58 protein-coding genes and 5 tRNA genes (1 of these 63 only partly in view) are annotated in these 54,744 nt (G+C 71.8%); 20 read left to right on the forward strand and 43 right to left on the reverse strand.

Annotation, left to right across the window (positions count from 1 at the left end):
- Nucleotides 1-221: 221 nt before the first annotated feature.
- Nucleotides 222-1,100 carry a phosphotransferase gene (locus tag ABZ312_RS33205; protein ID WP_500439369.1) on the reverse strand — a complete coding sequence of 293 codons (879 nt, stop codon included), beginning with the start codon at nt 1,098-1,100 and terminating at the stop codon, nt 222-224.
- Nucleotides 1,101-1,204: 104 nt separating this feature from the next.
- On the opposite strand from ABZ312_RS33205, the gene ABZ312_RS33210 reads away from it, so the two are divergent.
- Nucleotides 1,205-1,663, forward strand: a complete 459-nt coding sequence (locus tag ABZ312_RS33210) for a winged helix-turn-helix transcriptional regulator (RefSeq protein WP_500325651.1) — start codon at nt 1,205-1,207, stop codon at nt 1,661-1,663.
- Here the strand turns inward: ABZ312_RS33210 and mutM are convergent.
- The 10 genes from mutM to ABZ312_RS33260 all read right to left on the reverse strand — a co-directional run bounded on the left by mutM (nt 1,606) and on the right by ABZ312_RS33260 (nt 11,208).
- Nucleotides 1,606-2,505 carry a bifunctional DNA-formamidopyrimidine glycosylase/DNA-(apurinic or apyrimidinic site) lyase gene (gene mutM / locus ABZ312_RS33215; RefSeq protein WP_500325649.1) on the reverse strand — a complete coding sequence of 300 codons (900 nt, stop codon included), beginning with the start codon at nt 2,503-2,505 and terminating at the stop codon, nt 1,606-1,608. The two genes, ABZ312_RS33210 and mutM, sit on opposite strands and share 58 nt — an antisense overlap.
- Before the next feature lie 94 nt (nt 2,506-2,599).
- A complete protein-coding gene (rnc, locus tag ABZ312_RS33220; protein ID WP_500325647.1) occupies nt 2,600-3,349 on the reverse strand; it encodes a ribonuclease III in 750 nt (249 codons plus the stop codon).
- Between the two features lie 19 nt (nt 3,350-3,368).
- Nucleotides 3,369-3,542, reverse strand: coding sequence for a 50S ribosomal protein L32 (gene rpmF / locus ABZ312_RS33225; RefSeq protein ID WP_026251550.1), 174 nt, complete (start codon nt 3,540-3,542; stop codon nt 3,369-3,371).
- A 2-nt stretch (nt 3,543-3,544) separates the two neighbouring features.
- Nucleotides 3,545-4,084: a YceD family protein gene (locus ABZ312_RS33230; protein ID WP_500325645.1), complete on the reverse strand. Its 540-nt coding sequence runs from the start codon at nt 4,082-4,084 to the stop codon at nt 3,545-3,547.
- Nucleotides 4,085-4,262: 178 nt separating this feature from the next.
- Nucleotides 4,263-5,330 (reverse strand): ATP synthase subunit B family protein, encoded by a 1,068-nt coding sequence (locus ABZ312_RS33235; RefSeq protein ID WP_500325643.1) that lies wholly within the window; start codon nt 5,328-5,330, stop codon nt 4,263-4,265.
- 10 nt (nt 5,331-5,340) lie between these two features.
- Nucleotides 5,341-5,820, reverse strand: a complete 480-nt coding sequence (coaD, locus tag ABZ312_RS33240) for a pantetheine-phosphate adenylyltransferase (RefSeq protein WP_499514202.1) — start codon at nt 5,818-5,820, stop codon at nt 5,341-5,343.
- A 35-nt stretch (nt 5,821-5,855) separates the two neighbouring features.
- Nucleotides 5,856-6,437, reverse strand: coding sequence for a 16S rRNA (guanine(966)-N(2))-methyltransferase RsmD (rsmD, locus tag ABZ312_RS33245; protein ID WP_500360274.1), 582 nt, complete (start codon nt 6,435-6,437; stop codon nt 5,856-5,858).
- Between the two features lie 72 nt (nt 6,438-6,509).
- Complete coding sequence (locus ABZ312_RS33250) at nt 6,510-7,028, reverse strand: hypothetical protein (protein WP_500439371.1); 519 nt, start codon at nt 7,026-7,028, stop codon at nt 6,510-6,512.
- Nucleotides 7,029-7,123: 95 nt separating this feature from the next.
- A complete protein-coding gene (gene recG / locus ABZ312_RS33255; protein WP_500439372.1) occupies nt 7,124-9,322 on the reverse strand; it encodes an ATP-dependent DNA helicase RecG in 2,199 nt (732 codons plus the stop codon).
- A 212-nt stretch (nt 9,323-9,534) separates the two neighbouring features.
- Nucleotides 9,535-11,208, reverse strand: a complete 1,674-nt coding sequence (locus ABZ312_RS33260; protein WP_500325637.1) for a DAK2 domain-containing protein — start codon at nt 11,206-11,208, stop codon at nt 9,535-9,537.
- A gap of 268 nt (nt 11,209-11,476) precedes the next feature.
- Here ABZ312_RS33260 and rpmB point away from each other — a divergent pair, with 268 nt between their 5' ends.
- Complete coding sequence (gene rpmB / locus ABZ312_RS33265; RefSeq protein WP_014628431.1) at nt 11,477-11,662, forward strand: 50S ribosomal protein L28; 186 nt, start codon at nt 11,477-11,479, stop codon at nt 11,660-11,662.
- A gap of 94 nt (nt 11,663-11,756) precedes the next feature.
- Here rpmB and thiD read toward each other — a convergent pair whose 3' ends face one another.
- Both thiD and ABZ312_RS33275 read right to left on the reverse strand, forming a co-directional pair.
- A complete protein-coding gene (gene thiD, locus ABZ312_RS33270) occupies nt 11,757-12,545 on the reverse strand; it encodes a bifunctional hydroxymethylpyrimidine kinase/phosphomethylpyrimidine kinase (RefSeq protein WP_500325636.1) in 789 nt (262 codons plus the stop codon).
- A gap of 22 nt (nt 12,546-12,567) precedes the next feature.
- Nucleotides 12,568-13,527, reverse strand: a complete 960-nt coding sequence (locus tag ABZ312_RS33275) for a thiamine-monophosphate kinase (RefSeq protein ID WP_499514196.1) — start codon at nt 13,525-13,527, stop codon at nt 12,568-12,570.
- Nucleotides 13,528-13,682: 155 nt separating this feature from the next.
- On the opposite strand from ABZ312_RS33275, the gene ABZ312_RS33280 reads away from it, so the two are divergent.
- On the forward strand, nt 13,683-13,916 hold the full coding sequence (locus ABZ312_RS33280; RefSeq protein ID WP_018562083.1) for an Lrp/AsnC family transcriptional regulator: 234 nt from the start codon (nt 13,683-13,685) through the stop codon (nt 13,914-13,916).
- A 23-nt stretch (nt 13,917-13,939) separates the two neighbouring features.
- The gene (locus ABZ312_RS33285) at nt 13,940-14,431 is read left to right on the forward strand and encodes a DUF3515 domain-containing protein (RefSeq protein ID WP_500325861.1); all 492 of its coding nucleotides are present in this window, start codon (nt 13,940-13,942) and stop codon (nt 14,429-14,431) included.
- Between the two features lie 34 nt (nt 14,432-14,465).
- On the opposite strand, the gene ABZ312_RS33290 is transcribed toward ABZ312_RS33285, so the two are convergent.
- From ABZ312_RS33290 to ABZ312_RS33300, 3 genes are read right to left on the reverse strand one after another with little or no spacing between them, the layout of a single operon-like run.
- Entirely contained in the window at nt 14,466-15,602 is a 1,137-nt protein-coding gene (locus tag ABZ312_RS33290) for a D-alanine--D-alanine ligase family protein (RefSeq protein ID WP_500325634.1), read from the reverse strand.
- A 27-nt stretch (nt 15,603-15,629) separates the two neighbouring features.
- Nucleotides 15,630-16,577 (reverse strand): NAD(P)H-dependent glycerol-3-phosphate dehydrogenase, encoded by a 948-nt coding sequence (locus tag ABZ312_RS33295; RefSeq protein ID WP_500325860.1) that lies wholly within the window; start codon nt 16,575-16,577, stop codon nt 15,630-15,632.
- 50 nt (nt 16,578-16,627) lie between these two features.
- Nucleotides 16,628-17,353, reverse strand: coding sequence for a lysophospholipid acyltransferase family protein (locus ABZ312_RS33300; RefSeq protein ID WP_500325632.1), 726 nt, complete (start codon nt 17,351-17,353; stop codon nt 16,628-16,630).
- Nucleotides 17,354-17,642: 289 nt separating this feature from the next.
- Between ABZ312_RS33300 and cofC the strand changes: the two genes are divergently transcribed.
- Together cofC and ABZ312_RS33310 are read left to right on the forward strand one after the other, a co-directional pair.
- On the forward strand, nt 17,643-18,356 hold the full coding sequence (gene cofC, locus ABZ312_RS33305; RefSeq protein WP_500357268.1) for a 2-phospho-L-lactate guanylyltransferase: 714 nt from the start codon (nt 17,643-17,645) through the stop codon (nt 18,354-18,356).
- 10 nt (nt 18,357-18,366) lie between these two features.
- Nucleotides 18,367-18,585, forward strand: a complete 219-nt coding sequence (locus tag ABZ312_RS33310; protein WP_018562077.1) for a hypothetical protein — start codon at nt 18,367-18,369, stop codon at nt 18,583-18,585.
- Nucleotides 18,586-18,661: 76 nt separating this feature from the next.
- Here the strand turns inward: ABZ312_RS33310 and ABZ312_RS33315 are convergent, their stop codons facing one another.
- The 4 genes from ABZ312_RS33315 to leuC all read right to left on the reverse strand — a co-directional run bounded on the left by ABZ312_RS33315 (nt 18,662) and on the right by leuC (nt 21,783).
- Nucleotides 18,662-19,273, reverse strand: a complete 612-nt coding sequence (locus tag ABZ312_RS33315) for an HU family DNA-binding protein (protein WP_500325631.1) — start codon at nt 19,271-19,273, stop codon at nt 18,662-18,664.
- A gap of 123 nt (nt 19,274-19,396) precedes the next feature.
- Nucleotides 19,397-19,630 carry an SCO5555 family protein gene (locus ABZ312_RS33320; protein ID WP_018562075.1) on the reverse strand — a complete coding sequence of 78 codons (234 nt, stop codon included), beginning with the start codon at nt 19,628-19,630 and terminating at the stop codon, nt 19,397-19,399.
- A 132-nt stretch (nt 19,631-19,762) separates the two neighbouring features.
- The gene (gene leuD / locus ABZ312_RS33325; protein ID WP_500325629.1) at nt 19,763-20,356 is read right to left on the reverse strand and encodes a 3-isopropylmalate dehydratase small subunit; all 594 of its coding nucleotides are present in this window, start codon (nt 20,354-20,356) and stop codon (nt 19,763-19,765) included.
- Nucleotides 20,357-20,361: 5 nt separating this feature from the next.
- Nucleotides 20,362-21,783: a 3-isopropylmalate dehydratase large subunit gene (leuC, locus tag ABZ312_RS33330; RefSeq protein WP_500325628.1), complete on the reverse strand. Its 1,422-nt coding sequence runs from the start codon at nt 21,781-21,783 to the stop codon at nt 20,362-20,364.
- Nucleotides 21,784-21,944: 161 nt separating this feature from the next.
- On the opposite strand from leuC, the gene ndgR reads away from it, so the two are divergent.
- Complete coding sequence (gene ndgR / locus ABZ312_RS33335; protein WP_499514189.1) at nt 21,945-22,661, forward strand: IclR family transcriptional regulator; 717 nt, start codon at nt 21,945-21,947, stop codon at nt 22,659-22,661.
- Between the two features lie 15 nt (nt 22,662-22,676).
- Here ndgR and ABZ312_RS33340 read toward each other — a convergent pair whose 3' ends face one another.
- Nucleotides 22,677-23,177 (reverse strand): DUF4188 domain-containing protein, encoded by a 501-nt coding sequence (locus tag ABZ312_RS33340; RefSeq protein WP_500357266.1) that lies wholly within the window; start codon nt 23,175-23,177, stop codon nt 22,677-22,679.
- An 81-nt stretch (nt 23,178-23,258) separates the two neighbouring features.
- Here ABZ312_RS33340 and ABZ312_RS33345 point away from each other — a divergent pair, with 81 nt between their 5' ends.
- Nucleotides 23,259-23,903: a MerR family transcriptional regulator gene (locus ABZ312_RS33345; protein ID WP_500325626.1), complete on the forward strand. Its 645-nt coding sequence runs from the start codon at nt 23,259-23,261 to the stop codon at nt 23,901-23,903.
- Nucleotides 23,904-23,979: 76 nt separating this feature from the next.
- On the opposite strand, the gene ABZ312_RS33350 is transcribed toward ABZ312_RS33345, so the two are convergent.
- The 10 genes from ABZ312_RS33350 to ABZ312_RS33395 form a co-directional block, all read right to left on the reverse strand.
- Nucleotides 23,980-24,052 (reverse strand) — tRNA-Glu (locus ABZ312_RS33350).
- Nucleotides 24,053-24,070: 18 nt separating this feature from the next.
- A tRNA-Gln gene (locus ABZ312_RS33355) sits at nt 24,071-24,142 on the reverse strand.
- Nucleotides 24,143-24,154: 12 nt separating this feature from the next.
- Nucleotides 24,155-24,227 (reverse strand) — tRNA-Glu (locus ABZ312_RS33360).
- Between the two features lie 27 nt (nt 24,228-24,254).
- A tRNA-Glu gene (locus ABZ312_RS33365) sits at nt 24,255-24,327 on the reverse strand.
- Nucleotides 24,328-24,344: 17 nt separating this feature from the next.
- Nucleotides 24,345-24,416 (reverse strand) — tRNA-Gln (locus tag ABZ312_RS33370).
- A gap of 87 nt (nt 24,417-24,503) precedes the next feature.
- Nucleotides 24,504-25,223 carry an HAD family hydrolase gene (locus tag ABZ312_RS33375; RefSeq protein ID WP_500325624.1) on the reverse strand — a complete coding sequence of 240 codons (720 nt, stop codon included), beginning with the start codon at nt 25,221-25,223 and terminating at the stop codon, nt 24,504-24,506.
- Between the two features lie 9 nt (nt 25,224-25,232).
- Entirely contained in the window at nt 25,233-26,192 is a 960-nt protein-coding gene (locus tag ABZ312_RS33380) for a pseudouridine synthase (protein ID WP_500325622.1), read from the reverse strand.
- A gap of 69 nt (nt 26,193-26,261) precedes the next feature.
- Nucleotides 26,262-27,746 carry a glutamate--tRNA ligase gene (gltX, locus tag ABZ312_RS33385; RefSeq protein WP_500325621.1) on the reverse strand — a complete coding sequence of 495 codons (1,485 nt, stop codon included), beginning with the start codon at nt 27,744-27,746 and terminating at the stop codon, nt 26,262-26,264.
- Nucleotides 27,739-28,530, reverse strand: a complete 792-nt coding sequence (locus ABZ312_RS33390; RefSeq protein ID WP_499514183.1) for a fumarylacetoacetate hydrolase family protein — start codon at nt 28,528-28,530, stop codon at nt 27,739-27,741. The genes gltX and ABZ312_RS33390 overlap by 8 nt, the downstream gene beginning before the upstream one ends.
- 85 nt (nt 28,531-28,615) lie before the next feature.
- Nucleotides 28,616-28,804 (reverse strand): hypothetical protein, encoded by a 189-nt coding sequence (locus tag ABZ312_RS33395; protein ID WP_500325619.1) that lies wholly within the window; start codon nt 28,802-28,804, stop codon nt 28,616-28,618.
- Between the two features lie 566 nt (nt 28,805-29,370).
- Between ABZ312_RS33395 and ABZ312_RS33400 the strand changes: the two genes are divergently transcribed.
- From ABZ312_RS33400 to ABZ312_RS33440, 9 genes are all read left to right on the forward strand, one after another.
- Nucleotides 29,371-32,850, forward strand: coding sequence for a sensor histidine kinase (locus ABZ312_RS33400; RefSeq protein ID WP_500439374.1), 3,480 nt, complete (start codon nt 29,371-29,373; stop codon nt 32,848-32,850).
- A 9-nt stretch (nt 32,851-32,859) separates the two neighbouring features.
- Nucleotides 32,860-33,273 carry a roadblock/LC7 domain-containing protein gene (locus ABZ312_RS33405; RefSeq protein ID WP_018562063.1) on the forward strand — a complete coding sequence of 138 codons (414 nt, stop codon included), beginning with the start codon at nt 32,860-32,862 and terminating at the stop codon, nt 33,271-33,273.
- Nucleotides 33,274-33,352: 79 nt separating this feature from the next.
- Nucleotides 33,353-33,760, forward strand: a complete 408-nt coding sequence (locus ABZ312_RS33410; RefSeq protein ID WP_361792631.1) for a DUF742 domain-containing protein — start codon at nt 33,353-33,355, stop codon at nt 33,758-33,760.
- Nucleotides 33,741-34,349: a GTP-binding protein gene (locus ABZ312_RS33415; protein WP_078620110.1), complete on the forward strand. Its 609-nt coding sequence runs from the start codon at nt 33,741-33,743 to the stop codon at nt 34,347-34,349. Before ABZ312_RS33410 ends, ABZ312_RS33415 begins: the two co-directional genes overlap by 20 nt.
- Nucleotides 34,350-34,811: 462 nt before the next feature.
- Nucleotides 34,812-37,895, forward strand: a complete 3,084-nt coding sequence (locus ABZ312_RS33420; protein WP_500439383.1) for a sensor histidine kinase — start codon at nt 34,812-34,814, stop codon at nt 37,893-37,895.
- 9 nt (nt 37,896-37,904) lie between these two features.
- Entirely contained in the window at nt 37,905-38,318 is a 414-nt protein-coding gene (locus tag ABZ312_RS33425) for a roadblock/LC7 domain-containing protein (RefSeq protein ID WP_018562059.1), read from the forward strand.
- Between the two features lie 71 nt (nt 38,319-38,389).
- Nucleotides 38,390-38,929, forward strand: a complete 540-nt coding sequence (locus ABZ312_RS33430) for a DUF742 domain-containing protein (RefSeq protein WP_500325615.1) — start codon at nt 38,390-38,392, stop codon at nt 38,927-38,929.
- Nucleotides 38,910-39,488 carry a GTP-binding protein gene (locus tag ABZ312_RS33435; protein WP_089224993.1) on the forward strand — a complete coding sequence of 193 codons (579 nt, stop codon included), beginning with the start codon at nt 38,910-38,912 and terminating at the stop codon, nt 39,486-39,488. The genes ABZ312_RS33430 and ABZ312_RS33435 overlap by 20 nt, the downstream gene beginning before the upstream one ends.
- Nucleotides 39,489-39,630: 142 nt before the next feature.
- Entirely contained in the window at nt 39,631-40,224 is a 594-nt protein-coding gene (locus ABZ312_RS33440; protein ID WP_500439375.1) for an SUKH-4 family immunity protein, read from the forward strand.
- A 73-nt stretch (nt 40,225-40,297) separates the two neighbouring features.
- On the opposite strand, the gene ABZ312_RS33445 is transcribed toward ABZ312_RS33440, so the two are convergent.
- From ABZ312_RS33445 to ABZ312_RS33465, 5 genes are all read right to left on the reverse strand, one after another.
- Nucleotides 40,298-40,516, reverse strand: a complete 219-nt coding sequence (locus ABZ312_RS33445) for an acyl-CoA carboxylase epsilon subunit (protein WP_089224994.1) — start codon at nt 40,514-40,516, stop codon at nt 40,298-40,300.
- A 16-nt stretch (nt 40,517-40,532) separates the two neighbouring features.
- A complete protein-coding gene (locus ABZ312_RS33450; RefSeq protein WP_500325611.1) occupies nt 40,533-42,155 on the reverse strand; it encodes an acyl-CoA carboxylase subunit beta in 1,623 nt (540 codons plus the stop codon).
- Between the two features lie 167 nt (nt 42,156-42,322).
- Nucleotides 42,323-43,195: an HpcH/HpaI aldolase/citrate lyase family protein gene (locus ABZ312_RS33455; RefSeq protein WP_500325609.1), complete on the reverse strand. Its 873-nt coding sequence runs from the start codon at nt 43,193-43,195 to the stop codon at nt 42,323-42,325.
- Entirely contained in the window at nt 43,192-44,283 is a 1,092-nt protein-coding gene (locus tag ABZ312_RS33460) for an HpcH/HpaI aldolase/citrate lyase family protein (RefSeq protein ID WP_500357262.1), read from the reverse strand. Before ABZ312_RS33460 ends, ABZ312_RS33455 begins: the two co-directional genes overlap by 4 nt.
- 92 nt (nt 44,284-44,375) lie before the next feature.
- Nucleotides 44,376-44,855, reverse strand: a complete 480-nt coding sequence (locus ABZ312_RS33465) for a GNAT family N-acetyltransferase (protein ID WP_500325605.1) — start codon at nt 44,853-44,855, stop codon at nt 44,376-44,378.
- Nucleotides 44,856-44,924: 69 nt separating this feature from the next.
- On the opposite strand from ABZ312_RS33465, the gene ABZ312_RS33470 reads away from it, so the two are divergent.
- Both ABZ312_RS33470 and ABZ312_RS33475 read left to right on the forward strand, forming a co-directional pair.
- Nucleotides 44,925-45,758: an MOSC domain-containing protein gene (locus ABZ312_RS33470; protein WP_500325603.1), complete on the forward strand. Its 834-nt coding sequence runs from the start codon at nt 44,925-44,927 to the stop codon at nt 45,756-45,758.
- Entirely contained in the window at nt 45,755-45,952 is a 198-nt protein-coding gene (locus tag ABZ312_RS33475; RefSeq protein WP_500325601.1) for a hypothetical protein, read from the forward strand. Before ABZ312_RS33470 ends, ABZ312_RS33475 begins: the two co-directional genes overlap by 4 nt.
- Here the strand turns inward: ABZ312_RS33475 and ABZ312_RS33480 are convergent.
- From ABZ312_RS33480 to ureA, 6 genes are all read right to left on the reverse strand, one after another.
- Entirely contained in the window at nt 45,931-46,437 is a 507-nt protein-coding gene (locus ABZ312_RS33480) for a hypothetical protein (RefSeq protein WP_500439376.1), read from the reverse strand. The two genes, ABZ312_RS33475 and ABZ312_RS33480, sit on opposite strands and share 22 nt — an antisense overlap.
- A 232-nt stretch (nt 46,438-46,669) precedes the next feature.
- Nucleotides 46,670-48,274: a citramalate synthase gene (gene cimA / locus ABZ312_RS33485; protein ID WP_500439377.1), complete on the reverse strand. Its 1,605-nt coding sequence runs from the start codon at nt 48,272-48,274 to the stop codon at nt 46,670-46,672.
- Between the two features lie 320 nt (nt 48,275-48,594).
- The gene (locus tag ABZ312_RS33490; protein WP_500325597.1) at nt 48,595-49,209 is read right to left on the reverse strand and encodes a TetR/AcrR family transcriptional regulator; all 615 of its coding nucleotides are present in this window, start codon (nt 49,207-49,209) and stop codon (nt 48,595-48,597) included.
- A 16-nt stretch (nt 49,210-49,225) separates the two neighbouring features.
- Nucleotides 49,226-50,269, reverse strand: coding sequence for an agmatine deiminase family protein (locus ABZ312_RS33495; protein ID WP_500439378.1), 1,044 nt, complete (start codon nt 50,267-50,269; stop codon nt 49,226-49,228).
- Between the two features lie 14 nt (nt 50,270-50,283).
- Nucleotides 50,284-51,972, reverse strand: coding sequence for an urease subunit alpha (locus ABZ312_RS33500; RefSeq protein WP_500439379.1), 1,689 nt, complete (start codon nt 51,970-51,972; stop codon nt 50,284-50,286).
- Nucleotides 51,969-52,652 (reverse strand): urease subunit gamma, encoded by a 684-nt coding sequence (gene ureA, locus ABZ312_RS33505; RefSeq protein ID WP_500325591.1) that lies wholly within the window; start codon nt 52,650-52,652, stop codon nt 51,969-51,971. The genes ABZ312_RS33500 and ureA overlap by 4 nt, the downstream gene beginning before the upstream one ends.
- A gap of 155 nt (nt 52,653-52,807) precedes the next feature.
- Between ureA and ABZ312_RS33510 the strand changes: the two genes are divergently transcribed.
- Entirely contained in the window at nt 52,808-54,235 is a 1,428-nt protein-coding gene (locus ABZ312_RS33510) for a cytosine permease (protein WP_500439381.1), read from the forward strand.
- Nucleotides 54,236-54,334: 99 nt separating this feature from the next.
- On the opposite strand, the gene ABZ312_RS33515 is transcribed toward ABZ312_RS33510, so the two are convergent.
- Nucleotides 54,335-54,744, reverse strand: partial view of a branched-chain amino acid aminotransferase gene (locus ABZ312_RS33515; RefSeq protein ID WP_500325587.1) — the 3' portion only. 679 nt of this gene lie beyond the right edge of the window; the window shows 410 of its 1,089 coding nt (coding positions 680-1,089); its start codon lies off the right edge, out of view — the gene reads right to left on this strand; the stop codon is at nt 54,335-54,337.

Raw genomic sequence — 54,744 nt, forward strand, 5'->3', positions numbered from 1 at the left:
CCCGGTGGTCGGCAGGGGCCGGTCGCTAGCTCCGGAGCAGCCGGGCTATGGCGGCGGTGGCCGCGGCCCCCGTGGCGGCGGCCGCCGGGCCCCCCGGCCCCCCCCCACGGCTCCGGGCACGTACAGGTGGGCGTGGTCGAGAAGGACACGCCGCCGGAGGGCGGCCCGGCAGCCTCCCGGAGCAGGTGGCGCCCGGGGTTCGGGCCGGTGTGCGTCCTGCCCTAAGGAGCGGTGAGTGCCGCCTCGATCGAGGAGCCGTGGCGCTCCAGCCAGGCCTCGCGGCGTTTGATCTGGTCGCCGACCCCCTCGTGCCACATGCGGGCCCAGCCGCCGCCCTCGGTCTCGGCCATCCGCTTCATGGAGAACCACGCGCGGCGGGTCCGGAGCACGGCGACCTCCAGCAGGCGGCCGCGGTCAATGCCGGACAGGCCGTACGCGTCGGCGAGGAGGCGGCAGCGCCGGGGGACGTCCACGTCGCGCAACTGGGGGTCGGCGTCGAAGGGGTCGCCGATGGGGGCCCAGTAGAGCATCGCGTTGTGGATCTCCTCGACCCTGGGAACCGGCCTGGCCAGGTCGAAGTCGATGAGCGCGGCGGCCCGGCCGGCCCGGAAGACGATGTTGTCCGGCGTGAAGTCCATGTGCCCGATCACCTCGGCGGGATGCGCGGGCGCGGGAGGCATGTCCGGGTGCGGCGCGGGACCGGCCGGGGCCTGGACGCCGTCGGGTGGGGTGAAGCCGGCTACCGCGTCGTCGTAGGCGCGGACCAGGCGGCCGACCGAGACGAGGCGGCCCTCGTCGGCGATCCAGGCGGGCCGCGGCCGTCCGGCGACCTCCCCCGCCACGTAGGTCAGCACCTCCCGGCCGGCGGTGTCGATGCCGAGGAGGCGCGGCGCGCCGGGGAATCCGACGTCCTCCAGGTGACGGAGCAGGGCGTGCACCAGGGGGCTGTGGGCGCCGGTCGGACGGCGGACGGTGTCGCCGACGCGGACGACGCCCTCGGTCACGTCACCGCCGATCAGGGGGATCTCCGGCTGCGGCTCGGCGGTCTCGGCGTAGGTGGCGGCGGGGGCGGGCGGAGCGGGCGGGCCGTCGGGAAGCATCCGCCCATTGTGCGCCGTACGGCCCCGGCCACGCCGGGGGTTCGGGGCCGTAACTCACCGAGGGGAAGCGCAACCCCACGGGTGGCGCGAGTACGCTCACGCCCATGGAGACGTCCGTTCGGGCCGGCGACGCCACCGGCGGCAGCGGTGGTGCCGGGGCGGCGAACCCGGAGTACGACGTGTTCGCCCGCTCGTGCCCGTCGCGCCCCACGCTGGAGCACGTGACCGGCCGCTGGGGCTCGCTGACGCTGGGCGCGCTGGTCGACGGGGCACTGCGGTTCAACGAGCTTCGCCGCCGCGTCGACGGGGTGAGCGAGAAGATGCTCTCCCAGACCCTGCACGCGCTCGAACGGGACGGGCTGGTGCACCGCGAGGCGCAGCCCACCAACCCGCCGCGGGTCGACTACAGCCTCACACCGCTGGGCCGGGACACGGCCGAGCGGCTGCTCGCCCTGATCGGGCTCGTGGAGTCGCGGATGCCGGAGGTGCTGGCGGCGCAGCGGCGCTACGACGGGCGGACGGTGACGGCGGACGTGCCGCCCGGACCGCGCGGCGGTCGCTGACAGCGCGGGCAGAAGTAGCTCGACCGGTTCATCCAGGGACGGCGGCGGATCGGGGTGCCGCAGCGGCGGCAGGGCTCGTCCTCGCGGCCGTAGGCGTCCAGGGAGCGGTCGAAGTAGCCGGACTCCCCGTTGACGTTGACGTACAGGCTGTCGAAGCTCGTGCCGCCGGCGGCGAGGGCGTCGGTCATGACCTCGCGGATGTGGGTGAGCAGTTCGGTGGTGACCGGGCGGGTCAGGGTCGCGGTCGGCCGCTCGTAGTGCAGCCTGGTGCGCCACAGCGCCTCGTCCGCGTAGATGTTGCCTACCCCGCTGATCAGCGATTGGTCGAGCAGCGCCCGCTTGATCGTGGTGCGGCGGCGGCGCAGCGCGGTGTGGAAGGCCGCGTCGTCGAAGCGGGCGTCGAGCGGGTCACGGGCGATGTGCGACAGGGGGACCGGCAGCCGCTCGGGGTCGCCGGGCACGCACTCGTGCAGCGACAGGCCGCCGAAGGTGCGCTGGTCGACGAAGCGCAGCTCCGTGCCGAGGTCGTCCTCGAAGCGGATCCGGATCCGCAGGTGGGTCTCGGCGGGCGCGTCCTCGGGCTGGACGAGCAGCTGGCCGCTCATGCCCAGGTGCCCGAGGAGCGCGAGCGGGGAGTCCTGGAGCGGCAGCCACAGGTACTTGCCGCGGCGCAGGGCGGGACCGAAGGTCTGCGCCGCCAGCCGGTCGGCGAAGTCCGCGCCGCCGGCGAGGTGGCGGCGCACGGCGCGGGCGTGCAGCACCTCGGCCCGGGCGACGGTGCGGCCGCTGACCCAGCGGTCCAGACCGCGGCGTACGACTTCGACCTCGGGCAGCTCCGGCACGCGGCGCGCTCCTCTCGGAAGGCGGTTCCCCGCCCGGGGAACCGGAAGGCCCGCCCGGTCGGCCTCGGGGGCCGGCCGGACGGGCCTGACGGGTTCAGCTCGCGACAGTGCCGTTCGCCTCGCGCTTGGCGCGGATCCCGCGCCAGGCGGCCTCGGCGGCCTGCTGCTCTGCTTCCTTCTTGCTGCGGCCGGTGCCGGTGCCGTACTCGACACCACCGACGCGGGCGGCAGCCGTGAAGGTCTTCTCGTGGTCCGGTCCGGTCTCGGAGACCACGTACTCCGGGACACCGAGGCCCTCGCCCGCGGTGAGTTCCTGGAGGCTGGTCTTCCAGTCCAGTCCCGCCCCGAGGTTGGAGGACTTCTCGATCAGTGGGTCGAAGAGCCGGTGCACCAGCTCCGACGCGGCGTCCAGGCCCTGGTCCAGGTAGACCGCCCCGATCACCGCCTCGAGGGTGTCCGCGAGGATCGACGCCTTGTCCCGGCCTCCCGTGCCCTCCTCGCCCCGGCCGAGGCGGACGAAGCTGCCCAGGTCGAGGCCACGGCCGACGTCGGCCAGGGCTCGGGAGTTGACCACCGCGGCCCGCAGCTTGGCGAGCGTGCCCTCCGGGAGGTCCGGGTGGGTGCGGTAGAGCGTGTCCGTGACCACCAGGCCGAGCACGGAGTCCCCGAGGAACTCCAGGCGCTCGTTGGTGGGCAGACCGCCGTTCTCGTACGCGTACGAGCGATGGGTCAGCGCACGCACCAGAAGGGCGGGTTCGAGTGTGTACCCGAGCCGCCCTTCCAGAACCGCGGGGGACGAGGCTGCCTTACCGGCGTCCGTCGACGTTGCGCCGTCTGACGACATGGAGCCCCTCACCCGCCGATCAGACCTCGAGGACCTGACGACGGTTGTAGGTGCCGCAGCTCGGGCACGCGATGTGCTGCTGCTTCGGCTCGTGGCAGCGCTCGCACGCCACCAGGCTCACGGGCGCAGCCTTCCACTGCGAACGGCGGTGGCGCGTGTTGCTGCGCGACATCTTCCGCTTGGGAACAGCCACGGCTACTTCTCCTGGTTCTCGTCGGCGCCGTCCTCGGCACCGCTCAGCTGGATTTCCTGCAGGGCCGCCCAACGGATGTCGGTGACCTCGTGGTGGTGGTCCGGGTCGTCCGCCAGCCGCGCCCCGCAATCGGAGCACAGACCGGGACAGTCGTCCTGGCACACCGGCTGCAGCGGCAGTTCGAGAACCACCGCGTCGCGCAGCACGGGCTCGAGGTCGAACAAGTCGCCCTCGAGGAAGAGAGTGTCCTCCTCCTCGGCGTCGTCACCGGCGTCGGCGGCACCGTGGTGCCCACCGGTCCGGGTGTCGGCGTCGGGGTAGGAGTACAACTCCTGGAACTCCGTCTCGAGCTCACGCTCGAGCGGCTCCAGACACCTTACGCACTCCCCCGAGAGCGGTGCGCGGGCGGTGCCCGTGACGAGCACCCCCTCCATCACCGACTCCAGGCGGAGGTCCAGCTCGATCTCCGTGCCCTCGCGGACACCGATGACCTCGATGCCCATGTCCTTGGGGGCCGGCACCGAGCGGGAGACCTTCTTCATCGCCCCAGGACGACGACCCAGCTCGTGCGTGTCGAACACGAGCGGGTTGCGGTGGTCGAGGCGGGTGTTCAGGGCTCCTGCTTTCTTCGGTTCGGCGCGTGCCCGTCGCCACGACGGCGGGCACGCCAAAGCGCCGGGGATCACACGGCTGAGGGATCAGGATACCGGTCCCCCGGGCTCAGCCCAAACCGCGCTCCTGCTCCAGCTCACGCAGCCGGTTCAGGTCGATCATGCTGGTGTCGAAGAAGCTCGTCTCGTCGAGCGCCGCGCCCTGCCCCTGCTGGTGCTGCTGCGGGACGTACTGCTGCTGCTCGTAACCGCTCTGCTGCGGCTGCTGCCAGCCGTAGTTCGGGTCGTAGTAGGCCTGCTGCGGCTGGGCGGCGTACGGGTCGGCGTACTGGCCCTGCTGCTGGTACGGGTCCGGTTGCTGGACCTGCTGCTGGTACGGGTCCGGCTGCTGGTAGCCGTAGTCGGGCTGCTGGACCGCGTTCGGGTCGTACTGGTAGTCGCCGGGGGCCACGGGGGCGGCCAGGCCCGCGAGGTACTCGGCGTCGGACTGCCCGGGGACCTGGCCCTCGGGGTCCGCGTCGTGGGCGCCCAGTTCGTCCATGGGGCGGTGGCCGGTCAGCTTCAGGCGGCCCCGTCCGACGGCCTCCAGGGTCTTGCTGAGCACCGCCTCGAAGGCGCCCAGCTTGGCGTCCACGTACTCGTCCGCGCGGCGGCGCAGCGTCTCGGGGTCCCCGCTGCGCTCCGGCGCGTCGTCCTCGTCCGCGTACGGGTAGCCGTTCTCGTCGAGGGCCGGGCCGTGGCCCAGCAGCTTCTCGCGCCCGCGGTCCACCGAGCCGATGGTCTTGGTCAGCACGACCTCGAAGTTGGCGAGCTTGCTGTCGACGTAGTCGTCGGCCTCGGCCCGGATCTCGGTGGCCTCGCGCTGCGCCTCCGTGACGATGCGCTCGGCCTCCTGCTGCGAGCGGCGGGCGATCTCGGTGTCGGAGATCAGCGAACCGCGTTCCGCGTGCGCGGCGCCGATGATCCGGCCGGCCTCGGCCCGGGCCTCCTCGACCATCTGCTCCCGCCCGCCCAGCAGCTGCTGGGCCTGGGAGAGCGAGTCGGGCAGCGCCGACCGTACGTCTTCGAGCATGGCGAGCAACTCGGCACGGTTGACCACGCAGGAGGCCGACATCGGCATGGACCGGGCGGCCTCCACGGCGGCCACGATCTCGTCGAGCTTCTTCTGGACGTCCACGTTCCAGACTCTACTGCTGCGCGAGCTTCTTCTTGAGGGCCTCCAGCACGACGGGGGGCAGCAAGTGCGCGACGTCGCCGCCCCATTGCGCCACCTCCTTGACGAGGCTGGAGGACAGGAAGCTGTAGGTGGGGTTGGTGGGGACGAACAGGGTCTCCACGCCGGACAGCCCGTTGTTCATCTGGGCCATCTGCAGCTCGTAGTCGAAGTCGCTGACCGCGCGCAGGCCCTTCACGATGGCGGGGATGTCGCGCTGCTTGCAGAAGTCCACCAGCAGGCCGTGGAAGGCCTCCACGCGCACGTTGCCGTACCCGGCGGTGACCTCCTCGATGAGGGCGATGCGCTCCTCGATCGAGAAGAGGCCCTTCTTCGACTTGTTGATCATCACGGCCACGTAGACCTCGTCGTACAGGCGCGAGGCTCGGGCGATGATGTCGAGGTGTCCATTGGTGACGGGGTCGAAGGACCCCGGACAGACTGCGCGGCGCAACGGTGACTCCTCGCTCTGAGGGTTCTGCGGGTGGTTCATGACGCGTCGGTGACGTCGGCGGCGCGACCGTACCAAAGCGTCCCTTCGCCGTACCGCCGGGCCCTGATCCCTTCGTACCCCTCGGGCCAGTGGAATTCCCCGCCTCGGGTGCTCCTCTCCACGGTGGCGACGGCGTCCGCGTCGAGCCAGCCCTGCGTACGGAGTGTGAGCAGGATCTCGCGCAGCTCGTCGTCGGTGACGGCGTACGGCGGGTCCAGGAACACCAGGTCGTACGGCTCCGCCGGAGGCGGTCCCGCGACGACCTTCTCGGCCTTTCCGGCCCGCACCTCGGCGCCGGGCAGCCCGAGGGCGCGGACGTTCTCCCGGATGACGCGGGCGGCGCGGGGGTCGGACTCGACCAGCAGCACGTGCGCCGCGCCACGTGAGAGCGCCTCCAGGCCGACGGCACCCGATCCCCCGTACAGGTCGATGACCCGCGCCCCGTGCAGAACGCCGCGCAGCGACTCCCAGGTGGAGAACAGCCCCTCCTTCGCCCGGTCGGAGGTGGGTCGGGTTCCGTTGCCCGGCGGCACGGCCAGGCGGCGGCCACCGGCGGCTCCGGCGATCACGCGGGTCATCTGCGGCTCATTCGTCTCGTGGGCGGGGGGGGAACGGCGCCGTCGCGGCGCCGCTCCCCCACGATACGTAGGTCAGTCCCGGCCCTGCTCTTCCACGGCCCCGACGAGCGCCGGCGAGGCGTAGCGCGACCAGGACAGGCAGCCGTCGGGCGGGCAGTGCTCGGGGCGGCGCGGGTCGTGACCGAGCTCACGCAGCTTCGTCCGGACGGAGTCGGGCGTACGGCCGAAGCGCGCGGCCACGCGGGCGATGGACTCGCCGTCGTGGAACCGGCGGACCAGTTCCTCCTCGTGCTGCGGCACCCAGGGCGCGCCGTGCCCCGGGAACAGCTCGCGCAGCACGTCACGGTCGGGTATGGGCTCGGCCACGTCGGCCACGAGGGCGAGGGCGCGCAGGGCGCGGTTGAGGGCGATGCGCAGGGACGGGACGTCGGTCAGCGGCAGCGTGAGCGTGCCGGAGGCGAGGAGGGTGTCCGGGTCGTCCTCGGACCAGCCGGCCAGGGTCAGGGTGACGGTGGTGTCGTCGTCGCTGGAGAGCTCGATCCGGAAGATCTTCTCACCGAGCGGCAGTTCGTTGAGGTGACGGAACGACATGAAATCAGCCCCCAAAGGTCCAACTACGCCTATTCCCGAGCGGATCGGCGCGGACTGTGTCCATTCTCCCAGGGGGCACTGACAATGACGGCCCGTCAGCCCTTGTCGAGGTACTGCTCGCGGTCCGCGTCGACCAGGCTCTCCAGCGCGCTGCGCAGGTCCGGCTGACCCTCCAGTCCGGGGTCCGCGGCGACCAGCGAGGTGGCCTCCTCCCGGGCCGCCGCGATCACGTCCTCGTCGTCGATCACCGTCAGCATGCGCAGCGACGAACGCGTCCCGGACTGGGCCTGCCCGAGGACGTCGCCCTCACGCCGCTGTTCCAGGTCGATGCGGGAGAGCTCGAAGCCGTCCAGCGTCCCGGCCACGGCGTCCAGCCGGGCGCGGGCCGAGGTCGCCTCCGGCATCTCGGACACCAGCAGGCACAGACCGGCCGCCGCACCACGCCCGACCCGGCCGCGCAACTGGTGCAGCTGCGAGACGCCGAAGCGGTCCGCGTCCATGATCACCATGGCGGTGGCGTTCGGCACGTTGACGCCGACCTCGATCACCGTGGTCGCCACCAGCACGTCGACATCGCCGGCGGCGAAGCGGCGCATCACGTCGTCCTTCGCCTCCGCCTGCATCCGCCCGTGCAGCACCTCCACGCGCAGCCCCGCCAGCGGCCCCTTGGCCAGCTGCTCGGCGATCTCCAGCACCGCCAGCGGCGGCCGCCGCTCCGCCTCGTCCTCCGCGGACTTCTTCTTCGGGTCCGGCTCCTCGTCGCCGATCCGCGGGCACACCACGTACGCCTGGTGCCCGTTCTCGACCTCCTCGCGCACCCGCTCCCAGGCGCGCGACAGGAAGTGCGGCTTGTCCTTCGCCGGCACGACGTGCGTGGCGATCGGCGAACGCCCGGCCGGCAACTGGTCCAGCACGGAGGTCTCCAGGTCGCCGAAGACCGTCATCGCGACGGTGCGCGGGATCGGCGTCGCCGTCATCACCAGCAGGTGCGGCGGCTGCTTGGCCTTGCCCCGCAGCGCGTCGCGCTGCTCGACACCGAAGCGGTGCTGCTCGTCGACCACGACCAGCCCCAGGTCGTGGAACCCCACCTTGTCCTCGATCAGCGCGTGCGTGCCCACGACGATCCCGGCCTCGCCGGTCACCAGGTCAAGCAGCGCCTGGCGGCGGGCGGCGGCCCCCATGGAACCGGTCAGCAGCACGACCTTCGTGCCCAGGTCCGAGCCGCCGAGCATGCCGCCCTCGGCGAGGTCGCCCATCATCTCCGTGATCGACCGGTGGTGCTGCTGCGCCAGCACCTCCGTCGGCGCCAGCATCGCGGCCTGGCCGCCCGTGTCGACCACGCCGAGCATGGCGCGCAGCGCCACCATCGTCTTGCCGGAACCCACCTCGCCCTGGAGCAGCCGGTGCATCGGGTGGTCCGTCGCCAGGTCCGCGAAGATCTCGGCCGACACGTGCTCCTGGCCCTCGGTGAGCGTGAACGGCAGCCGCGCGTCGAAGGCCTTCAGCAGTCCGTCCTCCGCCGGCACGCGCGGCACGGCGGGCAGCGCGTCCTCCGCCGCCCGGCGCCGCGCGAGGGCCACCTGCAGTACGAACGCCTCGTCCCACTTCAGGCGCTCCTTGGCGATCATGATGTCGGCCTTGGACCGCGGGCGGTGGATCTTCTCCAGCGCCTCCGGCAGCGCCACGAGCCCGCGCGACTCCCGCAGCGCGGCGGGCAGCGGCTCGCCCGTGCCGGACCACTGCGTGGCGCCGAGGGAGGTCAGCACGGTGTCGACGGTCTTCGCGATCGTCCACGAATTGACCTGCTTGCACGCCGGGTAGATCGGGATCAGCCGGGCGGCGAAGGCGTCCACGGCCTCCTTGCCGTCCTCGGCGTCCAGCAACTGGTACTCGGGGTGCGCCAGCTGCAGGGCCCGGTTGAACACGGACACCTTGCCGGCGAACATGCCGCGGCGGCCCGGGAGGAGGTCGTGCTCCGGCTTGAACACCCCCCGGCCGAAGAAGACCAGGGTCAGCGAGCCGCTGCCGTCCGTGACGACCACCTCGAGGCGCGACTTGCCCGGGCCGTAGGTCTTCTTCGTCGCCTTGGCGACGCGCGCGACGACGGTGACGTGTTCGTCCAGCGGGAGGTCGGACAGGCGCGTCAGCTCGCCGCGTTCCGCGTAGCGGCGTGGGTAGTGGTGCAGCAGGTCGCCGACGGTGCGCAGGTCGAGATGGTCGGCGAACACCTTTGCGGTGCGGCCGCCGACGGATTTTGCGAGCGGTTCGTCAAGGGCAGCAGACATCGCGTCCATCTTTGCGCACGGGGCCGACAAAGTTTGTGTTGCGGCCCGGGGTGCTGCGGCTGCGCCGGGCTGCCCGGGTGGTCGTGTACGGGTGCGTTGCGCCTGCGGCGGGCGGTTTCCCCGCCTCCCTCCCTCCCCCGGCCGAAGGCCGGGGGAGGGAGGGAGGCGGGGAAACCCCAACAGCAACCACAACGGCGCCGCACGCGGCGACGCGGGGGCGGCTACTCGACGCCGATGAGGAGGGGGCACGTTTCCTGGCCGCCGTCGTAGACGACCGTGTCGACCGCGAGGTGGCTGTCACGGACGTGCGCCTCGAGCCGGTCCGCCAGGTCCGCGGGCGCGTCGGACCCGATGACGAGCGTGACCATCTCCCCGCCCGCGGCGAGCATGCGGTCCAGGACGATGATCCCGGTCTCGACGAGGTTGCCGCCGATCACCGCGACGTCCCCGTCGATGAGGCCGAGGACGTCCCCGGCCTGGCAGACGCCGGCCATGGTCCAGGACTGGGCCTCCGCGACGGCGAGCTCGGCGTAGCGCGTGGCGCCGGCCGCGGAGGTCATGGCGACGACGTCCTCGTCAAAGCGCCGGGTGGGCTCGTGGACGGCGAGGGCGGCGATGCCCTGCACCGCGGACCGGGTGGGGATGAGCGCCACGCGGACGCCCTCCGTGCGCGCCTGTTCGGCCGCGGCGCCCACCGCGTGCCGCAGTTCGACGTCGTTGGGCAGCAGGACGACCTCGCGGGCGTGCGCACGGCGGATGGCCTCCGCGATGTCGCCGCTCGCGGGCGGCTCCCCGGGCCGTACGGCGACCACGGTGGCCCCGGCCTGGGTGCACAGCTCCGCGAGGCCGTCGCCGCGCACCACCGCGACCACGGCCCGGAGCGTGCGCTCGCCCCGCCCGCCGGTGGCCCCGCGGCGGCCCTGCTCGAGCGCGCGGGCCTGGTCGCCGAAGTGCGTCACCTTGATGCGGTACGGCCGTCCCGCATCGATCCCGGCCTCGATGGCGGCGCCCACGTCGTCGACGTGGACGTGGACGTTCCACAGCCCGTCCCCGCCGACGACGACGAGGGAGTCGCCGAGCCGGTCCAGCCGGGTGCGCAGCGCGGGGACGGCGCGGTCGGGTGCCTCCAGGAGGTAGATGACCTCGAAGTCCGGCCCGCCGGGCACCGCGTGCGGGTCCGCGCCGTCCCCGCCGGTCGCGCAGCCGTAGGGCACGACCTGGGACGCGCCCCTGGGCAACGGCACCCGCAGGGCGTCGTCGAGCGGGCCCATCGGGGCCTGTCCCGAAACCGCGTCCGCGAGGGCGCCCAGGACGGCGACGAGGCCGCGGCCGCCGGCGTCGACGACACCGGCGTCGCCGAGGACGGCCAGCTGCCGCGGAGTTGCCGCCAGGGCGAGGCGGGCCGCCTCGTACGCGGCCCGGGAGACCTCGTGGACGTCGCCGGTCACGGCGGCGGCCGCCTCCGCGGCGGCCGTGGCGACGGTGAGCATCGTGCCCTCGACCGGATGCGCGACGGCCTGGTAGGCGGACTCCGCGGCCCGGCGCAGGGCCGGCCGCAGGTCGCCGGCGTCCTCGGCGAGGACCTCGGCCATGCCGCGCAGCAGTTGGGCGAGGATCGTCCCGGAGTTGCCGCGTGCTCCTATGAGCGCGCCGTGCGCCATGGAGCGCAGGCACGAGGTGAGGTCCGGGATGCCGCCCGAGGCGGCGTGGCCCTCGAAGACGGCGTCCACGGACTGGGCGGCGGACTCCACGGTCAGGAACAGGTTCGTGCCGGTGTCCCCGTCGGCGACGGGGTAGACGTTGATCGCGTCGATCTCCTCGCGGGCCCGGCCGAGCGCCTGGAGGGACAGCCGGCACCATGCGCGCACCGCGGGAGGGTCGAGCGTCGGCGGCACGTGTTCCTCCTGCGGGGGCGGCCGGGGACCTGGGGTGGGGAGGTGTCCGCACGCAGCGTACTGAGCGCCGGGGCCCACCGGGCGACCGCCCGTACCGCTGACCATGGTAATTTCGAGGGACAGGAGCGGACGTAGTATGCTGCTCCGGTTGCCTGGGGCTGTCCCGGGCCGTCCCTCGGCATCACTGGTCTTCCTTCAATCATTTTGACGGATGCCGGATGCCGCCGGGATTTATCCGTTAGTGCATCTGAAGTCTTTGGAGTGACCCGTGGCTGCCAACTGCGACGTCTGCGGCAAGGGGCCGGGCTTCGGCAACAACATCTCGCACTCGCACCGCCGTACTCGCCGTCGTTGGAACCCCAACATCCAGACGGTGCGTGCTGTGGTCGGTCGGACGCCGAAGCGCCTCAACGTCTGCACCTCGTGCATCAAGGCCGGCAAGGTCGCGCGCTGACGCATAGGACGTCGTAGCGCAGCCTTGCGGCTACCGGAGCCGGTCCACCCTCGTGGTGGACCGGCTTTCTGCTGTGCCCTCCCGCCGGTTCGCCTCAGCGCTGCCGCCAGGCGTGGTCCACGGGGCCGATGCCGCCGCCCAGGGGGAAGCCCGCCGCGATGGCGCCGGTGACGTACTCCTTGGCGGCGTGGGCCGCCTCGGGGACGTCCAGGCCCCGCGCCAGGAACGAGGCGACGGCGGACGCCAGGGTGCAGCCGGTGCCGTGGGTGTGCCGGTTGTCGTGGCGCGTGGCGCGCAGCCAGTGCTCGCGGCTGCCGTCGGTGAGCAGGTCGACGGCGGCGCCGCTGAGGTGGCCGCCCTTGATCAGGACCCAGCGGGGGCCGCACTTGAGGACGGCCGCCGCGGCCTCGCGCATGGCGGGCTCGCCGTCCACGACGACTCCTGTGATCTGGCGCACCTCGTCCAGGTTCGGGGTGGCGACGGTGGCCAGCGGCAGCAGGCGGGTCCGTACGACGTCGACGGCGTCGGCGGCGAGCAGCGGGTCGCCGTGCTTGGAGACGCCGACGGGGTCGACGACCACGGGGACGTCGAGCGGGGCGAGGAGTTCCGCGACGGCGGTGACGAGTTCCGCCGAGGAGAGCATCCCGGTCTTGACCGCCTGGACGCCGATGTCGTCCACGACACTGCGGAACTGGGCCCGTACGGCGTCCACCGGCAGGTCCCAGGCGCCCTGGACGCCCAGTGAGTTCTGCGCCGTGACGGCCGTGACCACGCTCATCCCGTGGACGCCGAGGGCGAGCATGGTCTTCAGGTCGGCCTGGATGCCCGCTCCGCCGCCGGAGTCGGAGCCGGCGACGGTGAGCACACGCGGTGGGATCGTCATACGGCGAATCTAGTCGCCGTCGCTACTCGGATCCGAAGTGGTCCCAGCCGCCCGCCTTGTCCCAGGGGGCGCCGTCCACGGTGACCTGGGGTGCCGTGGTGGCCTTCACCACCCGGCCGATGACCCGCCAGCGGGCGGGCAGCTTCGTGTCCGGGGGGAAGGCGGCGACTATCGCGTGGTCCTCTCCCCCGGTCAGCACCCAGTGCAGCGGGTCGACCCCGACGGCCTGGCCGATGTCGGCCATCTGCGCGGGGATGTCGATGTCGGCGGAGGACAGGTCTATGGCGACGCCGCTGGCGGCGGCGATGTGGCCGAGGTCGGCGACGAGCCCGTCGCTCACATCGGTCATGGCCGTCGCACCGAGTTCCGCGGCGGCGGGACCTGCGTGGTACGGCGGTTCGGGACGGCGGTGGGCCTCGACGAAGGCCCGCGGCGAGCGGAACCCCCGGGAGAGGACGGCCAGTCCCGCCGCGGACCAGCCCAGCCAGCCGGTGACGGCGACGACGTCGCCGGGGCGGGCACCGGATCGGGTGACGGGTTCGCGGTCGCGCAGGTCACCCAGTGCGGTGATGGAGACCATGATCGTGTCACCGCGGACGACGTCGCCGCCGACCACGGCCGCGCCGGCCACCTGGCACTCGTCCCGGATGCCGTCCATCAGCTCGACCGGCCAGGTCACCGGCAGGTCGGCAGGGACGACCAGGGCGAGCAGCACCGCGGTCGGGACGGCACCCATGGCGGCGATGTCGGCGAGGTTCTGCGCGGCGGCCTTGCGGCCCACGTCGTAGGCGGTGGACCAGTCGCGGCGGAAGTGCCGCCCCTCCACGAGCGCGTCGGTGGTGGCCACCACCCGCCGGTCCGGGGCGGCGACCACGGCGGCGTCGTCACCCGGTCCGAGCCGGACGGCGGGGCTGGAGGTGAGCCGGGCGGTCAACTCCCTGATGAGTCCGAACTCCCCCAGTTCGCCCACGGTGCCCTTCATCTGACTGTCCCCTTCACCTGGCCGGTCCCCTTCTGTGTGCGCTTGCGCGACGGCTTCGGCACGGCCGGTACCGCGCGGGTCTCCCCGCGGCATGCGGCGACGCGGTACCGTGACGTTCCCTCCCACATGATCCTCGTAGCCGCCCTGGAGGTTCCGTGGTACAGGCGTACATTCTGATCCAGACCGAGGTCGGGAAGGCCTCGGCAGTAGCGGAGGTGATCTCCAAGATTTCCGGGGTCATCCAGGCCGAGGACGTCACCGGTCCGTACGACGTGATCGTGCGGGCCCAGGCCGACACGGTCGACGACCTGGGGCGCCTCGTGGTGGCGAAGGTGCAGCAGGTGGAGGGCATCACCCGCACCCTGACCTGTCCGGTCGTCCATCTGTAGGCCCCCTGTAGGCTCGGCGGGTGATGTACCGCCGGGTCGCGCTCGTCTCCCTGTCCGCCGTCGCGTGCTCGTTCGCGGCGGCGGTCTGGATTTCCGCTTCCGGCGGTGCCGCGGGCGGGGTCGCCGTCCCGTCGCCCTCCGCCTCCGCCGCCCGGATGTGCGGCGCCCTCCACGACGCGCTGCCGCGGAAGGTCGACGGCCTGTCGAAGCGGTCGGTGAGCCCCGTCTCCGACCTCACCGCCGGATGGGGGGATCCTACGGTGGTGCTGCGCTGCGGCGTGCCGCGACCCGAGATGCTGACCCCGGGCAGCGCGGCGTACAACCCCACCGCGGACGCGGTGGAGGTCAACGGCGTGAGCTGGCTCATCGAGAAGACCGACGACGGCTACCGCTTCACGACGACCGGCCGCAGGACCTTCGTCGAGGTGACGGTGCCGGCAAAGTACGCGCCCGAGGTCGATCCGCTGACCGACCTCGGACGCGCCGTGGAGACGACGATCCCCTCCGAACTCTGACGGGTCCGGCGGACCGCTCCCGGCCGATCGCGGCTCAGCGCAGGCCGGTGGAGCGCCGCAGCGCGGCCTGGATCAGCCGGTCCACCAGTTCCGCGTAGCCGACGCCGCTCTCCTGCCACATGCGCGGGTACATGGAGATCGGCGTGAAGCCGGGCATCGTGTTGATCTCGTTGATCACGAACTCGCCGTCGTCCTGCAGGAAGAAGTCCGCACGGACCAGGCCCTCGCAGGAGGCCGCGTCGAAGGCGGCCACGGCGAGCCGCTGCACCTGCGCGGTCTGCTCCGCGGTCAGCGGCGCGGGGACGACGCCCTCGGCGGAGTCGATGTACTTCGCCTCGAAGTCGTAGAAGTCGTGCGCGGTGACCGGGGGGATCTCCGCGGGGACCGAGGCGCGCGGGCCGTCCTCGAACTCCAGGACGCCGCATTCGATCTCGCGGCCCCGCAGCAACGACTCCACGAGCACCTTGGGGTCGTGCCGGCGGGCCTCCTCGATCGCCTCGTCCAGGCCGGTGAGGTCGTCGACCTTGCTGATGCCCATGGAGGACCCGGCACGGGCGGGCTTCACGAAGACCGGCCAGCCGTGGTCGGCGGCGAAGTCCACGACCTTCTTGCGGGCCGCGGCCGGGTCGTTCTCCCACTCGCGCGGGCGGATCACGACGTACGGGCCGACGGGCAGGCCGAAGGAGGTGAAGACCCGCTTCATGTACTCCTTGTCCATGCCCACGGCCGAGGAGAGCACTCCGGAGCCGACGTAGGGCACGCCGGAGAGTTCCAGCAGGCCCTGGAGGGTGCCGTCCTCGCCGTACGGGCCGTGCAGCATGGGGAAGACGACGTCGACGTCGCCCAGGACCTTGGGCACCGAGCCGGGCTCGCTGTAGACGACCTCACGGCTGGCCGGATCCACCGGCAGCAGCACCGTGCCGTCGGAGGACTCGGTGAGCTGCGCGACGCTGGGCAGCGTGCGGTCGGCGATCGCCATCCGGGACGGGTCGTCGGCGGTGAGCGCCCAACGGCCGTCGGTGGTGATGCCGATCGGCAGCACGTCGTACTTGTCGCGGTCGATCGCGCTCAGCACCGCGCCTGCGGTGACGACCGAGATGGCGTGCTCGGAGCTGCGTCCGCCGAAGACGACGGCGACGCGCGGCTTGCGGGAAGAAGGCTGAATGCTCATGTCGCGTTGACCTTACCGTTCCGGACGTCAGCGTTCCGACTTCGCGGAGCGCGACATCAGCTCCTTGACCGCGACGACGGGCTGCTTCCCGTTGTGCACGATGTCGACGACGGTCTCGGTGATGGGCATGTCGACGCCGTGCCGGCGGGCCAGGTCGAGCACCGACTCGCAGGACTTGACGCCCTCGGCGGTCTGCCGGGTGACCGCGATGGTCTCCTCCAGCGTCATGCCCTTGCCCAGGTTGAAGCCGAAGGTGTGGTTGCGCGACAGCGGCGAGGAGCAGGTCGCGACCAGGTCGCCCAGACCCGCCAGGCCGGAGAAGGTCAGCGGGTCGGCGCCGAGCGCGATGCCGAGCCGGGTGGTCTCCGCCAGTCCGCGGGTGATCAGCGAGCCCTTGGTGTTGTCGCCCAGGCCCATGCCGTCGGCGATGCCGACCGCCAGGCCGATCACGTTCTTCACCGCGCCGCCGAGTTCGCAGCCGACGACGTCGGTGTTGGTGTACGGGCGGAAGTACGCGGTGTGGCTGGCGGCCTGCAGCCGCTTGGCGACGGACTCGTCACGGCAGGCGACCACGCTCGCGGCGGGCTGCCGCGCGGCGATCTCCTTGGCGAGGTTGGGGCCGGACAGCACGGCGACGCGCTCCGGGCCCGCCTTGGCGACCTCCTCGATGACCTCGCTCATCCGCTTGGCCGTGCCGAGTTCGACGCCCTTCATCAGGCTGACCAGCACGGAGTCGCGGGGCAGCAGCGACTGCCACTCGGCCAGGTTGCCGCGGAGCGTCTGCGACGGTACGGCGAGGATCACGAACTCCGCGTCCCGGGCGGCCTCGGCGGGGTCGGTGGTGGCCCGGATCGACTCCGGCAGCTCGGTCCCGGGCAGGTAGTACGGGTTGCTGCGCGTGCTGTTGACGGCCTCGATCACCTCGGGGCGGCGGCCCCACATGGTGACCTGGGCACCCGCGTCGGCGAGGACCATCGCGAAGGCGGTGCCCCAGGAGCCCGTGCCGTAGACCGCGCAGCGCGTCGTCACTTGGTGCTGCCCTTCTGCTTGCGCGGGTCGAAGCGCTCGGCGGGCGGGGTCTGACCGCGCAGTTCGCCCAGCAGCTCGCTGACCGCGGCCATGATGGTGTCGGTGGCGTCCTTGAGCACCTCGACGCTGGCCTCCTGTCCGTAGAAGGCCGACAGGTCCACCGGCGGCCCGGCGACGACCCGCAGCGTCTTGCGCGGGAAGAGGCGCAGCTTCTTCTCCTTCGCGTACGGCGGCATGACCTCGTTGGCGCCCCACTGGGCGACCGGGATCACGGGGGCCTTGGTCATCAGCGCGACCCGGGCGACGCCCGTCTTGCCCACCATCGGCCACATCTCGGGGTCGCGGGTCAGCGTGCCCTCCGGGTAGAAGGCGACGCACTCGCCGGAGTTGATGGCGTCCACCGCGGCCCGGAAGGCGTTGGCGGCGTCGGTGCTCTCCCGGTAGACGGGGATCTGGCCGGTGCCGCGCAGGATCGCGCCGACGAAGGCGGGCTTGAACAGCGGCGCCTTCGCGAGGAAGCGGGGGACCCGGCCGCTGTTGTACTGGAAATGCGCGTACGACAGCGGGTCGAGGTACGAGTTGTGGTTGACCGCCGTGATGAATCCGCCCTCGACCGGAATGTGATCCATTCCGCGCCAGTCCCGCTTGAAGAGAACGACAAGCGGCGGTTTGGCGATGACGGCTGCGAGCCGGTACCAGAAGCCGATTCTGCGGCGGGACACCAGAACTCCTCCTCGTTCCGCCGCCGACCCGGGATCACCGGACCGCGGCCTGCTGTGGTCGGCGGCACCGTACGGCCGGTGCGGCCGCACAAGTGTCGCCGGTAGGGCCACCGTAACGCCAGGGCGAAAGGCCCTCGGGGTGCTCCCCGGCGGAAGCACCGAGGCCAGGAGGCCCGGGCACGCACCAGGGAGATCGTGCACCCGGAGGCGGGCCGCCGGGAAGGGGGGTTGAGGGCAGGGTGGTGGTGGGCCCGGGGGACCCGAGCACAATAGTTCGGTGTCACCACCCGTGGAATGGTCGCTCGTCGTCCCGCTGAAGCCGCTGGCCGCCGCCAAGAGCCGCCTCGCGGAGGCCGTCGGCCCCGTGCGGCCCGGACTGGCACTGGCCTTCGCGCAGGACACCGTGGCCGCCGCCCTCTCCTGCGAGGCGGTACGAAATGTGACGGTCGTCACCGATGATCCGCTCGCCGGGGCCGCGCTGTCGGCCCTCGGGGCGCGCGTCCAGGCGGACTCCCCGGCGGCCGGGCTCAACGCCGCGCTGCGGCACGGCGCCGACGTGGTCCGCAGGCGCCACCCCACCGCGGCCGTGGCGGCCCTGAACGCCGATCTCCCGGCCTTGCGGCCCACCGAACTGGCAGCGGTGCTCCGCGCGGCCGCCCGGCGCCCAGGACGGTCGTTTCTGGCCGACGCGGCCGGAATCGGCACCACGCTGCTTGCGGCCACCGCCGGGACCGCCCTCGCGCCGGCCTTCGGGGGGCCCTCACGCGCCCGCCACCGGGCTTCCGGCGCCCACGAGATCGTCCTGCCGGACGTGGACTCCGTGCGCCGGGACGTGGATACGGGCGAGGACCTGGCCGCCGCCCTGGTGCTGGGGGTCGGGCCGTACACGCGGGCGCTGCTGCGGCCCGGACTTCGGGCGGCTCCGCAGGAGGGTCCCGCGGGGCCCGGGCCCGCCGATTGCCCGGCGGCGGGCGCACCGGCCCCGGGAAGCGGTGCCCGATAGGCTGGGGCCCATGCAGGCCACCGCGTACACCTACGACCCCGAGACCCGCGCCGGCAGCGTGCTGCTGGACGACGGGACGCCGCTGCCGTTCGACGCGGCGGCGTTCGACGCCGGGGGCTTGCGGCTGCTGCGGCCCGGTCAGCGGGTGCGGATCCGCACCGAGGGCAGCGGGGACGGGCGCCGGGTGGTGTTCGTGACGCTGCAGACCTTCCCCGACCCGGGGGCCTGAGGACATGACGGCACGGGCCGGGTGCCCCTGAGTCAGGGGTACCCGGCCCGTCGGCGTGTGCGGGTCCGCGGAATCGTTACCGCTTCGCGGTCCGCTTGGTGGCGGTCTTCCGGGCCGCCGACTTGGCGGGCGCTTTCTTGGCCGGGGCCGTCTTCTTGGCGGTCGCCTTCTTCGCCGTGGTCTTCTTGGCGGTCGCCTTCTTCGCCGTCGTCGCCTTGGCCGCGGTGGTCTTCTTGGCCGTGGCCTTGGCGGCGGTGGTCTTCTTGGCCGTGGCCGCCTTGGCAGCGGTGGCCTTCTTCGCCGTCGTCTTCTTCGCGGCGGCCTTCTTGGTGGTGGCCTTGGCGGTGACGCCTCCGCTCAGGCTGCCCTTGGGCGCCTTCTTGACGGAGACCTCTCCGACCTTGGGGAGCTTCTTCGACCCGCTGACCAGGTCCTTGAAGCCCTGACCGGCGCGGAAGCGCGGGACGGAGGTCTTCTTGACCCGGACCCGCTCCCCGGTCTGGGGGTTGCGGGCGTAGCGGGCGGGACGCTCCACCTTCTCGAACGAGCCGAAGCCGGTGACCGAGACCCGGTCCCCGCTCACCGTCGCGCGGACGATCGCGTCCAGGACGGCGTCGACCGCGTCCGCGGCCTGCTGACGGCCGCCGAGCTTGTCGGCAATCGCTTCAACGAGCTGCGCCTTGTTCACGTCTTCCCCTTCGGAAACTTGCCCGGCGATGAAGTTCGGGCTTTTTCGCACGCTAGGCGGATATATACCGCAAATCAAATACGAAACGGGCGAATCACCCTTGTGCCGCAACGAACTCGGGGCTCAGGAAGACCTTTGATCGGGGAATCGGCCTTCGTCGAGGTCCTTCATCAGTTCCTCCAGACGCCTTGCCGCACCTGCGAGATCGTGCTTCGCGGCCGCGGTGATGACGAGCAGCCGCCGGGTCAACTGCATCCTGACGTCCTCCGGCACTTGCAGACCCGCCACCCGGGTGTGGGCCTGCTTCAACCTGGCAGCGAGGAACCCGTACAGCTCGAGTTGGCCATCGTGTTCCATGTGCCGATTGTGTCATCTGCGGTGAGTTGTCACGAGGTGTGGAGCCGAACACGCCGCAGCGCCCCCCGCCCGGTGGGGGCGGGGGGCGCTGCGGAGGTGGGCCGGCGGCGGCCGCGGGGGCCGCCGGACCGCTCAGACCTGCAGGGTCTGCGGCTTGAAGGAGGGGCGCTTGGCCTCGTAGGCGGTGATGTCGGCCTCGTTCTGCAGGGTGAGGCTGATGTCGTCCAGGCCGTTGAGCAGCCGCCAGCGGGCGTTGTCGTCCAGTTCGAAGGGGGCGGTGATCCCCTCGGCGCGGACCTCGCGGGCCTCCAGGTCGACGGTGATCTCGGCCGTCGGGTCGGACTCGGTCAGCTTCCAGAGCTCCTCGACCGTCTCCTGCGGCAGGATCACGGTGAGCAGGCCGTTCTTCAACGAGTTGCCGCGGAAAATGTCGGCGAAGCGCGCGGAGATGACCGCCTTGAAACCGTAGTTCTGCAGGGCCCACACCGCGTGCTCGCGGGAGGAGCCGGTGCCGAAGTCCGGGCCCGCGACCAGGACGGTCGCCCCCTGGCGCTCGGGCCGGTTGAGGACGAACTCGGGGTCCTTGCGCCAGGCCTCGAACAGGCCGTCCTCGAAGCCGTTGCGGGTGACCTTCTTCAGCCAGTGGGCCGGGATGATCTGGTCCGTGTCGGCGTTGCTGCGGCGCAGCGGGACGGCGCGGCCGGTGTGCGTGGTGAAAGCTTCCATCGTTCTCAGGCCTCCAGGACGGCTGCGCCGGGCAGATCGGCGGGGGACGAGAGGTGGCCGGTGACCGCGGTCGCGGCCGCGACCTGCGGCGACACCAGGTGGGTGCGGCCGCCCTTGCCCTGCCGTCCCTCGAAGTTGCGGTTGGAGGTGGACGCGGAGCGCTCACCGGGGGCCAGTTGGTCGGGGTTCATGCCCAGGCACATCGAGCAGCCCGCGTGCCGCCACTCGGCGCCGGCCTCCTTGAAGACCCTGTCCAGGCCCTCCTCCACGGCCTGCAGGGCGACCCGGACCGAGCCGGGCACGACCAGCATCCGCACGCCGTCGGCGATCTTGCGGCCCTTGACGACGGAGGCGGCGGAGCGCAGGTCCTCGATGCGGCCGTTGGTGCAGGAGCCGACGAAGACGGTGTCGACCTTCACCTCGCGCAGCGGCGTACCGGGCTCCAGGGCCATGTACTCCAGGGCCTTCTCGGCGGCCAGGCGGTCGCTGGGGTCCTCGAAGCCGGCCGGGTCCGGCACGGAGGCGCTGAGCGGGGCGCCCTGGCCGGGGTTGGTGCCCCAGGTGACGAACGGGGACAGGGAGGCGGCGTCGATGACGACCTCGTGGTCGAAGACGGCGTCCTCGTCGGTCCTGAGCGTGCTCCAGTACGCGACCGCCGCGTCCCAGTCCTCGCCCTGCGGGGCGTGCGGACGGCCCTGCAGGTAGTCGAAGGTGGTCCGGTCGGGGGCGATCATGCCGGCCCGGGCGCCCGCCTCGATCGACATGTTGCAGATGGTCATCCGGGCCTCCATCGAGAGCTTCTCGATGGCCGAGCCGCGGTACTCGATGACGTAGCCCTGACCGCCGCCGGTGCCGATCCTGGCGATGATCGCCAGGATCAGGTCCTTGGCGCTGACGCCCTCGGGCAGCTCGCCGTCGACGGTGATCGCCATGGTCCTGAACGGGGCCAGCGGCAGGGTCTGGGTGGCCAGCACGTGCTCGACCTGGCTGGTGCCGATGCCGAACGCCAGCGCGCCGAAGGCGCCGTGGGTGGAGGTGTGGCTGTCACCGCAGACGACCGTCATGCCCGGCTGCGTCAGGCCCAGCTGCGGGCCGACGACGTGCACCACGCCCTGCTCGACGTCGCCCAGCGGGTGCAGCCGCACCCCGAACTCGGCGCAGTTCTTGCGCAGCGTCTCCAGCTGCGTGCGCGATACCGGGTCGGCGATCGGCTTGTCGATGTCGAGGGTGGGGGTGTTGTGGTCCTCGGTCGCGATGGTGAGGTCCAGCCGGCGCACCGGGCGGCCGTTCATCCGCAGACCGTCGAAGGCCTGCGGGCTGGTGACCTCGTGGAGCAGGTGCAGGTCGATGAAGAGGAGGTCGGGCTCGCCCTCGGCGCGCCGTACGACGTGATCCTCCCAGACCTTTTCCGCGAGTGTCCGTGCCATCGCATTCCCTCCGACCGGCCGCTCTGCCGGCCTGTTCGTCGTTGCCCTGCGTGTCCGCCCCCTTGTGGGGAGTGGCCGCAGCGGCCCTGTGCATTCCAGCGTGCCGCGTCCGCCGGAAAATTGAACTTGCGTTTCACAGAGTGAGACGGGAGTATCGTTGCATGGACAACAGTAGTGGCGTCGGCGTTCTCGACAAGGCGGCTCTGGTGCTCAGCGCACTGGAGTCCGGCCCGGCCACCCTGGCCGGGCTCGTGGGCGCCACGGGTCTCGCCCGCCCCACCGCGCACCGTCTCGCCGTCGCCCTGGAGCACCACCGGATGGTGGCGCGCGACATGCAGGGGCGCTTCATCCTCGGTCCCCGGCTGTCCGAACTGGCCGCCGCGGCGGGCGAGGACCGCCTGCTGGCCACGGCCGGGCCGGTGCTCACGCATCTGCGGGACATGACCGGCGAGAGCGCCCAGCTCTACCGTCGCCAGGGCGACATGCGCATCTGCGTGGCCGCCGCCGAGCGGCTGTCCGGACTGCGGGACACCGTCCCGGTCGGCTCCACGCTGCCGATGAAGGCCGGCTCCGCCGCCCAGGTCCTGCTCGCGTGGGAGGAGCCGGAGCGGCTCCACCGCGGGCTGCAGGGGGCCCGCTTCACCGCCACCGCACTGTCCGGCGTACGGCGCCGCGGCTGGGCCCAGTCGATCGGCGAGCGCGAACCGGGCGTGGCGTCCGTCTCGGCCCCGGTGCGCGGCCCGTCCAACCGCGTCGTGGCGGCGGTCTCCGTCTCCGGCCCGATCGAGCGGCTCACCCGGCACCCCGGGCGCATGCACGCGCAGTCCGTCGTCGACGCCGCCGCCCGCCTGTCCGAGTCCCTGCGCCGCAGCGGCTGAGCCGGGACGCCGGCCTCAGGCCGCCCGCCCCTCGCCCGCCGTCAGCCGCTGGGCCGCGGTCTCGCCGCGGCGGCCCACCGGGACGACCCCGGTCGCGGCGCCCAGCCCGAAGGCGGGCATGTCGACGTACACGGACTCGTAGCCGCCCGCCGGCACGGCGTACGTCTCGTGCCAGAAGCCCACCCTGCCCTTACCGGCCCGCGCGCGACGGTTGAACGCCGCCCACGCGGGCCGGTGCTGCTTGTCCTGCTGGGAAGCGTAGGCGAAGAGCTGCTCCGTGGACTTCCAGTACTGGACGACGTAGATCACGCGGGGCCCGCCGAACAGCAGCCGGTACCCGAGGAACCCGCTTCCGTCGTCCTGCGACAGCTCCCGCAGCATCCGCGGCATGGCCCGGAACACCGGGAGCCAGCTGCCCAGGGACCGGAAGCGGTTGATCCGCATCCCGATGAGGAACACGACGATGCCGCCCTCGGCGGCGGCGGTGTTGCGGCCCGGAATCACCTGCGCGGACATGAGGAACCCCTGTCGGTCGTCTTGGATAGTGGCACTATCCATGCTTGGATAGTGCCACTATCCAATGGAGGGCGCAAGGGAATGCGACTGGCCGAGCTGAGTGAACGCAGCGGCGTGGCGACGGCCACGATCAAGTACTACCTGCGCGAAGGGCTGCTCCCGCCCGGCCGTCGCGTCACGGCCACGCAGGCCGAGTACGGGGAGGAGCACCTGCGCCGGCTGCGGTTCGTCCGGGCGCTGATCCAGATCGGCAAGGTGCCGGTGGCCACCGCGCGGGAGGTACTCGCCGCGGTGGAGGACGAGTCGCTCAACCAGCACCTGCGGCTCGGCGCCGCCACCTTCGTCCTGCCGCACGGCCCGGAGCCCGACGAGGACGACCCGGCGACGGGGACCGCCCGCCGCGAGGTGGACGGGCTGATGGCCGAACTGGGCTGGCGGTACGGCAGCGAGGAGCACGGCCCCTCCCCCGCCTACCGGATGCTCGTCACGGCGGTCGCCGCCCTGACCCGCCTCGGATACCCCAGCAGCGCACGGCACTTGGCGCCCTACGCGCGCCTTGCCGCCCAACAGGCCGTCCACGACCTGGATCTGGTCGAGATGTACGACACCCCGCTGGAACAGGCGGCCGCCGCCGTGACGCTCACGGTGCTCTACGAGCCCGTGCTGCTGAGCCTGCGCCGGCTCGCCGAGGCCGAGGAGTCCCGCCGCCGCTTCGGAGTTGGGTGAGGCGGGCCGCCGGGAACGGGCGCGGACGGGGAAACAGGAGAGGCCCCCCGCCGAAGCGGGGGGCCTCTCCTCGATGTACCCCCGACCGGATTCGAACCGGCGCTACCGCCTTGAGAGGGCGGCGTGCTAGGCCGCTACACAACGGGGGCAAGTCTTGTGGAAATGTGCTGGGGTACCAGGACTCGAACCTAGACTAAATGAACCAGAATCACTCGTGCTGCCAATTACACCATACCCCATGGTGTGTCAAGTACCCCCGACCGGATTCGAACCGGCGCTACCGCCTTGAGAGGGCGGCGTGCTAGGCCGCTACACAACGGGGGCCCTAGCGATCCCTACCAGAGAGATCAGTACCCCCGACCGGATTCGAACCGGCGCTACTGCCTTGAGAGGGCAGCGTGCTAGGCCGCTACACAACGGGGGCTTTGCAGAAGATCTGCGCTGGGGTACCAGGACTCGAACCTAGACTAACTGAACCAGAATCAGTCGTGCTGCCAATTACACCATACCCCACCAAAACTCAACCCCCCGTGGGGGGTTTTGTTTGGCCGCGCTTCCCGCGCTGGCCTTTCGGCCCGCCCGGGCGGCGCAGGAAGAACATTACCCGATCGGTGACGGGGCTCCAAAACGAGTATCCGCCGCCAGAAGTGCGGGCAGCTCCGCGAGCCCCGTGATCCGCCGCAGGTCCGGCGCGGTGACGGAACCCGTACGGTCCAGCCACACCCCGTACAGGCCCGCCGCGTCCGCGCCGCGCGCGTCGGTGTCGGCCTTGTCGCCGACGTAGGCGACCTCCGCCGGCGGCAGTCCCAGCGCCTGGCACGCTCCCAGGAAGGCCTCCGGCGCGGGCTTGGCGTGCCCCAGTTCCTGCGAGCACACCAGGCACTCGAACCGGTCGCGCAGGCCCAGCCGGGTCAGCTTGCGCTCCTGGTGGGCGGTGCCGGAGTTGGACAGCAGGCCGTGCCGGTAGCCGGGGGTGAGCGCCTCCAGGGCCGGTACGACGTCGGGGAAGACCGCCCAGGCGGCCTCGAAATGGACGTAGTAGGCCGCGAACCAGGCGTCGGCCGCGGCGTCGCCGACGGCCGGCCCCAGCAAGGCCCTGACCCGCTCCCTGCGGTGCTCGGTGAAGGTCAGCTCGCCGGTGAGGAAGCGCGTGTAGTGCGTCTCCATGACCTCGCGCCACGTGCGCAGCGCCCGCTCCTCGCCGCCGAACGCGCCGAGCAGGCCCTCGGCCTCCAGGTGACGCAGCGCTCCGGTCCGCTCGGCGCCCGAGTAGTCGAAGATCGTGTCGTCGATGTCCCAGAGCACGGCGCGGATCGGCATATGCCGACTCTAGCCCTGTGCTCCGTCCGGGGTACCGGCGCGCGGCGGACACCGGGTGAACAGCGTCCGGCCGCTCTCGAAACGGTGCCGCTCGCCCGTCACGGGGTCGTCGAACTCCAGCACCCGGGCCAGCAGCCGCAGCGGGCGGGAGAAGTCACCGGGCGCCGCGGGCGGCAGGACGTGCGGGTAGACGGGGTCGCCGAGGATCGGCACCCCCAGGGCGTTCATGTGCACCCGCAGCTGGTGGGTACGGCCGGTCTCCGGGCGGAGCCGGTAGCGGGCCAGCCCGTCGCGGTGGTCCAGCAGTTCCACGTGGCTGCGGGCGTTGGGTTCGCCGGGGACCTCCCGGGCCGCCATCTGCCCGCGCTCCTTGACGATCCGGCTCTCCACCGTGCGCGGCAGCGCCAGGGCGGGGTCGTGCCGGGCCACCGCCTCGTACTCCTTGCGGGCCAGCCGGTCCCGGAAGATCGTCTGGTAGGCGCCGCGCAACTCGGGGCGGATCACGAACATCACCACGCCCGCCGTGAGCCGGTCGAGGCGGTGGGCCGGGCTCAGCTCGGGCAGCGCGAGGTCGTGGCGCAGCCGGGTGAGCGCCGTCTCCACGACGTGGCCGCCGCGCGGCATGGTGGCGAGGAAGTGCGGCTTGTCGACGACGAGCAGCCGGTCGTCCCGGTGGAGCACCTCGATGTCGAAGGGCACCGGGACCTCGTCCGGCAGCTCCCGGTGGAACCAGACGTGGCCGCCCGGACGGTAGGCGGCGTCGCGGGCGAGCGGGCCCTCGGCGCCGTGCACCTCCCCCGCCGCGAACATGGCGTCCAGCCGCTCCGGGGAGACCGCGGCGCCGAGCCGGTCCACCAGGTGGTCGCGGACCGTCGCCCAGGTCCCGGTGCCGGGCAGCCGCACGCGCACGGGGTCGACCCCGCGGCGCTGGGGCAGCGGGGGGATCGGGGGCCTGGTCCTGCGGCGCATGGCGTGGTCCGGGAAGCGTGCCGCCCCGGGCTCCTGGTCAAGGGCCCGGGGCGGATCGGCGTACCGCGGTCAGCCGGCCAGCTTCGCCAGGGCGGCGTCGACGCGGGCCAGGGTGCGCTCGCGGCCGAGCACTTCGAGGGACTCGAAGAGCGGCAGCCCGACGGTGCGGCCGGTGACGGCGACCCGGACCGGCGCCTGGGCCTTGCCGAGCTTGAGGCCGTGGGTCTCACCGGCGGTGAGGACGGCGTCCTTCAGGGCCTCGGCGTTCCAGTCCGCGGCCGCCAGGTTCTCCCGGGCGGTGGTGAGCAGCGCCGAGGCGGCAGCCGCGTCCTTCATCGCCTTCTGCCAGGACGCCTCGTCCTCCACCGGCGTGTCGAGGAAGAGGAAGTCGACGTTGTCGGTGATGTCGGAGAGCACGGTCAGACGGGTCTGCGCGTGCGGCGCGATCGCCTCGAAGGCGGCCTGGTCGAACGCCTCGGGCGCCCAGGGGGCGAACGGGGCCTTCAGCCACGGGCCGCAGGCCTCGGCGAACGCCTTCACGTCCAGCAGGCGGATGTGGTCGGCGTTGATCGCCTCGGCCTTCTTGAGGTCGAAGCGCGCCGGGTTGGCGTTGACCGCGTCGATGTCGAAGGCGGCAACCATCTCCTCGACGGTGAAGACGTCGCGGTCGGCGGAGAGCGACCAGCCCAGCAGCGACAGGTAGTTCAGCAGGCCCTCGGGGAGGAAGCCGCGCTCCCGGTAGAGGTTGAGGGAGGACTGCGGGTCGCGCTTGGAGAGCTTCTTGTTGCCCTCGCCCATGACGTACGGCAGGTGGCCGAAGTGCGGGGTCGTGCCGTTGCCGACGCCGATCTCGGCGAGCGCGCGGTAGAGCGCGATCTGGCGCGGGGTGGAGGACAGCAGGTCCTCGCCGCGCAGCACGTGCGTGATCTCCATCAACGCGTCGTCGACCGGGTTGACCAGCGTGTACAGCGGGGCGCCGTTGGCCCGGACGATGCCGTAGTCGGGCACGTTGTCCGGGGTGAAGGTCAGCTCGCCGCGGACGAGGTCGGTGAAGGTGATCGTCTCGTCGGGCATGCGGAAGCGGACGATGGGCTCGCGGCCCTCGCGCTCGTACGCGTCGACCTGCTCGGCGGTGAGGTCGCGGCAGTGGCCGTCGTAGCCGGAGGGGCGGCCGGCGGCGCGGGCGGCCTCCCGGCGCTCGTCGAGCTCCTCGGTGGTGCAGTAGCACTTGTACGCGTGACCGGACCCGAGCAGCTTCGCGGCGACGTCCTTGTAGACGTCCATGCGCTGCGACTGCCGGTAGGGCGCGTGCGGGCCGCCGACCTCGGGGCCCTCGTCCCAGTCGAAGCCGAGCCAGCGCATGGCCTCCAGCAGCTGCTGGTACGACTCCTCGGAGTCGCGGGCGGCGTCGGTGTCCTCGATCCGGAAGACCAGGGTGCCCTGGTGATGGCGGGCGAACGCCCAGTTGAACAGGGCGGTGCGGACCAGGCCCACGTGGGGGTTGCCGGTCGGCGAGGGGCAGAAACGTACGCGTACGGGTGCTGCGCTAGTCACGCTTGATCACCTTGTTGGTGAGAGTGCCGATGCCTTCGATGGTGACGGCGACCTCGTCGCCGACGTGGAGCGGTCCGACCCCCGCCGGGGTGCCGGTGAGGACGACGTCGCCCGGGAGCAGCGTCATGGCCTCGGTGATGTGCACGATCAGGTCCTCGATGGAGCGGATCATCTGGCTCGTGCGGCCGGACTGGCGCGGCTCGCCGTTGACAGTGGCGGTGACGGCGAGGTCGTTGGCGGCGGCGAGGTCGAGGTCCGTCTCGATCCAGGGGCCGATGGGGCACGAGGAGTCGAAGCCCTTGGCGCGCGCCCACTGCTTCTCGGCCTTCTGGGCGTCCCGCGCGGTGACGTCGTTGGCGCAGGTGTACCCGAGGACGACCTCGGCGACGCGCTCGCGCGGGACCTCGCGGCACATCCGGCCGATGACGACGGCGAGCTCGGCCTCGTGGTGCACCTCCTGCGAGAAGGAGGGGTAGACGATGGGGTCGCCCGGGCCGATCACCGAGGTGGACGGCTTGAAGAAGGCGACCGGGACCTCCGGCACCTCGTTGCCCAGCTCGGCGGCGTGTTCGGCGTAGTTCCGCCCGATCGCGACGACCTTGCTGGGGAGCACGGGCGGCAGCAGCCGGACCTTGCTCAGCGGCACCTTCGTGCCGGAGCGCTCGTACTCGGCGAACGGGATGCCCTTGATGATGTCGAGGACGAGTCCGTCCGGGACGGACTCGTCGCCCTCGACGACGCCGAAGGCGACATTGCCGTCGATGGAGAACCTGGCGATGCGCACGGGAAGCAGCTCACCTCACTGGCCGGAGACTGACGCTCCAGGTTATCCCGGGGGTGGCTCCCGGACCCGCCCGCCGAGCCGCGCCTCAGGCGGTCGGCAGCTCCGTCAGGACGGTGCGGCGGGGGTTGGCGGTCTGCCGGGGCAGCACGACGGCTTCCGCGTCCTCGACGGCCGGAGCGACCTCTGCGGTCCGCGTGTCCTCGGCGTCCGCCAGGTGCGCGAGGGTGGTGCGGCGCGGGTTGGCTATGGGTCGCATGATCATGGTCGTCTTCATGGGCCGGTCAGAACCTCGTGTTGTTACCGGGCGCCCGGGCAGGCGCGGTTGACGTAGTACACGGCTGTGTCAAACGTCAATCTATCGGCGCCCATTCCCCGATCTGGATGACCAATACAACTGACGGTCTGTGATTTTGCTCACGAACGCGGGGACAAGCAGGGCGAATCGGTCGGCCGCCCGATACCAGCGAAACCGACATCACGGCCCATCCGGACTCTTCACCCCCGGTTGGCAGCAGCCGGGCACCGGCCGGCGGGCCCCAACACCCCTGGAGAAAGCCCGGATTGCCGGGAGACATCCGAAAGGCCACCGACACCGTGTGATCCACCGGACGCACTGAGTCACGTATTCCACTCGAAACCTGTCGGCCCTTGTTGGACGTGCGGCACTGTGCTGGAATTCCCCGGACCGCCGTATCAACAGATGCCGGCGCGCAGGGGGGAGCGTGCGATCGCCGAGCGGCGGCGGCCAATGGGTATCCGCCGGGGAGGGCGGGACTCCGAAGACTCGACACCGTCCTGCCGCCCGTGCGGGGGACGCCTGGTCCAGAGGTTGCGACGCTAGTGCAGGGACGTTTCAAGAGGGATGGCGGCGCTGCGGGCGACCCGGAACAGCGCGGTGGGACCGATCACGGTCCCGCCCGCCGGGATGAAACCGCAGACGCCGGAACCGCGGGCGCACAGAGCAGCGCCACGCCGGGAAGCGGTGTGCGCACCGGCCCGAAGCACGGCTCCCGAATAGCCATGCGCAACTGGCGCATCAGCACTCGTCTGGTGTCGCTGCTCGCGCTGCCGGTGGTCGCCGCGACCACCCTGGGTGCGCTCCGCATCCAGAGCTCGCTGGAGAACGTGCAGCAGCTGGAGGCCATGACCTCGCTGACCGACCTCACGGAGCAGGCGACCAAGCTCGCCGCCGCGCTCCAGGAGGAGCGAGACGTCTCGGCCGGCCCGCTGTCCAGCACGCCCCGCGACGATGGCGACGACAACATCGTGGCCGCGCAGGCGAAGACCAAGCTGGCGCGCACGGCGTTCGTCAGCGCCGCCAACGAGGTCTCCCCGGACCTCACGGGCGTCAACGCCTCGCTGACCTCGATCAGCCGCCAGCTCGGCACCCTGCAGGCCATCCGCGAGCGTGCGTACGACCAGCCCGGCTACATCGCGCAGACGGTCAGCGAGTACGACGAGCTCATCCGCTCGCTCATCGACCTCTCCCAGGAGATGGCCGAGGCGACCGGTAACTCGGACATGATCTCCAGCACCCGCGCGCTGGCGGCGTTCTCGTCCGCCAAGGAGTACGACTCCATGCAGCGGGCCATCATCAGCGCCGCCCTGGCCGACAACCAGACCCTCAGCTCCAACGACTTCCGCTACCTGCAGGGCGTCCACCGCTCCGAGGGCACGGAACTCAAGCAGTTCAGCCAGATCTACGGCCGGACGAACGCCGAGGAGCTCCTCAAGGGCCTCAACGGCGGCAACGACATCGTCAACAAGGTCGGTGAGCAGGCCGACCGCATCGCGGCCTCCGAGTCGAGCATCCAGAACTTCCAGGGCAAGTACCTGGACTGGGACGACGACGCCAAGACCAAGATCCAGCTCATGGGCCAGATCGAGCAGACCCTGCTGCAGCAGATGCAGCAGAAGGCCCTGACGCTGCGCGACGAGGCCCAGCAAGAGGCGATCATCAGCGGTGCGCTGATCCTCCTCGTGCTCGGCATCTCGGTCGTCGGCGCCTTCGTCGTCGCCCGGTCCATGGTCCGCTCGCTGCGCCGGCTGCAGGACACCGCCCAGGAAGTCGCCCAGAAGCGACTGCCCGAGCTGGTCAAGCAGCTCTCCGAGTCCGACCCGCAGGACGTCGACACCTCGGTCGAGTCGATCGGCATCCACACCCGCGACGAAATCGGCCAGGTGGCCCGCGCGTTCGACGAGGTCCACCGCGAGGCGGTCCGACTCGCCGCCGAGCAGGCGCTGCTGCGAGGGAACGTCAACGCGATGTTCACCAACCTCTCGCGCCGCAGCCAGGGCCTGATCCAGCGTCAGCTGAGCCTGATCTCCGAACTGGAGTCCCGCGAGGCCGACCCGGACCAGCTGTCCAACCTCTTCAAGCTCGACCACCTCGCGACCCGTATGCGCCGGAACGGCGAAAACCTCCTCGTCCTCGCGGGCGAGGAGCCCGGCCGCCGCTGGACCCGCCCGGTCCCGCTGGTCGACGTCCTCCGCGCCGCCGCATCCGAGGTGGAGCAGTACGAGCGCATCGAGCTCACCTCGGTGCCGGCGGTCGAGGTCACCGGCCGCGTCGTCAACGACCTCGTCCACCTGCTCGCAGAGCTGCTGGAGAACGCGACCTCGTTCTCCTCCCCGCAGACCAAGGTGCGGGTCACTGGTCACGCGCTGCCCGACGGCCGCGTGCTGATCGAGATCCACGACACCGGCATCGGTCTGTCCCCGGAGGACCTCGCCGACATCAACGAGCGGCTCGCCAATCCGCCGACGGTGGACGTCTCCGTCTCCCGCCGCATGGGTCTGTTCGTGGTCGGCCGCCTGTCCCTGCGGCACGGCATCCGGATCCAGCTCCGTCCGTCCGACTCGGGCGGCACCACCGCGCTCGTCATGCTGCCGGTGGACGTCACCCAGGGTGGCGCCAAGCCCCAGCCCGGCGCGGGCAACCGCGGTCAGCAGCCGGGCGGTGCCCCCGCCGCGGCTCCGGGCGCTCCCGCGCCGGCCATGGGTGGCGGCGGCGGTACCGGCCTCGCCGGCATGCACCGCGGTGGGCAGCGCGGCCAGGTGTCCGGTTCCGCGTCGCGTCCGGCCCTCAACTCCGGTCCCGGCATGGGCCCGCAGGGCGGCCGTCCGGCCGGCCCCGGTGCTCCGGCGGCGCCCGGGCCGCAGCGCTCGGGCCCGAGCTGGGCCAACGAGCAGGTCCCCGGTGGCCAGGGCAGGCCGCAGCAGCAGCAGCCGCAGCGACCGGCCGCTCCCCCGCAGCGTCCGGCGGCGCCGCAGCCGATGGGCGCGGCCCACGGCCCCGAGGCCGACATGCCGCGCGGTCACGAGGACCTGGAGTCCACGGCGCAGTTCGAGCGCCCGGACTTCAACGCCATGCCGCACACCGCACCGGCGTACGGCGGCCCCCAGACCCAGCAGATACCGCAGATGCCGCAGCACGGCGGCCAGCCCCAGCAGATGCCCCAGATGCCGCAGCACGGTGGCCAGGCCCCGCAGCAGCAGCAGCAGGGCCAGTTCACCCGCAGCGATGTCTTCCAGCGCCCCGCGGCACCCCACGTGCAGCAGGCGCCGCAGACCCCGCCGGCCGCCCCGGCGGCGCCCCAGGGACCGCGCCACTCCGGCGGGTACGCCCAGGGACCCGGCGCCGCCCATCAGCAGCGTCCCGCGGCCCCGCAGGCCGACCGGCAGCCGCTGCCGGCCGTCAACGAGCCGATGGCGCTGCCTCCGGCCCCCGTTCGCCACGACGAGCCGAGCCCGATCTTCGACTCGCTCGAGTCGGACTGGTTCCGCACCGGTCGCGCCGAGCGCATGCAGCAGGTGCACGTCGAGCGGGGCCCGGTCGGCCCGCAGCAGAACGGCAACGGCCCGGGCGCCGCAGCGCCCACCCGGCCGCCGCAGCGCCCGCAGCAGCCCGCCCCGCAGCAGCACCCGCAACAGCCGCAGCGGGCCCGCGCCGAGCACGCGGCGCCGCCTTCGCAGCCTGCGCACCCGCCGCAGCCCTCGCAGCCCCCGCGGCGCGACTCGGCGGCGTGGCGGTCCTCGCCGAACGACGAGGTGTGGGAGCGCGCGGGCCAGGTCCGCCAGCCGTCCGCTGGCGGGGTCACCCCCTCCGGGCTGCCGCGGCGGGTCCCCAAGGCCAACCTCGTCCCGGGAGCCGGTGCTCCCCAACAAGCCCCACAGGGCGGTCCGCAGGTTTCCCGGGCCCCCGACGACGTGCGCGGACGCCTGACCAACCTCCGTCGCGGTATCCAGCAGGGTCGCCAGGCCGGTACGGGAACGACCGACGGCCGCGGCTTTGGCACCACTCACCAGCAGGAGCGTTAGTTGAGTCAGATGAGCCAGGCGGCACAGAATCTGAACTGGTTGATCACCAACTTCGTGGACAACACCCCCGGGGTGTCCCACACCGTGGTGGTATCCGCCGACGGCCTGCTGCTGGCCATGTCCGAGGGTTTCCCCCGTGACCGCGCCGACCAGTTGGCGGCCGTCGCCTCCGGCCTCACCTCGCTGACCGCGGGCGCGTCCCGCATCTTCGAGGGCGGCAGCGTCAACCAGACCGTCGTGGAGATGGAGCGCGGCTTCCTCCTCCTGATGTCGGTCTCGGACGGATCCTCGCTGGCCGTACTGGCGCACCCCGAGTGCGACATCGGCCTCGTGGGCTACGAGATGGCCCTGCTCGTCGACCGAGCGGGCGCCGTTCTCACCCCCGACCTGCGCGCAGAACTCCAAGGCAGCCTGATGGGCTGAGCTCCTCCCCGGAGCCCGGCCGAATGCACGCCCCATGACTACTCGCGACACGCGTCCGCTCTTACCCGGAGGACCATTCATGACCCCGCCGCCCGCCTCGCCCGGCCCGTACGGCGCGCCCCACCATGCGCCGTACGGGGGCGAAGGCGACCAGCCGCTGGTGCGGCCGTACGCCATGACCGGTGGTCGCACCCGGCCGCGCTACCAGCTCGCCATCGAGGCACTGGTCAGCACCTCCGCGGACCCGAGTGCCTACCAGGGGCTGCTCCCCGAACACCAGCGCATCTGCCACCTGTGCATGGAGATCAAGTCGGTCGCCGAGATCTCCGCACTGCTGGGGATCCCGCTGGGGGTGGCCCGGATTCTGGTGGCCGACCTGGCTGAGGCCGGTATGGTCGCCATCCACCAGCCGAGCAGCGGCGAGGCCGGCGGACAGCCTGATGTGACACTGCTCGAAAGGGTGCTCAGTGGACTTCGCAAGCTCTAGGCCGGGGCAGCAGGCGGCGTACGGTGCGCCGCCCGCGGCCCGGTCCACCACCTCGGCGAAGATCGTGGTGGCGGGTGGCTTCGGCGTGGGCAAGACCACGTTCGTCGGGGCGGTCTCGGAGATCAACCCGCTCCGTACGGAGGCCGTGATGACCTCGGCATCCGCGGGCGTGGACGATCTGACGCACGTGGCCGACAAGACCACGACGACCGTGGCGATGGACTTCGGTCGTATCACGCTCGACGACGACCTGATCCTGTACCTGTTCGGTACGCCGGGCCAGGACCGCTTCTGGTTCATGTGGGACGACCTGGTCCGCGGTGCCATCGGCGCCGTCGTCCTGGTCGACACCCGCCGGCTGGCCGACTGCTTCCCGGCCGTCGACTACTTCGAGAACAGCGGTCTGCCGTTCGTCATCGCCCTCAACGGCTTCGACGGCCACCAGCCGTACACGCCCGACGAGGTCCGGGAAGCGCTGCAGATCGGCCCGGACGCCCCCATCATCATCACGGACGCCCGGCACCGCGCCGAGGCGAAGAGCGCGCTGATCACGCTCGTCGAACACGCGCTGCTCGCTCGTCTCAAGTAAGCATTCCAGCTTGCCACTTCGCGTATGGACCGGCTGTGTCTTTTGACATGGCCGGTCCTTCTGTTCATAACGTTTCGACCGCGAATCGGAACAACCCGAACACCGCCCGCGCCCAGTCGGCTTCACTGCGCATACATCTACCCAGTGAATTGCCACCGCTTTACGCTTATGCCCGTTTTAACCGGCGCGTGATCATGGCTTCGCAGTCCTCGCCGGACGTTTGTGGAGCACCCCCATGACGTGCTGGAATTCATCGAAACCCGAGAGTAGGAACGGCGCCGCCCGCGCCGTCGCCGAGAGGTTGTTGGTCGAGTGAGGAACACGAGGCGAGCAGAGCCGGGTCCCGCGGACCACCCGCGTGGCAATTTCACCCCGCCTGCGCGATACGGCACGGCCCAGGCCGCTGCCCCCGAGGCGGCCACCGCGCCCGAGCCGGTGACGAGCCCGGGCAGCCGCTTCGCCATGCGCAACTGGCGGGTGGCCACCCGTCTGAACGTCATCCTCCTCATCCCGGTGATGGTCGCCCTGGTCTTCGGCGGCTTCCGGGTGCAGAGCTCGGTGCAGACCTGGCAGGACGCCGACGACGCGGTGCGGACCGCCAACGCCGTGCGCGCCGCAGTGGACTACGCCAACGCCGTGCTGAACGAACGTGACCTCAGCGTTGTTCCCCTGCTGGCCGGCGACACCGAGAACAAGGACGTCGTCGCGACCCGCGCGGCCACCGACCAGGCGGCCGCGAAGTTCGACGCCGCCGTCGCCGAGCTGCCCGTGAGCGACCGGCTGCAGCGCCGCGTGGCGAACATCCGCGAGGGCGAGAAGGTCCTGGCGAAGCTGCGTGACACGGCCTTCACCCGGCAGCTCCCGGGCGTGCAGACCGAGGAGAAGTACGTCGAGGTCCAGCACCCGCTGATGGAGCTCGCGAACGAGCTGGGCTTCGGCACCAACAGCATCGCCTCCTACGGCCGCACCCTCTACGCGCTCGAACTGACCAAGGCCGCCGAGTCGCTGACCCGCTCCATCGGCACCCACCTGCTCGTCGAGGACCGCGACAAGCTCGTCGACGGCGAGCTGAAGCTCCAGCTGACCGCCTTCACCTCGTACGCCTACCTCCAGCAGGTCGCTCTGGAGGAGTACCGGGGCGGTGGCACCGACGCGGACTACCAGCGACTGCTGGACGCGCAGGACGCGGCCCTGGAGAAGGGCAAGGAGCAGGTCGCCCAGGCCGCCCAGGCGGCCAAGCAGGCCGGCCAGCCCTTCAAGGCTCCGCCGAGCCTGGAGAACATGATCAAGCTGATCGCCTCCGGTCAGAGCACCGAGCAGCTCAAGGCCCAGGGCGTGACCGCGGAGAGCTGGTTCGGCGCGACCACCCTCGCCTTCGACGCCTACAAGAGCGTCGAGCAGCACCTGGCCAACCAGGCGTACAACGACTCGAGCGACATCGCCGACAGTGCCCGCATTGAAGCGATCGTCAACTCCGCCATCGTGCTCGTCGCGCTGATCATCGCCTTCATCGTGGCCGCCATGGTGGCCCGTTCGATGAGCAACAGCATGCGACGGCTGCGCACCGCGGCCTTCGAGGTCGCCGAGCAGCGCCTGCCGGCCCTGGTCGACCAGCTCTCCCGCACCGATCCGGGCAAGGTCGACACCCGCGTCCAGACGATCCCGATCACCTCGAACGACGAGATCGGCGAGGTCGCCCGCGCCTTCGACCAGATCCACCGCGAGGCCGTACGGCTCGCCGCCGAGCAGGCCCTGCTCCGTGGCAACGTCAACGCGATCTTCACCAACCTCTCCCGCCGCAACCAGGGCCTCATCCAGCGCCAGCTGACGCTGATCACGGACCTGGAGAACAACGAGGCGGACCCGGACCAGCTGGAGAATCTCTTCAAGCTGGACCACCTGGCGACCCGCATGCGCCGCAACGGCGAGAACCTCCTGGTCCTCGCCGGCGAGGAGCCCGGCCGCCGCTGGAACCAGCCGGTCCCGCTGGTCGACGTGCTCCGCGCCGCGGCCTCCGAGGTGGAGGCGTACGAGCGCATCGAACTGGTCGGCATCCCCGAGACCGAGATCCACGGCACCGCCGTCACCGACCTCGTGCACCTGCTGGCCGAGCTGCTGGAGAACGCCACCACGTTCTCCTCGCCCCAGACCAAGGTGCGGGTCACCGCGACCCGGCTTCCCGACGGCCGCGTCATGGTCGAGATCCACGACAAGGGCATCGGCCTCACCGCCGAGGACTTCGCGGACATCAACCACAAGCTGGCCGAACCGCCGACCGTCGACGCGTCGATCTCCAAGCGCATGGGCCTGTTCGTGGTCGGCCGCCTCGCCGACCGGCACGGCATCCGCGTCCAGCTGCGCCCGTCCGGCGAGCAGGCCGGCACCACCTCGCTGGTCATGCTCCCCGAGCCGATCACCCACGGTGGCGGCGGCGAGGAGATGCCGCTGGAGGACGACTTCACCGTGTCCCGGATCGTGCCGGAGCTCGAGACCCCGCAGTTCGCCGCCTACGGACCGACCGCCGCGGAGCTCGGCTTCGACGACTCGCGCTACGAGCGCGCCGAGGCCCCGGCCGACACCCGCTCGCTCGACCCGGTCGGCCGCTCGCTCATGCGTGACCAGCGCCGTGCCCAGCTCGAGGCCGCGGCCGGCGACCGTGCCCCGGAGCAGCCGCCGTTCGAGGGCGACGCCCGGGAACCGGGCTACCAGGAGACCGGCGCCGAGGCCGCGTTCCAGGACAACGGCTTCCAGGACAACGGCTTCCCGGCGAACGGCTTCGACCAGCAGGGCTACCAGGAGCCGCAGGGCCAGCCGTTCCAGGAGCAGCACGGCTACGACGCGCAGCCCGGGTTCCAGGAGCCGGTGTACACCGAAGGCGGCTACGCCGAGCAGGGGTACGCCGCTGCGCAGAACGGCTACGCCCAGGACGACTGGCAGCAGCAGAACGGGTACGCCCAGGAACAGTGGACGGCGACGCCGGGCGGCGAACTGCCGCAGACGGCCCAGCCGCAGGGTTTCCCGGCCCAGGCGACGGCCGATTCCGCCACAGCCACCCCCTTCGAAGCCCCGGAGCGCGTAGGCTTCGACCGACCGGCTCCGGCCACCGGCCCGCTGCAGTCCTCGGTGACCGACGCGGGGCTGCCGCGCCGCGACCGCGGATGGCAGCAGTCCGGACAGGCGGCCCCGGCGCAGCCGGAGCCCCAGTCGGCGGACGGCTTCCCGGCGCAGCCGGCGCCCTCCGTACCCGCGTCGGACGGGGAGTCGGAGTGGCGCTCCACGAACGACGACAACTGGCAGCGGGCCGAACAGGCCCGCAAGCCCAAGGCGGGCGGGGTCACCCCCTCCGGCCTGCCCCGACGGGTCCCCAAGGCCAACCTGGTCCCGGGTACCGCACAGCAGACTCCGCAGGGCGGACCGATGGTCTCCCGTGCACCCGAGGACGTCCGTGGCCGCCTGAGCAATCTGCGGCGCGGTGTCCAGCAGGGACGCACTGCGGGAACTGACACGAACGGCCAGGGCTTCGGCCCCAAGCACCAGGAGCGTTAGTTGAGTCCGATGAGCCAGGCGGCACAGAACCTGAACTGGTTGATCACCAGTTTCGTGGACCAGACCCCAGGGGTCTCCCATACGGTTGTGGTCTCTGCCGACGGTCTGCTGCTGGCGATGTCCGAAGGCTTCCCGCGGGACCGTGCGGACCAGTTGGCCGCGGTGGCCTCCGGTCTGACCTCGCTGACCGCGGGTGCCTCGCGCATCTTCGAGGGCGGGCACGTGAACCAGACCGTCGTGGAGATGGAGCGCGGCTTCCTCTTCATCATGTCCGTCTCGGACGGTTCCTCGCTGGCCGTGCTGGCGCACCCGGAGTGCGACATCGGCCTCGTGGGCTACGAGATGGCCCTGCTGGTCGACCGCGCGGGCAACGTGCTCACGCCCGATCTGCGTGCGGAATTGCAGGGCAGCCTGCTCAACTAACGGACAGGCATGCGGGCGCGTCTGGAGACCCGTAGGGTTTTCAGACGCGCTACCCAGCTGGAGGAGGAACCGTGGCAACGCCCCCAGGCGGAGATCAGTACGGCAATCACCAACAGCAGCCGCCCTTCAAGCGGTTCGACTTCCCCTCGGCACCCAGCCAGGACCCAGGTCCCGGCCCCACGCCGTCGCACCGGCAGCCGAGGATCCAGCCGTACGAACCCCCGCAGGCGCCACCGCCTCGGACAGCGCAGACCGGGCGTTCCAAGCCGCCGTCCGGTCTGGTACGTCCCTACGCCATGACCGGTGGCCGCACCCGGCCGCGCTACCAGCTCGCCATCGAGGCACTGGTCAGCACGACCGCCGACCCGGTCCAGCTGCGGGGCCAGTTGCCGGAGCACCAGCGGATCTGCATCCTCTGCCGGGAGATCAAGTCGGTCGCGGAGATCTCCGCGCTCCTCTCCATCCCCCTCGGCGTCGCCCGAATCCTCGTCGCCGACCTGGCGGAGGCCGGGCTCGTCGCCATTCACCAGCCCGGTGGCGACGATGCCTCGGGCGGACAGCCAGACGTGACACTGCTCGAAAGGGTGCTCAGTGGACTTCGCAAGCTCTAGCGGTCCAGCTCGCTCAACCACCTCGGCGAAGATCGTGGTGGCGGGCGGCTTCGGCGTGGGCAAGACCACGTTCGTCGGTGCCGTATCGGAGATCAACCCGCTGCGTACCGAAGCCGTGATGACCTCCGCCTCCGCGGGGATCGACGATCTGACGCACGCGCCGGACAAGACCACGACGACCGTGGCGATGGACTTCGGCCGTATCACCCTGGACGAGGACCTGATCCTCTACCTGTTCGGCACGCCGGGCCAGGACCGCTTCTGGTTCATGTGGGACGACCTGGTGCGCGGCGCCATCGGCGCGGTCGTCCTGGTGGACACCCGCCGGCTGGCGGACTGCTTCCCGGCCGTCGACTACTTCGAGAACAGCGGTCTGCCGTTCGTCATCGCCCTCAACGGCTTCGACGGCCACCAGCCGTACAACCCCGAGGAAGTCCGCGAGGCCCTCCAGATCGGTCCCGAGGCCCCCATCATCATCACGGACGCCCGGCACCGCGCCGAGGCGAAGAGCGCGCTGATCACGCTGGTCGAACACGCGCTGATGGCGCGGCTGCGGTAGCGGTTCCCGCTTCCCGTACGACGCGAAAGGCCCCGCACGACATGTGCGGGGCCTTCGCGTCGGGCCGGACCACAGGAGGACCGTTGCCCACACCCTTCGAACCGGACGACCCGGCGCACCTCGGCATCCCCGGAGGCCTGGGGTGATCGCCCCCGTGACGGCCGCTTCCCTTGCCGAGGTCTTCGCCCCGGAGCAGATCGTGCGCGTCCACGCCACGGGGCACCGTGCCACGGGGCAGGACGCAGGGCTCACGCACGGGCCCACCCGCGGCTTCCTGGCGGACGTGGGCCTGCCGGTGGCCGACGGTGTGCTCTTCGAGCTCCGGAAGGACCTCTCGGGCGGGCCGACGCCGCTGCGGGACGCGTCCCTCGTCGAGGACCTGACGGACTACGAGGGGTTCTCCCCCGGCGTCCACCGGTGGCTGCACCTGGGCCGGGCCCTCCACGCCGAGGTGGCCCTCGACGGCGGCACCGGAAGGGTGCACGTGGTCGACCACGAGGTGCGCAGGATCGAGTGGATCCACACCGACGTCTCGTCGATGGTCCACGGGATGTGCCTGCTGCAGCTCAGGCGCCCGGACTACGACCCTCCCGGCGTGTTCCCCGAGATCGACGACCTCATCCGTATCGCCGAGGAGATCCGCGACGCCCTGACCGCCGTCGATCCCGTCCCGTTCGGCACGGGCGACGGGCTGTGGGAGGCCGTCTTCGACGACATCGCGGGCGGCATGTGGTGAGGACGTCCCCGTACGACGACGGCGGCGCGGCACCCGCGATGGGGGTGCCGCGCCGCCGTTCGGAGCCGGAGGGTCAGCTGCGCCAGCTGTGCGGCGCGCTGAAGCCGGACTGCCGCTCGAGGCGGCGCCAGCCGGCCGTGGAGCGGGGCTTGACGTAGTCGGTCGCGTCCTGGCCCTGGGCCGCGGCGCGGGCGAGCAGGACAGCGGTGAGTGCGGCCAGTTCCTCGTCGCTGGCGTGGCCGCGCTCCACGCGCACGAGCGCGGCGGAGGTGCTGTCGGCAGGAGTGCTCACGGGGTTCGTCTCTCCCTTACTGGGGCGGGTTGCCGTGCTTGCGGGACGGCAGGTCGGCGTGCTTGGTGCGCAGCATCGCGAGCGAGCGGATGAGGACCTCGCGCGTCTCGGCGGGGTCGATCACGTCGTCCACCAGGCCGCGTTCGGCGGCGTAGTAGGGGTGCATCAGCTCGGACTTGTACTCCTTCACCATGCGGGCGCGCATGGCGTCGGGGTCGTCGGCCTCGGCGATCTGGCGCCGGAAGATCACGTTGGCGGCGCCTTCGGCGCCCATGACGGCGATCTCGTTGGTCGGCCAGGCGTAGGTGAGGTCGGCGCCGATCGACTGGCTGTCCATGACGATGTAGGCACCTCCGTACGCCTTCCGCAGGATCAGCGAGATCCGCGGCACGGTCGCGTTGCAGTACGCGTACAGCAGCTTGGCGCCGTGCCGGATGATGCCACCGTGCTCCTGGTCGACGCCGGGCAGGAAGCCGGGGACGTCCAGGAGGGTGATGAGCGGGATGTTGAAGGCGTCGCACATCTGGACGAAGCGCGCGGCCTTCTCGCTGGCCTCGATGTCGAGGACGCCGGCGAGGGAGGCGGGCTGGTTGGCGATGATGCCGACGACCTGGCCGTCGAGGCGGGCCAGGGCCACGATGATGTTGGTCGCCCAGCGCTCGTGGATCTCCAGGTACTCGCCGTCGTCGACGAGCTCCTCGATGACCTGGTGCATGTCGTACGAGCGGTTGCCGTCGGCGGGGACGATGTCCAGCAGGACGTCGCCGCGCCGATCGGCCGGGTCCGCAGCGGGGACCGACGGGGGGTTCTCGCGGTTGTTCTGCGGCAGCATCGACAGCAGGTAGCGGACCTCCTCCAGGCAGGTCTGCTCGTCGTCGTACGCGAAGTGCGAGACACCGGAGACCTCGGAGTGGACGTCGGCGCCGCCGAGCCCGTTCTGGGAGATCTTCTCGCCGGTGACGGCCTGGACCACGTCCGGGCCGGTGATGAACATCTGAGAGGTCTCCCGGACCATGAACACGAAGTCGGTCAGGGCCGGGGAGTACGCGGCGCCGCCGGCGCAGGGGCCGAGCATCACGGAGATCTGCGGGATCACACCGGAGGCACGGGTGTTGCGCTGGAAGATGCCGCCGTAGCCGGCGAGCGCCGAGACGCCCTCCTGGATGCGGGCGCCGGCACCGTCGTTGAGCGAGACCAGCGGGGCGCCGGCCGAAATGGCCATGTCCATGATCTTGTGGATCTTGCTGGCGTGGGCCTCGCCCAGCGCGCCGCCGAAGATCCGGAAGTCGTGGGCGTACACGAAGACGGTCCGCCCGTGGACGGTGCCCCAGCCGGTGATGACCCCGTCGGTGTAGGGCTTCTTCGCCTCCAGGCCGAACCCGCTGGCGCGGTGCCGGCGCAGCGGCTCCACCTCGTTGAAGGAGCCCTCGTCGAGCAGCAGGTCGATGCGCTCGCGCGCGGTGAGCTTGCCCTTGGCCTTCTGGGCCTGGGTCGCCTTCTCGCTGGGGCCGAGCCGGACCTGCTCGCGGATGGCGTGCAGTTCCGCGACGCGCCCGCGGGCGTCGTTCGCCGGCTGCGCGGCCTCTTCGGCCCCTTCGGCCTCGGCGGGCTGGGTCGGCACCTCGTCCAAAACGCTCATGACATCGACCATACGAGCGGAGGGCCGTCATAATCGGCGTCGACTTCGTACAGTGTCCGGACCCGCTTCATGGAGCATCTGGACAGAACCAACACAAGAAAGGCCCCGCACGGCACGTGCGGGACCTTTTCTTTGTAGCGGTCGTCCACCCGGACGCAACGGGACCGCTACCTTCCGGATACCGCCTCGGCCAGCGCAAGGACACGCCGGGCGTCATCCACATGGAGGTTCTCGATCATCCGGCCGTCCACCGTGACCACCCCGCGGCCCTCGGCCACGGCCTGCTCGAAGGCCTCGATGATGCGCCGCGCCCTGTCGGCTTCCTCCTGCGAGGGGGCGAAGACCCTGTTGCAGACCTCCACCTGCCGGGGGTGGATGAGGGTCTTGCCGTCGAAGCCGAACTGCCGGCCCTGGACGCACTCCGCCTCGAAGCCGGTCTCGTCGGTGACGTCGTTGTAGACACCGTCCAAAATCACCTTGCCGGCCTCGCGCGCACCCAGAAGGGCGAGAGAGAGCCCGGTGAGGAGCGGGGCCCGGCCCGGGACGTGCTCGGCGTGCAGCTCCTTGGCGAGGTCGTTGGTGCCCATGACCAGTACGCGCAGCCGCTCGGAGGCCGCCGCGACGGCACGGGCGTCCAGCATCGCGCGCGGGGTCTCCACCATCGCCCAGATGGCGGTGCGGTCCGGGGCGCCGGCGGCCTCCAGGGCCCGCTCGACAGCGTGCACGGTCGCGGCCGAGTCGACCTTGGGGACGACCACGGCGTCGGGGCCCGCCTCGGCGGCGGCCCGCAGGTCGTCCTCGTGCCAGGGGGTGCCGGGCGAGTTCACCCGGATGGTGACCTCCCGGTACCCGTACTCCCCGGAGGCGGCGGCAGCGGCGACGCGCTTGCGGGCGTCGGCCTTGGCGTCCGGCGCGACGGAGTCCTCCAGGTCGAGGATGAGCGCGTCTGTGGGGAGGGCCTTCGCCTTCTCCAGGGCGCGCTCGTTCGCGCCGGGCATGTAGAGGACGGAGCGGCGCGGCCGCAGGATCGCGTCGGTCATCGGTTCTGCTCCTGCTCCTTGTACGCGGCCTCGTACGCCTGCGCCAGCTCCGGGTCGCGGGCGGCCAGCGCCTCCGCGAGCTCGATGACGACGTGGCACTGCTTCACCGTGGCGTCGTCCTGCATCTTGCCGTCGATCATCACCGCTCCGGTGCCGTCACCCATCGCGTCGATGACCCTGCGCGCCCAGGCGACGTCCGCCGGCGCCGGGGAGAAGACCCGCTTGGCGATGTCGATCTGCACCGGGTGCAGGCTCCACGCCCCGACGCAGCCGAGCAGGAAGGCGTTGCGGAACTGGTCCTCGCAGGCGGTGGTGTCCTTGATGTCGCCGAAGGGCCCGTAGTACGGCAGGATCCCGTGCGCGGCGCAGGCGTCGACCATGCGCGCGATCGTGTAGTGCCACAGGTCCTGCTGGAAGGTCAGCCGCGGCAGCTCCGCGTCCCCTTCCGCGCCCAGGGGGCCTTTCGGGTCCTCCCGCACGAGGTACCCCGGGTGTCCCCCGCCGACGCGGGTGGTCTTCATGCGGCGGCTCGCCGCCAGGTCGGCCGGGCCGAGGGAGATGCCCTGCATCCGGGGGCTGGCCCCGGCGATCTCCTCGACGTTCGCCACGCCCGTGGCGGTCTCCAGGATCGCGTGGACCAGGATCGGCCGCTCGATGCCCGCCTTGGCCTCCAGCTGGGCGAGCAGCCGGTCGACGTAGTGGATGTCCTCGGCGCCCTCCACCTTGGGCACCATCACGACGTCGAGCTTGTGGCCGATCTCGGTGACCAGGGTCAGCAGGTCGTCCAGCGCCCACGGCGAGTCCAGGCTGTTGATCCGGGTCCACAGCTGGGTGTCGCCGAAGTCGTGGGCCTTGGCCGTGTCGACCAGCCCGGCGCGGGCGGCCTCCTTGCGGTCGGCTGAGACGGCGTCCTCCAGGTTGCCCAGCAGGACGTCCACCTTGGGGGCGATGGAGGGGACCTTCGCGGCCATCTTCTCGTTGCTCGGATCGAAGAAGTGGATCATCCGCGACGGCCGGAACGGTACTTCCCGTACGGGGGCCGGGGCCCCCACGGCCAGCGGTCGGAAGAAGTCCTTCGCGGAACGCATGCGGTCTCCCGGGGTCGAGGGTGGGGAGCGTACGGCGCTCACTTTATGATCCGCGGGACCTCCGCGTTACTGGTCGGTACGTGTGCCGTTGGTCACCGGTCGGCCACGGGCGGCAGACGGTAGGTCAGGTCGGGCTCGCCCTCCTCGTTCGCGGTGCTCTCGCTGCCGGGGACGGCCCGGAAGCCGTGCCGTTCGTAGAACGCGCGTGCCGCGGCGTTGCGCCGGAAGACGTGCAACGACAGTGGGCCGTCCGGGTGGTGGCGCACGACCTCGTCGAGCAGCCGCGAGCCGATGCCACGTCCGCGCGCGTCGGGCCGCAGGTAGAGGTGCTCCAGCCAGTCGCCGTCGAGCGCCGCGAAACCGGCCGCGGCACCGGTCGCGGCCTGCTCCGCGACCCAGACCCGGCACTGCTCCAGGACGACGTTCGCGACCCACCACCGGGTCTCCTCGTCGGTGTGCAGCCGGGGCAGCCAGGGCATCGCGGCCGCCCGGGAGGCGAGGAAGACCGCGGTGATCGTGTCCGCGTCCGCGGCCTGTCCGGGCCTGATCCGTATCGCTGTGTCATCGGTCACGCGATGACCGTACGCCGGGAGCGGGAGCGTGATCGAATGGGTTTCTCCGCCCCGGGAAGGACGAGCCCCATGACCACCGCGACCGTGCACTCGCTGACCTGCTATCCCGTCAAGGGCTGTGCCGGCGTGCCCTTGGACGGCGTCGCCGTCGGCGCGACCGGTCTGGCCCACGACCGTACGTTCATGGTGGTCGACGCCGCCGACGGGTCCTTCCGCAGCCAGCGGGCGCTGCCGCGGATGGCCGTGGTGCACGCGGACGTCACCGACGACGGCAAGCATCTGGCGCTGTCGGCGCCCGGCGCCGGGGAACTGACGCTGGAGGTGGCGTACGAGGGGCCGCCGCGTGAGGTCGTCCTGTTCGACCGGCCGCTGGGGCCGGCGGTGGACCAGGGCGAGGAGGCCGCACGCTGGTTCTCCGAGGCGCTGGGGGCGCCCTCGCGCCTGGTGCGCGTGCGCCCGGGCTTCGACCGGGACGGCTGGGGCGAGCACCCAGGCAAGGTCAACTTCGCCGACGCCCACGCCCTCTCGGTGGCCTCGCTGGCCTCGCTCGACGACCTCAACCGGCGCATCACCGAGCGCGGCGGCACGCCCGTGCCCATGGACCGCTTCCGTCCCAACATCGTGGTCGCCGGCTGGAGCGAGCCCCACACCGAGGACCGGGTGCGGCTCATGGACGTCGGCACCGCCCGGCTCGGCTACTCCGTCCGCGCGATGCGCTGCTCCGTGCCGCTGGTCGACCAGGCGACCGGCCGTACGGCCGGCCCCGAGCCGGTGCGCACCCTGGCCGGCTACCGGCGGGAGCCCGAGTACGGCAACAAGGTGAGCTTCGCGATGAAGGCGGCGGTGCTCCGGCCGGGCACGATCGCGGTGGGCGACCCGGTGGAGGTGCGGGCCTGGGCGTGACCGCCCTCCCCGGCCGGCCGAACGCGGGCCTGCCCTGGCCGCAGCTGGACCCGGGCCGCAACAAGGTCGTGGTGCCGGAGCCCGACGGTTGCGACGCGCCCGTCGTCGAGGTGCGGGACCGCCGCCCGCGGCCCGGCCGGGACCGGGCCGCGGGCGGCTCACCCGGCGAGGATCAGCAGCCGCCGCAGTTGTAGTACAGGACGTCCCAGTGGTTGCCCTCGTCGGCGTAGATGTTGCCCGAGCCGGAGCGGTACTGGGGGGCGCCGTCACCGCGCAGGCCGATGCAGGTGAAGGCGCTGTGGATGTAGTTGGTGACGCAGCTGTTCTTGCCGTAGTCGAGCTTGTAGCCGTTCCAGTGCGAGTAGGTGCCGCTCGCGTGACCGGTCTCGGTGCCGCCGGTGATGTTCAGGGCGCAGCCGGTGGCGCCCTTCAGGGTGACCGCGCCCTGGGCGGTCGCCTGGTTGAGCTGGTCGAAGGACGTGCAGGTCGCGTTGTTGCGGTTGGAACAGCCACCTGACGAGGACCAGGTGATCCCGGCGTTGCGGAACATCGTCGTGGCCTGGGCGTGCGTCAGTTTGGTGACGGCGTAGGCGTCGTGGGACGCGGCGAGACCGACGCCGGGGGCGAACAGCACTCCGAGCGCGAGGACGAGTGCGCTCAGGACGGAGCGGATCTTCATCGGGGATTCCTCCTGCTGGTGACCGTGCTTCCGGTGGGGCGGCTGTGCAGCTGGAGCAGGTGGAGCAGGAGGAGTGTGCCCGGCGTTCTACGCGCGTATGCACGGCAGTTGGGCCGCCGTCGAAGGGGACGCGGACGCGGACACGGTTGGTGCCGGGTCCACGTCCGCGTCCACGTCCGCGTCCACGGCCGTGTCCGTGTCCGTGTCCGCCGAGCTCATCGGCCGGCGGCCGTCAGTCGTTCCGGCGCGGCTCCACACCGGCGCGCAGCAGCCCGTACGCGTACGCGTCCTCCAGGGCCTGCCAGGAGGCGGCGATGACGTTCTCGCCGACACCGACGGTGGACCACTCGCTGATGCCGTCGGAGGTGGAGACCAGTACCCGGGTGATGGACTCCGTGCCGTGCTTGCCCTCCAGGATGCGGACCTTGTAGTCCACCAGCTCCAGCTTCGCCAGCTGCGGGTAGGTCCGCTCCAGCGCCACGCGCAGCGCGCGGTCCAGCGCGTTGACCGGGCCGTTGCCCTCGGCGGTGGCGACGATGCGCTGGCCGTCGGCCCACACCTTGACCGTCGCCTCGTTGGCGTGGGTGCCGTCGGGGCGGTCCTCGACGATGGCGCGCCAGGACTCGACCCGGAAGTAGCGCAGCGGGCGGCCCTCGACCTCCTCGCGCAGCAGGAGTTCGAAGGAGGCGTCGGCGGCCTCGTAGGTGTAGCCCGCGAGTTCGCGCTCCTTGACGCGCGCCACGACCCGGCCGATCAGCTCGCGGTCGTCACCGAGGTCGATGCCGAGTTCCTTGCCCTTGAGCTCCACCGAGGCGCGGCCCGCCATGTCGGAGACCAGCATGCGCATGGTGTTGCCGACAAGCTCCGGGTCGATGTGCTGGTAGAGGTCGGGATCGACCTTGATCGCCGAGGCGTGCAGCCCCGCCTTGTGGGCGAAGGCCGAGATTCCCACGTACGGCTGGTGGGTGGAGGGCGTGAGGTTGACGACCTCGGCGATGGCGTGCGAGATGCGGGTCATCTCGACGAGGGCGCCGGCGGGCAGGACCTTGCGGCCGTACTTGAGCTCCAGCGCCGCCACGACCGGGAAGAGGTTGGCGTTGCCGACCCGCTCGCCGTAGCCGTTGGCGGTGCACTGGACGTGCGTGGCGCCCGCGTCGACGGCGGCGAGGGTGTTGGCGACGGCGCAGCCGGTGTCGTCCTGTGCGTGGATCCCGAGACGCGCGCCGGTGTCGGCGAGCACGGTGCGGACGACGGCGGTGATCTGGGCGGGGAGCATCCCGCCGTTGGTGTCGCACAGGACGACGACGTCGGCGCCGGCCTCGTGGGCGGCGCGCACGACCTCCTTGGCGTACCCCGGGTTGGCCTTGTAGCCGTCGAAGAAGTGCTCGCAGTCGACGAAGACCCGGCGGCCCTGGGAGCGCAGGTAGGAGACGGTGTCCCGGACCATCTCCAGGTTCTCCTCCAGCGTGGTCCGCAGGGCCAGCTCGACGTGCCGGTCATGGGACTTGGCGACCAGGGTGATGACCGGTGCGCCCGACTCCAGAAGCGCCCTGACCTGGGGGTCCTCCGCCGCATTGCCGCCGGCGCGACGCGTGGCGCCGAAGGCCACCAGCTGGGCGTGCGACAGGTCCAGCTCGGCGGCGGCGCGGGCGAAGAACTCGGTGTCGCGCGGGTTGGCGCCGGGCCAGCCGCCCTCGATGAAGCCCACCCCGAAGTCGTCCAGGTGCCGGGCGATCGTCAGCTTGTCGGCGACGGTGAGGTTGATGCCCTCGCGCTGCGCGCCGTCGCGCAGCGTGGTGTCGAAGACGTGGAAGCTGTCGTCCAGTACGGCCGTCATGGTTCGTTCCAACTCCTGTCGGGTGAGTGGTTCCGGAGGACCGGGCTCCACTTGCCCCCATCTTCCCTCGCGCTGCACCGCCTCCGGCACGGGTGGGCCGGGAAACGAAAAGACCCCTCGCGGGTGCGAGAGGTCTGCGCGCGGGTCTGGGACACGGTGGTCGCTTCCGCGGTGGTCTGCGGTTCGGCGATCACTGAGGACCGGCGCGCCTGCTGCCGATAATCATGGCGAACGAGGGCACATCGGCAGTCTGCCACAGGACCCGCGGGCGTGGGACACGGTCTCAGGATGCGGGCACCCGGTCGGCCGCGGGCCGACCGTCAGGCGGTGGGCGCCGGGGTGAGGGCGTCGTCCAGGAACTCCTTGACGTGCTCCAGGGCCTGCTCGCGGTCCAGCCCGGGCAGCCCGATGACCAGGGGCACGCCGAAGCCGTCCAGCAGCGCCCTCAGCCGTACGGTGAAGCGCTCGGGATCCAGTGGCCGGAAGTCGCCGCGCGAGATGCCCTCGGCGAGCAGGGCGACCAGGTCGCGGTGCCAGACCAGTTCGAGATCGAGTTGTCGGCGGAGCACCTCCTCGGCGGCCGTCGTCCTGTTCCAGATCTCGGACCAGAGCGTCCATCGCGGGTCGCGGCGCCCGTCGGGCAGGTACAGGTCGATGACGGCGTCGAGCCGTACCCGGGGAGCGGTGGGGCTGCCCAGCACCCGCCGGCGCTCGGCGGCGAGCTGCTCCTCGCTCCATTCGAGGGTCTGCAGCAGCAGCTCGTCCTTGCTGCCGAAGTAGTAGAGGACGTGGCCGCTGCTCATGCCGACCTGCCGGCCGAGGCCCGCGATGGTCAGCTCGGCCAGCCCGCGCTCGGCGATGGTCGCCATGGCGGCGGCCATCACGTCCTCGCGGGGCTGCTTGAGCCGCCGCCGCGGGCGGGCGGGTCCGGTCACGGTTCCTCCGGGGCGGTCACATCTGGGGCTGCTGCTGGGTGATGCAATGAATACCACCACCGTGGGCGAAGATCGTACGAGCGTCCACCAGCACGACCTCCCGCTGCGGGAGGAGCCGCTCGAAGACGGCCTTGTTGACCTCGTCGGCGGGGTCGTCGAAGGCGCACAGGATCACGGCGCCGTTGCAGAGGTAGTGGTTGACGTACGAGTAGTCGACCAGCTCCCCGTCCACCTCCTGGAGCTGCGGCGCGGGCAGCTCCACGACCTCCAGCGGCCGGCCCTTGGCGTCGGTGGCGGCCCGCAGCAGGGACGTGACCTGCCGGGAGACGGCGTGGTCGGGGTGGGCCGGGTCCTGCTGGCTGTGGACGACGACCACGCCGGGGCGGACGAAGGCCGCCACGATGTCGACGTGCCCGCGGGTGCCGAAGCGGCCGTAGTCGGCGGTGAGCCCGCGGGGCAGCCAGATCGCCTTGCGCGTTCCGAGGAAGGCGTGGACCTCGGCTTCCACCCGCTCCCTGGTCCAGCCAGGGTTGCGGCCCGGGTCGAGCTGCATGGTCTCGGTGAGCAGCACGGTTCCCTCGCCGTCGACGTGGATGCCGCCGCCCTCGTTCACGAAGGACGTGCCGTAGCGGGTCGCGCCCGCCCGTCCGGCGACGAAGGCGCCGATCTCCGCGTCGTGCCCCCAGGCCGCCCACTCCTGGGCGCCCCAGCCGTTGAACGTCCAGTCGGCGGCCGCGAGGCGTCCGGCACCGGTCAGGAAGGTCGGGCCCATGTCGCGCATCCAGGCGTCGTCCAGCGGCGCCTCGGTGACCGTGACGTGCGCGCCGCCTGAGCCGAGCAGCTCCCGTGCGCCCGCGGCGTCCTCGGGGCGTGCCACGACGGTCACCGGCTCGAAGCGGGCGACCGTCCGGGCCACGGCGGCCCAGGCCCCGCGGGACACGGCCAGGTCCTCGGCGCCGTCGAAGGTGACGCTGGGGGACGGCCACGCCATCCAGGTGCGGGTGTGCGGGGCCCACTCGGGCGGCATCGTGTAACCGTCGGCGGCGGGGGTGGCGGGCATGGCGCTGGTCCTTGTCACAAGAAGTAGAGACGGCTGAGCGACACCTGTTCCGCGGGCTCGGAACGCAGCGGGTCGCCGTCGAGCGTCACCAGGCCCGTCCTGCCGTCCACGTCGACCTGCCCGGTGCGGGAGTTGAGGACGAGGTCGGCCGGGCCGATGCCGCGGGTGCCGCGCACGGCGACGCGGCGGCGCCGGGTGGGCATCCGGTCGTGCTCCAGCTCCAGGGCGGGGCGGGCCACGAACGCCACGGACAGGTCGGCGGCGGTCGCGCCGTGGGCCCCGAACAGCGGGCCGAGGACGAGCGGTTCGCAGGTGTCGGTGGCGGCGCCCGGGTCGCCGGTGACCCCGTACGCGGGGAAGCCGGACTTGAGCACCATCTGCGGCTTGGCGCCGAAGTACTGCGGTCGCCACAGCACGATGTCGGCGAGCTTGCCGACCTCGATCGAGCCGATCTCGTGGGCGAGGCCGTGGGCGATCGCCGGGTTGATGGTGAGTTTGGCGACGTAGCGCAGCACGCGGGCGTTGTCGTCGTCCGGGCCGTCCCCCTCCAGGGGGCCGCGCTCGGACTTCATCTTCCCGGCCATGGCGAAGGTGCGGCGTACGGTCTCACCGGCGCGGCCCATGCCCTGGGCGTCGGAGGAGGTGATGCCGATCGCCCCCAGGTCGTGCAGCACGTCCTCGGCGCCCATCGTGCCGGCGCGGATGCGGTCGCGGGCCATCGCGGCGTCGCCCGGCAGGTCGGGCTTGAGGTCGTGGACGGAGACGATCATCCCGTAGTGCTCGCCGACCGCGTCGCGGCCGAAGGGCAAGGTGGGGTTGGTGGAGGAGCCGATGACGTTGGGCACGCCCGCCATCTTCAGCACGTTGGGGACGTGCCCGCCGCCGCAGCCCTCGATGTGGAAGGCGTGGATCGTGCGGCCCTCCAGCACGCGCAGGGTGTCCTCCACGGACAGGCACTCGTTCAGGCCGTCGCTGTGCAGGGCGACCTGGACGTCGTACTCCTCGGCCACGCGCAGCGCGGTGTCCAGGGCGCGGGTGTGGGCGCCCATGTCCTCGTGGACCTTGAAGCCGGACGCCCCGCCCTCGGCGAGCGCCTCGACCAGCGGCGCCGGGTCGGAGGACGAACCGCGGCCGAGGAAGCCGATGTTGACGGGCCAGGCGTCGAAGGAGTTGAAGGCGTGCCGCAGCGCCCAGGGCGAGTTGACGCCGACGCCCCACACGGGCCCGAACTCCTGGCCGATGATCGTGGTGACCCCGGAGGCGAGCGAGGCCTCCATGATGCGCGGGGACAGCAGGTGGACATGGGTGTCCACGGCTCCGGCGGTGGCGATCAGCCCCTCGCCGGACACGATGGAGGTGCCCGTGCCGACCACGACGTCCACCCCGTCGAGGGTGTCGGGGTTGCCGGCCCGGCCGATGGCGTGGATGCGGCCCTCGCGGATGCCGATGGACACCTTGCGGATGCCGACGGCCGCATCGATGACCAGCACGTTGCTGATCACCACGTCGCAGGTCTCGCGGACGGCGGCGGCCTTGAGCGCCAGCCCGTCGCGGGCGGTCTTGCCGAACCCGGCGAGGAACTCGTCCCCGGGCCGCTGGGAGTCCGACTCGACGCGGACCACCAGGCCCGAGTCGCCCAGCCGGACCCGGTCCCCGGCACGCGGTCCGTGCACGGCGGCGTACTCGTACGGGTCGATGGTCATGACCGCGCTCCCAGGTATCCGCAGGCGGCGGCCCGCCGCAGCGCCTCCGCCTTCGCGCCGGGCGCGTCGAGCGGACCGTCGACGAGCCCGGCGAAGCCGATCACCACACGGTCGCCGCCGACCGGGACCAGCCCGACCTCCCGCGCCTCCCCCGGCCCGAAGCGCACGGAGGAACCGGCCGGCACGTGCAGCCGCATGCCGTACGCCGCCGAACGGTCGAAGTCCAGCCGGGGGTTGGCCTCGAAGAAGTGGAAGTGCGAGGTCACGCTGACCGGTACGGAGGCGGTGTTGCGCACGGCCACCACCACCTCCGGGGGCTGCTCGGGAACGGCCGGGCCCGGCAGCACGGCGCCGGGGGCGTCCGACCCCAGCGAGCCCCCGCCGATCGGGTCCGTGATCACGGCCAGCCGCGAGCCGTCGTCGAAGACGGCCTCCACGTGGACCTCGGTGACGACGTCCGCCACGCCGGGCAGCACGTCGCCGGGGCCGAGTACGGCACGGCCGGCCTCGACGGCCTCCGCGAGGCGCGCCCCGTCCCGCGCGGCCTCGCAGACCGTGTCGGCGATCAGGGCGGTGGCCTCGGGCACGTTGAGCCGCAGCCCGCGCGCCCGGCGGGCCCGGGCCAGCTCCGCGGCGCCGAACAGCAGCAGCCGGTCACGCTCGGTCGGGGTGAGCCTCACGTCTCCGCACCTCCCACATCGACCTCCCACATCGATCACCGTTTAGAGCACCACTCTAAACCTGAAAGCCGCCCAGGGGAAGTATTGACCTCGGCGCAGGGTGGGAGGAAATTGAGTGGCGTTCAAACTTTCCCGGCACGGCAAGGGAGCCCGCCATGCAGATCGAACAACGCGGAGTGGACACCGTCCCCGACGAGGAACGGACCAGTCGCCCCCGCGACCTGGTCAGCATCCTGCTGGGCTCCAACCTCGCGCTGGGCGTGATCGTCTTCGGCTGGCTCCCGGTCTCGTTCGGCCTCGGCTGGTGGGCCTCCGTCACGTCCCTGCTCCTGGGCACCGTGGTCGGCACGGTGCTGGTCGCCCCGCTTGCGCTGGTCTCGCTGCGCACCGCCACCAACCTCTCCACGAGCAGCGGCGCCCACTTCGGCGTGCGCGGCCGGCTGCTCGGCTCGGTCATCGGCCTGCTGCTGTCGCTCGGCTACACCGCGCTGACCCTGTGGGTCGGCGGCGATGCCGTCGTCGGCTGCCTCGGCCGGCTCGTCGGGCTGCCGGCCGGCGGCTGGAGCTACGCCGTGGTCTACGCCCTGCTCGCGGCCTGCACCGCCACGTCCGCCGTCTTCGGCTACCGGATGCTGCTGCGGCTCAGCCGCGCGCTGTCCGTAGGGCTGACGGTGCTGCTGGTCATCGGGGTCCTCGCGTACGCGGGGGACTTCACGACGGCCGCGCCCGCCGGCACGCAGTACCTGCTCGGCGGCTTCTGGCCGACCTGGCTGCTCGCCACGGTCTCGGCGGGCCTGAGCGGGCCGATCGCGTTCATCACGCTGCTGGGTGACTACACGCGCTACATATCGCCGCGCCGCTTCTCCCAGCCGCGGGTCTTCCGGGCCACCTGCGCCGGGCTCGTCGCCGGACTGCTCGTGCCCCAGCTCTTCGGCACCTTCACGGCGCTCGCGGTGGGGGCCGGCGAGGACTACGCGGGGCCGCTGGTCGCGGCGGCGCCCGCCTGGTACCTGGTGCTGCTGCTGGCCAACGCGTCGGCGGGCTCGGTGGGCAACGCGGGGCTGATGCTCTACAGCATGGGCCTGGACCTGGACGCGATCCTCCCGCGGGCGACGCGCACGCAGGCGACCTACGTGGTGGCCGCGGTCTCCACCGCACTGGTCTACCTCGGGCACTTCGCCTGGGCCGCCCAGGACGCGATGACCTCGTTCGTCCTGCTGCTCACCGCCGTGGGCACCCCGTGGGCGGTCGTCACCCTCATCGGATTCGCCCGGAGCCGGGGCCGCTACGACACCGACGCCCTCCAGGTCTACAACCGGCGCAGCCGCGGCGGTCTGTACTGGTACCGCGGCGGCTGGAACGTGCAGGCCACGCTCGCCTGGGCGGCGGGGTCCGGCATCGGGCTGCTCGCCGTCGACACCCCGGCCTACAGCGGACCCCTGCTGTCCGTGACCGGCGGGATCGACCTCAGCTTCCTGATATCGGGTGCCGTCACGGCCGCGGTGTATCTCGTGCTCAACGCGGGCCGCCCGCACCCCGTGCCGCCGACTCCGGAACGGGTCGCGGTCACGGTCACCGTGTGAGGCGGGGCCGCTCCCCCGCCCGGCCCCGCCGTCGCACGGACAGCGGCGCGGCGCCGCCCGGTCCTGCCCGGCGCGGCGCCGTACGGGGGCGATGGGCGGTCAGCCGCCCAGAGGGTGCATCCAGCCGTGGGTGTCGGGGGACTGGCCGGTCTGGATGTCGAGCAGCGCCTTGCGCAGCTTCATGGTCACCTCGCCCGGCTCGCCGTCGCCGACGGTCCAGTCCGCACGGGTGGACTTCACGGAACCGACCGGCGTGATGACGGCCGCGGTGCCGCAGGCGAAGACCTCGGTCAGCGATCCGTCCGCGTTGCCGTTCTTCCAGTCGTCCACGCTGATGCGGCCCTCGCGGACCTCGTAGCCGAGGTCGGCGGCGATGCGCAGCAGCGAGGCGCGGGTGATGCCGGGGAGGAGGGAGCCGGTGAGCTCGGGGGTGACGATCGTGTCCCCGTACACGAAGTACAGGTTCATGCCGCCCATCTCCTCGATCCAGCGGCGCTCGATCGCGTCGA

It is taken from the genome of Streptomyces sp. NPDC006207, from assembly GCF_040613835.1.
Lineage (GTDB): Bacteria > Actinomycetota > Actinomycetes > Streptomycetales > Streptomycetaceae > Actinacidiphila.

What these genes read in the sequence shown, in the direction of transcription:
- rsmD (WP_500360274.1), bottom strand. Translation starts at nt 6,437, where the DNA reads ATGACCCGCGTGATCGCCGGAGCCGCCGGTGGCCGCCGCCTGGCCGTG.
- ABZ312_RS33285 (WP_500325861.1), top strand. Translation starts at nt 13,940, where the DNA reads ATGTACCGCCGGGTCGCGCTCGTCTCCCTGTCCGCCGTCGCGTGCTCG.
- ABZ312_RS33510 (WP_500439381.1), top strand. Translation starts at nt 52,808, where the DNA reads ATGCAGATCGAACAACGCGGAGTGGACACCGTCCCCGACGAGGAACGG.
- cimA (WP_500439377.1), bottom strand. Translation starts at nt 48,274, where the DNA reads ATGACGGCCGTACTGGACGACAGCTTCCACGTCTTCGACACCACGCTG.
- rnc (WP_500325647.1), bottom strand. Translation starts at nt 3,349, where the DNA reads ATGTCGTCAGACGGCGCAACGTCGACGGACGCCGGTAAGGCAGCCTCG.
- recG (WP_500439372.1), bottom strand. Translation starts at nt 9,322, where the DNA reads ATGGACGCGATGTCTGCTGCCCTTGACGAACCGCTCGCAAAATCCGTC.
- ABZ312_RS33480 (WP_500439376.1), bottom strand. Translation starts at nt 46,437, where the DNA reads ATGAAGATCCGCTCCGTCCTGAGCGCACTCGTCCTCGCGCTCGGAGTG.
- ABZ312_RS33205 (WP_500439369.1), bottom strand. Translation starts at nt 1,100, where the DNA reads ATGCTTCCCGACGGCCCGCCCGCTCCGCCCGCCCCCGCCGCCACCTAC.
- ABZ312_RS33295 (WP_500325860.1), bottom strand. Translation starts at nt 16,577, where the DNA reads ATGGTCCTCGCCGACGCGGGTGCCCAGGTCACCATGTGGGGCCGCCGC.
- ABZ312_RS33500 (WP_500439379.1), bottom strand. Translation starts at nt 51,972, where the DNA reads ATGACCATCGACCCGTACGAGTACGCCGCCGTGCACGGACCGCGTGCC.
- ABZ312_RS33380 (WP_500325622.1), bottom strand. Translation starts at nt 26,192, where the DNA reads ATGCGCCGCAGGACCAGGCCCCCGATCCCCCCGCTGCCCCAGCGCCGC.
- ABZ312_RS33290 (WP_500325634.1), bottom strand. Translation starts at nt 15,602, where the DNA reads ATGAGCATTCAGCCTTCTTCCCGCAAGCCGCGCGTCGCCGTCGTCTTC.
- ABZ312_RS33310 (WP_018562077.1), top strand. Translation starts at nt 18,367, where the DNA reads ATGCAGGCCACCGCGTACACCTACGACCCCGAGACCCGCGCCGGCAGC.
- ABZ312_RS33405 (WP_018562063.1), top strand. Translation starts at nt 32,860, where the DNA reads ATGAGCCAGGCGGCACAGAATCTGAACTGGTTGATCACCAACTTCGTG.
- thiD (WP_500325636.1), bottom strand. Translation starts at nt 12,545, where the DNA reads ATGACGATCCCACCGCGTGTGCTCACCGTCGCCGGCTCCGACTCCGGC.
- ABZ312_RS33425 (WP_018562059.1), top strand. Translation starts at nt 37,905, where the DNA reads ATGAGCCAGGCGGCACAGAACCTGAACTGGTTGATCACCAGTTTCGTG.
- ABZ312_RS33345 (WP_500325626.1), top strand. Translation starts at nt 23,259, where the DNA reads ATGCGACTGGCCGAGCTGAGTGAACGCAGCGGCGTGGCGACGGCCACG.
- ABZ312_RS33450 (WP_500325611.1), bottom strand. Translation starts at nt 42,155, where the DNA reads ATGAGCGTTTTGGACGAGGTGCCGACCCAGCCCGCCGAGGCCGAAGGG.
- ABZ312_RS33250 (WP_500439371.1), bottom strand. Translation starts at nt 7,028, where the DNA reads ATGTCGTTCCGTCACCTCAACGAACTGCCGCTCGGTGAGAAGATCTTC.
- leuD (WP_500325629.1), bottom strand. Translation starts at nt 20,356, where the DNA reads ATGGAAGCTTTCACCACGCACACCGGCCGCGCCGTCCCGCTGCGCCGC.
- ABZ312_RS33460 (WP_500357262.1), bottom strand. Translation starts at nt 44,283, where the DNA reads ATGCGTTCCGCGAAGGACTTCTTCCGACCGCTGGCCGTGGGGGCCCCG.
- ABZ312_RS33320 (WP_018562075.1), bottom strand. Translation starts at nt 19,630, where the DNA reads ATGGAACACGATGGCCAACTCGAGCTGTACGGGTTCCTCGCTGCCAGG.
- ABZ312_RS33395 (WP_500325619.1), bottom strand. Translation starts at nt 28,804, where the DNA reads ATGAAGACGACCATGATCATGCGACCCATAGCCAACCCGCGCCGCACC.
- ABZ312_RS33230 (WP_500325645.1), bottom strand. Translation starts at nt 4,084, where the DNA reads ATGAAGAAGGTCTCCCGCTCGGTGCCGGCCCCCAAGGACATGGGCATC.
- ABZ312_RS33410 (WP_361792631.1), top strand. Translation starts at nt 33,353, where the DNA reads ATGACCCCGCCGCCCGCCTCGCCCGGCCCGTACGGCGCGCCCCACCAT.
- ndgR (WP_499514189.1), top strand. Translation starts at nt 21,945, where the DNA reads ATGGACAACAGTAGTGGCGTCGGCGTTCTCGACAAGGCGGCTCTGGTG.
- ABZ312_RS33340 (WP_500357266.1), bottom strand. Translation starts at nt 23,177, where the DNA reads ATGTCCGCGCAGGTGATTCCGGGCCGCAACACCGCCGCCGCCGAGGGC.
- ABZ312_RS33420 (WP_500439383.1), top strand. Translation starts at nt 34,812, where the DNA reads ATGCGCAACTGGCGGGTGGCCACCCGTCTGAACGTCATCCTCCTCATC.
- ABZ312_RS33275 (WP_499514196.1), bottom strand. Translation starts at nt 13,527, where the DNA reads ATGAAGGGCACCGTGGGCGAACTGGGGGAGTTCGGACTCATCAGGGAG.
- ABZ312_RS33495 (WP_500439378.1), bottom strand. Translation starts at nt 50,269, where the DNA reads ATGCCCGCCACCCCCGCCGCCGACGGTTACACGATGCCGCCCGAGTGG.
- ABZ312_RS33375 (WP_500325624.1), bottom strand. Translation starts at nt 25,223, where the DNA reads ATGCCGATCCGCGCCGTGCTCTGGGACATCGACGACACGATCTTCGAC.
- ABZ312_RS33455 (WP_500325609.1), bottom strand. Translation starts at nt 43,195, where the DNA reads ATGACCGACGCGATCCTGCGGCCGCGCCGCTCCGTCCTCTACATGCCC.
- ABZ312_RS33470 (WP_500325603.1), top strand. Translation starts at nt 44,925, where the DNA reads ATGACCACCGCGACCGTGCACTCGCTGACCTGCTATCCCGTCAAGGGC.
- leuC (WP_500325628.1), bottom strand. Translation starts at nt 21,783, where the DNA reads ATGGCACGGACACTCGCGGAAAAGGTCTGGGAGGATCACGTCGTACGG.
- ABZ312_RS33210 (WP_500325651.1), top strand. Translation starts at nt 1,205, where the DNA reads ATGGAGACGTCCGTTCGGGCCGGCGACGCCACCGGCGGCAGCGGTGGT.